At 51.1% G+C, this 57,671-nt stretch carries 46 protein-coding genes and 1 tRNA gene (2 of these 47 cut by a window edge); 18 read left to right on the top strand and 29 right to left on the bottom strand.

Annotated elements, in window-relative coordinates; genetic code table 11:
- The 10 genes from CFK45_RS10800 to tagH all read right to left on the bottom strand — a co-directional run.
- Positions 1–292, bottom strand: partial view of a MotA/TolQ/ExbB proton channel family protein gene (locus CFK45_RS10800; RefSeq protein WP_096086453.1) — the start only. The gene continues 326 nt to the left of window position 1, outside the view; only the first 292 of its 618 coding nucleotides appear in the window; the start codon lies at positions 290–292; the stop codon falls past the left edge of the window.
- Positions 293–338: 46 nt separating this feature from the next.
- The gene (locus tag CFK45_RS10795) at positions 339–551 is read right to left on the bottom strand and encodes a hypothetical protein (RefSeq protein WP_096086452.1); all 213 of its coding nucleotides are present in this window, start codon (positions 549–551) and stop codon (positions 339–341) included.
- A complete protein-coding gene (locus tag CFK45_RS10790; protein ID WP_096086451.1) occupies positions 548–3,421 on the bottom strand; it encodes a bifunctional serine/threonine-protein kinase/formylglycine-generating enzyme family protein in 2,874 nt (957 codons plus the stop codon). The genes CFK45_RS10795 and CFK45_RS10790 overlap by 4 nt, the downstream gene beginning before the upstream one ends.
- 140 nt (positions 3,422–3,561) lie before the next feature.
- Positions 3,562–4,323, bottom strand: coding sequence for a PP2C family protein-serine/threonine phosphatase (locus tag CFK45_RS10785; RefSeq protein WP_096086450.1), 762 nt, complete (start codon positions 4,321–4,323; stop codon positions 3,562–3,564).
- Complete coding sequence (tagF, locus tag CFK45_RS10780) at positions 4,320–5,051, bottom strand: type VI secretion system-associated protein TagF (protein WP_096086449.1); 732 nt, start codon at positions 5,049–5,051, stop codon at positions 4,320–4,322. The genes CFK45_RS10785 and tagF overlap by 4 nt, the downstream gene beginning before the upstream one ends.
- Positions 5,052–5,060: 9 nt before the next feature.
- Entirely contained in the window at positions 5,061–8,606 is a 3,546-nt protein-coding gene (tssM, locus tag CFK45_RS10775) for a type VI secretion system membrane subunit TssM (protein ID WP_096086448.1), read from the bottom strand.
- 14 nt (positions 8,607–8,620) lie between these two features.
- The gene (gene icmH, locus CFK45_RS10770; protein WP_239923642.1) at positions 8,621–9,463 is read right to left on the bottom strand and encodes a type IVB secretion system protein IcmH/DotU; all 843 of its coding nucleotides are present in this window, start codon (positions 9,461–9,463) and stop codon (positions 8,621–8,623) included.
- An 86-nt stretch (positions 9,464–9,549) separates the two neighbouring features.
- Complete coding sequence (gene tssK / locus CFK45_RS10765; RefSeq protein WP_096086447.1) at positions 9,550–10,890, bottom strand: type VI secretion system baseplate subunit TssK; 1,341 nt, start codon at positions 10,888–10,890, stop codon at positions 9,550–9,552.
- Positions 10,891–10,905: 15 nt separating this feature from the next.
- The gene (gene tssJ, locus CFK45_RS10760) at positions 10,906–11,385 is read right to left on the bottom strand and encodes a type VI secretion system lipoprotein TssJ (protein WP_096086446.1); all 480 of its coding nucleotides are present in this window, start codon (positions 11,383–11,385) and stop codon (positions 10,906–10,908) included.
- A gap of 24 nt (positions 11,386–11,409) precedes the next feature.
- On the bottom strand, positions 11,410–13,296 hold the full coding sequence (gene tagH / locus CFK45_RS10755; RefSeq protein ID WP_096086445.1) for a type VI secretion system-associated FHA domain protein TagH: 1,887 nt from the start codon (positions 13,294–13,296) through the stop codon (positions 11,410–11,412).
- 515 nt (positions 13,297–13,811) lie between these two features.
- Between tagH and tssA the strand changes: the two genes are divergently transcribed.
- Genes tssA through CFK45_RS10695 form a run of 12 tightly spaced genes read left to right on the top strand, consistent with a single transcriptional unit; the run spans position 13,812 to position 29,771 of the window.
- A complete protein-coding gene (tssA, locus tag CFK45_RS10750) occupies positions 13,812–14,924 on the top strand; it encodes a type VI secretion system protein TssA (RefSeq protein WP_096086444.1) in 1,113 nt (370 codons plus the stop codon).
- 27 nt (positions 14,925–14,951) lie between these two features.
- Complete coding sequence (tssB, locus tag CFK45_RS10745) at positions 14,952–15,467, top strand: type VI secretion system contractile sheath small subunit (RefSeq protein WP_096086443.1); 516 nt, start codon at positions 14,952–14,954, stop codon at positions 15,465–15,467.
- Positions 15,467–16,957, top strand: a complete 1,491-nt coding sequence (gene tssC / locus CFK45_RS10740; RefSeq protein ID WP_096086442.1) for a type VI secretion system contractile sheath large subunit — start codon at positions 15,467–15,469, stop codon at positions 16,955–16,957. Before tssB ends, tssC (CFK45_RS10740) begins: the two co-directional genes overlap by 1 nt.
- 55 nt (positions 16,958–17,012) lie before the next feature.
- Positions 17,013–18,521 carry a type VI secretion system contractile sheath large subunit gene (tssC, locus tag CFK45_RS10735; protein ID WP_239923641.1) on the top strand — a complete coding sequence of 503 codons (1,509 nt, stop codon included), beginning with the start codon at positions 17,013–17,015 and terminating at the stop codon, positions 18,519–18,521.
- Positions 18,522–18,523: 2 nt separating this feature from the next.
- On the top strand, positions 18,524–19,021 hold the full coding sequence (gene tssE / locus CFK45_RS10730) for a type VI secretion system baseplate subunit TssE (protein WP_096086441.1): 498 nt from the start codon (positions 18,524–18,526) through the stop codon (positions 19,019–19,021).
- Positions 19,014–20,849 carry a type VI secretion system baseplate subunit TssF gene (gene tssF / locus CFK45_RS10725; protein WP_096086440.1) on the top strand — a complete coding sequence of 612 codons (1,836 nt, stop codon included), beginning with the start codon at positions 19,014–19,016 and terminating at the stop codon, positions 20,847–20,849. Before tssE ends, tssF begins: the two co-directional genes overlap by 8 nt.
- Positions 20,813–21,895: a type VI secretion system baseplate subunit TssG gene (gene tssG / locus CFK45_RS10720; RefSeq protein ID WP_096086439.1), complete on the top strand. Its 1,083-nt coding sequence runs from the start codon at positions 20,813–20,815 to the stop codon at positions 21,893–21,895. The genes tssF and tssG overlap by 37 nt, the downstream gene beginning before the upstream one ends.
- 17 nt (positions 21,896–21,912) lie before the next feature.
- Positions 21,913–24,567 (top strand): type VI secretion system ATPase TssH, encoded by a 2,655-nt coding sequence (gene tssH, locus CFK45_RS10715; protein ID WP_096086438.1) that lies wholly within the window; start codon positions 21,913–21,915, stop codon positions 24,565–24,567.
- Between the two features lie 43 nt (positions 24,568–24,610).
- Complete coding sequence (locus CFK45_RS10710) at positions 24,611–26,062, top strand: hypothetical protein (RefSeq protein ID WP_096086437.1); 1,452 nt, start codon at positions 24,611–24,613, stop codon at positions 26,060–26,062.
- Entirely contained in the window at positions 26,049–28,874 is a 2,826-nt protein-coding gene (locus tag CFK45_RS10705; protein WP_096086436.1) for a tetratricopeptide repeat protein, read from the top strand. Before CFK45_RS10710 ends, CFK45_RS10705 begins: the two co-directional genes overlap by 14 nt.
- Positions 28,867–29,481 (top strand): tetratricopeptide repeat protein, encoded by a 615-nt coding sequence (locus CFK45_RS10700; protein WP_096086435.1) that lies wholly within the window; start codon positions 28,867–28,869, stop codon positions 29,479–29,481. The genes CFK45_RS10705 and CFK45_RS10700 overlap by 8 nt, the downstream gene beginning before the upstream one ends.
- Complete coding sequence (locus CFK45_RS10695) at positions 29,481–29,771, top strand: hypothetical protein (RefSeq protein WP_096086434.1); 291 nt, start codon at positions 29,481–29,483, stop codon at positions 29,769–29,771. Before CFK45_RS10700 ends, CFK45_RS10695 begins: the two co-directional genes overlap by 1 nt.
- Before the next feature lie 8 nt (positions 29,772–29,779).
- Here the strand turns inward: CFK45_RS10695 and CFK45_RS10690 are convergent, their stop codons facing one another.
- Positions 29,780–30,130 (bottom strand): hypothetical protein, encoded by a 351-nt coding sequence (locus tag CFK45_RS10690; protein ID WP_143247555.1) that lies wholly within the window; start codon positions 30,128–30,130, stop codon positions 29,780–29,782.
- 182 nt (positions 30,131–30,312) lie between these two features.
- On the opposite strand from CFK45_RS10690, the gene CFK45_RS10685 reads away from it, so the two are divergent.
- On the top strand, positions 30,313–30,813 hold the full coding sequence (locus CFK45_RS10685; RefSeq protein ID WP_143247554.1) for a hypothetical protein: 501 nt from the start codon (positions 30,313–30,315) through the stop codon (positions 30,811–30,813).
- A gap of 158 nt (positions 30,814–30,971) precedes the next feature.
- Here the strand turns inward: CFK45_RS10685 and CFK45_RS10680 are convergent.
- Positions 30,972–31,048 (bottom strand) — tRNA-Arg (locus tag CFK45_RS10680).
- Between the two features lie 198 nt (positions 31,049–31,246).
- Here CFK45_RS10680 and CFK45_RS10675 point away from each other — a divergent pair.
- Complete coding sequence (locus tag CFK45_RS10675) at positions 31,247–31,714, top strand: methylglyoxal synthase (protein ID WP_096086431.1); 468 nt, start codon at positions 31,247–31,249, stop codon at positions 31,712–31,714.
- A 76-nt stretch (positions 31,715–31,790) separates the two neighbouring features.
- Here CFK45_RS10675 and CFK45_RS10670 read toward each other — a convergent pair whose 3' ends face one another.
- From CFK45_RS10670 to CFK45_RS10640, 7 genes are all read right to left on the bottom strand, one after another.
- Positions 31,791–32,573, bottom strand: coding sequence for a PhzF family phenazine biosynthesis protein (locus CFK45_RS10670; protein ID WP_096086430.1), 783 nt, complete (start codon positions 32,571–32,573; stop codon positions 31,791–31,793).
- Positions 32,574–32,585: 12 nt separating this feature from the next.
- Positions 32,586–33,575, bottom strand: coding sequence for an L-histidine N(alpha)-methyltransferase (gene egtD, locus CFK45_RS10665; protein WP_096086429.1), 990 nt, complete (start codon positions 33,573–33,575; stop codon positions 32,586–32,588).
- A 46-nt stretch (positions 33,576–33,621) separates the two neighbouring features.
- A complete protein-coding gene (egtB, locus tag CFK45_RS10660; RefSeq protein WP_096086428.1) occupies positions 33,622–34,884 on the bottom strand; it encodes an ergothioneine biosynthesis protein EgtB in 1,263 nt (420 codons plus the stop codon).
- Between the two features lie 102 nt (positions 34,885–34,986).
- The gene (locus CFK45_RS10655) at positions 34,987–38,079 is read right to left on the bottom strand and encodes an error-prone DNA polymerase (protein ID WP_096086427.1); all 3,093 of its coding nucleotides are present in this window, start codon (positions 38,077–38,079) and stop codon (positions 34,987–34,989) included.
- 14 nt (positions 38,080–38,093) lie between these two features.
- A complete protein-coding gene (locus tag CFK45_RS10650) occupies positions 38,094–39,593 on the bottom strand; it encodes a DNA polymerase Y subunit UmuC family protein (RefSeq protein ID WP_096086426.1) in 1,500 nt (499 codons plus the stop codon).
- A gap of 13 nt (positions 39,594–39,606) precedes the next feature.
- Positions 39,607–40,200 carry a hypothetical protein gene (locus CFK45_RS18320; RefSeq protein ID WP_143247553.1) on the bottom strand — a complete coding sequence of 198 codons (594 nt, stop codon included), beginning with the start codon at positions 40,198–40,200 and terminating at the stop codon, positions 39,607–39,609.
- A gap of 572 nt (positions 40,201–40,772) precedes the next feature.
- On the bottom strand, positions 40,773–41,195 hold the full coding sequence (locus CFK45_RS10640; RefSeq protein WP_096086424.1) for an ExbD/TolR family protein: 423 nt from the start codon (positions 41,193–41,195) through the stop codon (positions 40,773–40,775).
- Positions 41,196–42,346: 1,151 nt separating this feature from the next.
- Here CFK45_RS10640 and CFK45_RS10625 point away from each other — a divergent pair.
- Complete coding sequence (locus CFK45_RS10625) at positions 42,347–43,117, top strand: hypothetical protein (protein WP_096086421.1); 771 nt, start codon at positions 42,347–42,349, stop codon at positions 43,115–43,117.
- Positions 43,118–43,191: 74 nt separating this feature from the next.
- Here the strand turns inward: CFK45_RS10625 and CFK45_RS10620 are convergent, their stop codons facing one another.
- The 5 genes from CFK45_RS10620 to CFK45_RS10600 are packed head-to-tail and all read right to left on the bottom strand — an operon-like array spanning position 43,192 to position 49,314.
- The gene (locus CFK45_RS10620) at positions 43,192–43,845 is read right to left on the bottom strand and encodes a hypothetical protein (protein WP_096086420.1); all 654 of its coding nucleotides are present in this window, start codon (positions 43,843–43,845) and stop codon (positions 43,192–43,194) included.
- Positions 43,826–44,503: a flagellar brake protein gene (locus tag CFK45_RS10615; RefSeq protein WP_096086419.1), complete on the bottom strand. Its 678-nt coding sequence runs from the start codon at positions 44,501–44,503 to the stop codon at positions 43,826–43,828. Before CFK45_RS10615 ends, CFK45_RS10620 begins: the two co-directional genes overlap by 20 nt.
- Before the next feature lie 44 nt (positions 44,504–44,547).
- Positions 44,548–44,988, bottom strand: coding sequence for a hypothetical protein (locus CFK45_RS10610; RefSeq protein ID WP_096086418.1), 441 nt, complete (start codon positions 44,986–44,988; stop codon positions 44,548–44,550).
- Entirely contained in the window at positions 44,985–48,200 is a 3,216-nt protein-coding gene (locus CFK45_RS10605) for an efflux RND transporter permease subunit (RefSeq protein WP_096086417.1), read from the bottom strand. The genes CFK45_RS10610 and CFK45_RS10605 overlap by 4 nt, the downstream gene beginning before the upstream one ends.
- A gap of 4 nt (positions 48,201–48,204) precedes the next feature.
- Positions 48,205–49,314 (bottom strand): efflux RND transporter periplasmic adaptor subunit, encoded by a 1,110-nt coding sequence (locus tag CFK45_RS10600; RefSeq protein ID WP_158224672.1) that lies wholly within the window; start codon positions 49,312–49,314, stop codon positions 48,205–48,207.
- A gap of 314 nt (positions 49,315–49,628) precedes the next feature.
- On the opposite strand from CFK45_RS10600, the gene CFK45_RS10595 reads away from it, so the two are divergent.
- Positions 49,629–50,813, top strand: a complete 1,185-nt coding sequence (locus CFK45_RS10595; protein ID WP_096086415.1) for a TonB family protein — start codon at positions 49,629–49,631, stop codon at positions 50,811–50,813.
- A gap of 81 nt (positions 50,814–50,894) precedes the next feature.
- Here the strand turns inward: CFK45_RS10595 and CFK45_RS10590 are convergent, their stop codons facing one another.
- Both CFK45_RS10590 and CFK45_RS10585 read right to left on the bottom strand, forming a co-directional pair.
- A complete protein-coding gene (locus tag CFK45_RS10590) occupies positions 50,895–51,473 on the bottom strand; it encodes a hypothetical protein (protein ID WP_096086414.1) in 579 nt (192 codons plus the stop codon).
- 63 nt (positions 51,474–51,536) lie between these two features.
- Positions 51,537–52,736, bottom strand: a complete 1,200-nt coding sequence (locus CFK45_RS10585) for a response regulator receiver protein (RefSeq protein WP_096086413.1) — start codon at positions 52,734–52,736, stop codon at positions 51,537–51,539.
- A gap of 222 nt (positions 52,737–52,958) precedes the next feature.
- Here CFK45_RS10585 and CFK45_RS10580 point away from each other — a divergent pair, with 222 nt between their 5' ends.
- Together CFK45_RS10580 and sthA are read left to right on the top strand one after the other, a co-directional pair.
- Complete coding sequence (locus tag CFK45_RS10580) at positions 52,959–53,819, top strand: HDOD domain-containing protein (protein ID WP_239923640.1); 861 nt, start codon at positions 52,959–52,961, stop codon at positions 53,817–53,819.
- A complete protein-coding gene (sthA, locus tag CFK45_RS10575; protein WP_096086411.1) occupies positions 53,816–55,216 on the top strand; it encodes a Si-specific NAD(P)(+) transhydrogenase in 1,401 nt (466 codons plus the stop codon). The genes CFK45_RS10580 and sthA overlap by 4 nt, the downstream gene beginning before the upstream one ends.
- Here the strand turns inward: sthA and CFK45_RS10570 are convergent.
- From CFK45_RS10570 to prfC, 3 genes are all read right to left on the bottom strand, one after another.
- On the bottom strand, positions 55,213–56,310 hold the full coding sequence (locus CFK45_RS10570; RefSeq protein WP_096086410.1) for an AI-2E family transporter: 1,098 nt from the start codon (positions 56,308–56,310) through the stop codon (positions 55,213–55,215). The two genes, sthA and CFK45_RS10570, sit on opposite strands and share 4 nt — an antisense overlap.
- Positions 56,311–56,372: 62 nt before the next feature.
- The gene (locus CFK45_RS10565; protein WP_096086409.1) at positions 56,373–56,978 is read right to left on the bottom strand and encodes a lysophospholipid acyltransferase family protein; all 606 of its coding nucleotides are present in this window, start codon (positions 56,976–56,978) and stop codon (positions 56,373–56,375) included.
- A 3-nt stretch (positions 56,979–56,981) separates the two neighbouring features.
- On the bottom strand, positions 56,982–57,671 hold the final stretch of the coding sequence (prfC, locus tag CFK45_RS10560) for a peptide chain release factor 3 (RefSeq protein ID WP_096086408.1). 897 nt of this gene lie beyond the right edge of the window; 690 of the gene's 1,587 nt are visible here — the last part of the coding sequence; its start codon lies off the right edge, out of view — the gene reads right to left on this strand; it ends in the stop codon at positions 56,982–56,984.

Genomic DNA, 57,671 nt, shown 5'->3' with positions numbered 1-57,671 from the left:
CTTCCATCGCCGCTTCAACCGAGTCGCGACTAGCGTTACTGCGCTGCTTGGCAAAACCGTAACTCAAAATGGTCGACAGCGGGCTGCGGCTCTGCTCGACATATTTTTCGGCGCGCGGTGTATCGTCAGCCCTTAACATCGGCACGATATTTTTCCAGACCTTATTGGTTGAGCTCTGGGTTTTACTTAGAAATAAAAAACGCTCGAGCGTAATCGCCAGACCAATGGCCATGACCACCAAAATCGGATACATAAAAAAGCCACCCGATTGAAATACTTTGACAAGTTCCATATTGCTATACCTGTAATTGATAGACTTAGGTTAAATAGAGAATAAATTAAGGGTTTAAGGCCTGGTCCCGCGGCTGGGTCCTGTCCTCGTCAGATGAGCCTGGCACATTCGCCGGGCTAACAGCGCCATTGACCAATTGCTCAAACTGATCCAGCAACTGGCGACGCTGTTGGCGATAGTGCTGTTGATTGACCTGCCCGGCGCTGTATTGCCGCTTCAGCTGCTGTAGATTTTGCAAACAACGGTGTTCTAAATTCACGACCCCGCCCTCAGTTCGCGCAGTACCCGAAAGCCTGTTAGCTCATTGGCACTGCCATCAAATGCTTGTTGATAGTCAAAATTACAGTCCGCCATTGCTGTACTGTGCGAACCGCCGAGACTTAAATAACTGCGGCCCCGGCCGCGCACAACTTCTTGCGCATTACCGAGCACGTTGACAAGACCCCAGGCATTTTTTTTGCCGATACTGGCCTTAAGCAACTCACCGCCTTTTTCAATGCCGCGCGAGCTTAATTTGCAGTTGCGGTTCGGATCGAGAGACGCCCGGCCGGCTTTGGCCGCGTACAGCCACTCAGCTTGCGTTGGTAAACGGTAGCGGTATTTTGTTTCAGAACTCAACCAGCGCAGGTACTGATCCATTTGTTTTTTGCTGATATTGGTTGCCGGCAAAGAGCTGTCTTGCTCTGCCAACTTCTGACAGCTGCCACTGGCGACACAATAGGCATTAAAGTCGGCAACACTCACTTCAAACTTGCCAATTGCAAACATATTGCCATCGGCCATGGCCGGCACCACCACCATCGTCGGGCCTTGGCCAACACGCGGGATGCGGTCGCGACAGGAAGTGCGCTCACCGCGCGCACCGAGCCCGGCAATCGAGCGGGTACACGGGTCCCGGTCGACAATTTTCACAGAGGCGATCTCGCGGTTGCCCGGGAATAAATCCATCGCCACTTTTTTACTTTGCCGCGCGCGATCGGGATAGCTGCGACCAACACTTTGCAAACACAGCGCCAGCGACTTGGTGATTTTTGTTTCGTCACTGCGAAAACGCGCCGCGTCCAGCGCTCGCAGCTTCTGTATCGCTGTACTCACATCATTCATATTGATATTGGCGCGACAATCGAGCTGGCGCTCGACATTTTCCATCGCAAAATTATAGGCATCGCGCCGCTCGGCAATGGCTTTTTGCTGTTTTTGCTGCTCGGCTTTTTTTGCAGCCTGTTGTTTTTGCTGCGCCTCGCGCGCAGCTTTTGCCTGCGCGATGGCCTGGCGTTCTTGCGCGAGGTTTGTCGCTAATTGTTCGAGCAAACTATTATCGTCGGTGTAGCGCTCGGCATTAATTAACCAGCCATCGACCCCTTCAAAGCGCGCGGCTTCGATCGCTTCGGAAATATGCGATATATACTGCGCGTACGCTTTGCTTTCGTATTCGGCCAGCCACGGATCATCTTTTGGCAACAGCGCCCTGGCAACTTGAATTTCTCGCCACAGTTCAAGCTCCCAACTTTCATCGAAGCGCGGGTGTTCCAGAAATTCACCGACATTTTTCTTCATCATTTCAATGCGAAGCTCGCGCTCAACTTCGCTGCGAAACTCATCGGCGTTAAAACCGTCGTCAACTTTGAGTGAAGCCTGGTACTGAAACCAAGCAAAAGCAGCGGCCATTAAGCTCAGAACAAAGGCCGCAAACCAGACAAACTTAAGTGAACGTTTCTGGGTCAGCTGCTGCCAGAATTGGTCGACCGTAGCGATGCGATCTTCACGTTTAAAGGCAATGGCTTTTTCTATGGTTTTCCACTGCCTCGAGCTAATACCTGGTATGCGCTTGGCTTTTACGCCGGCTTCTTTGGCATCGCGCGCATTCATGCGCTTATAGGGGTGCTCACCGGTGAACAACTCGTAGGCAATGCAGCCGAGCGCGTATATGTCATCGCGCACATCTGGCACTTCACCTTCGATCATTTCAAGGCTGGCGTAAGCGGGCGTAATTGCGCCTAAGGTGCCGGCATCAAAAACGGTTTTGTCGTCAACACTGTCTTCGAGGTTTTCCGCTTTTTTAACGGCGCGGGCAATACCAAAATCAAATACCTTGGCAACACCTTTATTGGTGTAGAAGATATTGCCGGGCTTAAAGTCCGAGTGAACAATCTCTTGATCGTGAGCGTGGCTAAGCGCGGCACAGATACCCTGTAAAATGCGCCATATATCATCGCGGGGCAGGCCGATCGAGCGATACTGGCTGATAAATTGATCGAGCGGCTGGCCCTCTAGGTATTCCATGGTCATAAAGACCAGGTCGCCATCCTTGTCGAAGTCAAACACGTTCACAATGTTCGGGTGAGCAATGTTCTGAGACTTTCGCGACTCGCGCTGAAGCGCGATAAATGCCTCGGGGTGGGTTTTAAATTCCTCACCCAAGACTTTTACTGCAACGTAAGGATCTCTATCTTGCGCCTCAACTTTGAGCAAGTCTTTGGCTTTGTAGACGACACCCATGCCACCGGCGCCAAGTACCTTTTCAAGTACAAAACGCTTTTTAAGCAAACCTAGATTTGGCTGCTCAGTCGCATCCTCAACGGCACCGGAAGGGTTTGACCCGGCCTGAGCTGGTGCCGCCGACGGCTGAAATTGTGTCACATCCGAGGCCGGAGCAGCCTCGGATGAGCGCGCATGAAATTGGGTTTTATCGTCGAGCCCTGCCCGGGGCATAAACTGAGTTGCATCGTTCTCGAGCTGCGCCGCTCTGGGCATAAATTGCGTGGCGTCATCGCCACTTAGCGGCCGCTCCGGGCGCGGCTGAAACTGCGTTTTATCGCTGTCGCTCGGGGCCGGTGCTTGGGCATGCGTTTCAACTGCAGCATCGGCCTGACTAACACGAGGCTGAAACTGGGTTTTATCGTCGGCCTCACTTGGCTCAGCTGGATTTTTTGCCGCTGGTGCGCCTACATCAAGCCCGACTGCAGGAGCATTCGCGCGGGCGCGAGCCTGCTGTTTTCTGCGCTGAATACTGGCGAGCTTTTGCTCAAGCTTGCGCGCTCGCTCAGCATTTGCATCACCGCCGCCGTCAGACTGAGATTGAGCCTCGCCCGCTTGTTTATCCGTATTGTTGTTACTAAGTTCGTCCATTATCCATCGTCGTTATTTACGAGCGCTGCTTTACAAAGCTTCATTTACAATTTTTACAACGCTGTATTTACCAATGCCTGAAAACGCTCGGCTCAGAAAGTTACAGCTTAAACGTTGTCACCGTGTTTTTGCGCAGCTCATTAGTGCTGCGCGATGCCGCCGGACTCGGCTTTGATCACAATGACAGATACATTGTCTTTACTGCCATTTTTTAGTGCCCTGTCCAACAAAGCCTGACAGCATTGCTGGGCATCGCCTTGTGCAAGCAGTGCGCTTATCTCTTGCTCAGAGACAACACCGCTCAAGCCGTCACTGCAGAGCAGCAAGGTTTCACCGCCGTACACACGAAAGGCCTCAAAATCGACTTGCAGCACTGGCTGCACTCCGACAGCGCGGGTGATGACATTTGCCTGAGGGTGGTGCTGCGCCTCTTCGGCGCTGATCAAGCCCTGATCAACCCACTCCTGAACCTGGCTGTGATCGCTCGATACCTGTTGAACCTGAGCACCGCGAACACGGTAAAGGCGGGAATCCCCTGCCCACAGACATACCGCACTCTCTCCGCGAACCAGCAAAGTGACGATGGTCGAGCCAATCATTGCACCACTTAGCGCCCTGGCGGAATAATCAAGCAGCTGCTCGTTCACCAGATGAATGCGATCTTCGACCAAGTCGCTAAAGTGGCCGAGACTCTCGATATGACCGAGATTGGCCAGCGCTTCAACTAAGCGCTGACTGGCAAGATCCCCGACGGCATGACCACCCATGCCATCGGCAACCGCCCACAGCTTTAACTGCGGTTGACTGAGCACCGCATCTTCATTGTTTTTGCGTACATTGCCGACATGGGTCAGCGCATAACTCGACCATGAAATTGGTCGTCGCAAGGTCACGTCACTCACAACAGCACCTCACCATCGCTGTTATCCCCATCGTTACGCCAACCGCTGGCTTGCCAGTTACCGTCGAGCATCGCCACCAACTGAGCGGCTTTAGGCAGCGATGGGCAGGCAAACATGCACGGCTCGACCAACGAAGAACCGCCACTTTGCCACAAGCTAAACGACTGCCAGTGCATGCGATAGTGGCTGTCGAGTAACTGACCGAGGCCGGCACCTGTGTGTTTGAGCGACTCATCCAAACTGACAAAACTCTCAAACGCCTGAGCTGGCGCCGAACGCGCCTGCAGACCCGACGCCCAGTTCAGCGGCAAATCGTTTAAATCCTGCAGTAACTGGTCGAGCTCGCAGCCCTGCTGCAACGCGTTTAACAATAACTGTTCAGCCGCATCAAACCACAGCGCTGAGCTTTGCAATAGCGAACTGACGCAGGCATTGGCCGGCAGCGCCTGCATGACCGACACCGGAAAGTAGCGCCCGACTTTGTCGACACTCGGCATCATAAAACCAAACCAGCTCTGCTCGTCGAGCACCCCGGCACTGAGCGCAAAGCGCCAGATCGGGCTGGTTAAATAAATATCCAGCCACTGCTCGCCAAGTTGCTGCTGACCGCTGCTAATAAAGTTCTGCAGCCAGCCATCCCAGGTTTCAAGCGCCGTGGTTGGCAAGTTACGCGCGATAAAATCACCGTAACTGGGAAGCTTTCCGTAAATACCAGTCTCTGCAAGCATATACGCAACCTAAATCGTTGCCGGACAACGGAAGGAAGACAGCAAGTCCTTGTTGAACGGGTTGTTAACACTCTTTGCTCGTCCCTGATAAGTTATCTGATAGGTAGCTCCGGCCTCATCCTGATCCAGAGAAAAAGTAATACGATAAATATTCGACTGCGCAGTTTTCTCAATGCGCGAATCATCCATCAGACGGAACCAGGCCCACGGGCCGGTGTAACTGCGATCGTGATTGCGCTCATCTAAGTCTTCAAACACCAAGCGCACGCGGCCGTTGCCGCTGTCTGCGGCCCAGTTTAATGGTTTCCAAAATTTGGGGCCGTGATTGTAACTGTAGCGCTGACTGGCAACATCCAGCGTAAACTTGGCGATGTCGGCGCTGAGCTTGGACGGTTTCAGCTCGAGTGAAAACGACGGCTGTTCAGCTTCACCGCGAAAAAACACCTGGCGTATCTGATCGGCGCGCTTTAACTGTGCGAGAGTGCTTGCGCTAAAGCCAAGCGAATAACCATCGAGCGCCTTATTGCTCCACTTTTTACCGGTGCGCACAAACGGATACACATAGCTCTGCGAAAACGTATCTAAACTGCCACCGGGCTTAAAGAACTCGCTGAAATCGTACAGCGCCAGCTCGCTGTCGGTATCTTTTTTCAGCGGATAACGCCCCTGTAAACTGAGACTGTAGGGCTGATAGACCTGCTCTTGCCACTGATCGTTAACGTGCGCGCGAGCCGATGCAACCACTACTTTCCAGCTCTGATCGGCCAGTGAACTTAACAGTGGCCTGAGCTCAGCCGGCGCGCGGCGGCTGTAGTCGCGCAGCGCACTCATGGCATTGCTGCCGCCGCTCTCGTAGCGGCCTTTTACCAAACTAAAGCTCTTTTTCGCAGGATCGGGATCGACGGCAATTTCTTGAACATAAACGTGCAGCTCAGCGAGCTTTTGAATTAATACATCGAGCTGAGTCATGCCCTGCGCATTGGCTTTCAGCATTTTATTTAAATCGGCAAAACGCTTATCAACTTTGGTGGTCGGAATTTTATTGGCCCCGGCTTTAAGCGCGCCAGAGAAATAACTTCGCCCACTGGCCTCCGCGGCTTGCTCCAGCTTGTCGCTGCTGGGAATTTTTGTCAGGCTGGTATTGTCTTTGGCAATGCTCATCATCGCGATCAACGGCGACTCAATCGGGTCGGCAAACATCGCCAAAGCATTTTCTGCCTGACCGAGGCTGGTGAAACTCTGCAGCTCAAACGCTTTGTAATAGGCCAACCAATACTGGATATAGTCGCGAAAATACAGCGAGCGCACTTCGTCGCTGAGTTTTTCCGGGTTGATCTCGCGGGCAATCTGCGCGCGGGCTTTGTTCTCGTCTTCATAGAGCAACCAACCGTCGTTCGCCGCCTCGGCAACCAACTGCGAGTCGTCGTCCAAATCCAACGCGTTATAGCCGTCGATGGTATACAGAATTGGAATACTCAAAGCCCCGCGCTTAAGTGCATCGAGCTTGAAGTTTGCCAAGTTCTGCGCGCCCAAGTATTGATCGAGCTCGACACGCCGCTGATTAGTTGGATTGTTTTTAATCTGCCGATAAATACGCTGAGCAACCGGTGTGGCAAGTATCTTATTGCGTGTGGAGCGCACCAGAGCGCGATTGGCCGGCAGCGCGCGAAGCGGCAACTCAAGTAACGCGGCGAGATGATTTTGCAGTTGTAAACGCTGCTTGGGGCTGAGCTCGCTATCGTTGTCCCAGCGCGCTGTCATGCCTTGGGTGACAGCGTTGCCATCCCAGTGATCGATCAAATCAAACATCATGTACAACTTAAAATCGGAGTACAGATCGCCGTCTCCCCTGCGCGTGCGCTGCGCTAAATCCTGTTGCAACGCAGGCCTGAAGACCTCGTCGAGCTTGCGCTGATAGGCGAGCTGGGCCTCATCGGCAATACGACTATCTTGCATGCCGAGCGCCTCAAACCAGGGTTTGTGTGCCGCGCGTTCACCGTCGACCACATCGACCAGCGCATTCAGGGCCGGCAGAACCTGGAGCAGAGAAGCATTGCGTGCGGGAATTTGTTTCTCGGCTTGATCAAAAGCAGTTAGCTGTTCGGCGGTATTGCCGAGGCGTATTTTCTGATCGGCCAACATGCCGCTCCACAGCAGCACGGCACCGAGTGCAGCAGAAGCTGACAGCGCAAACACGCCGCGCCTGGCCCAGGCGATAATCGTTTCGTAACGCCGGTTGGTGCCGGCCAGCTCGGCCTCGGGGAAAATAACTTTGCTAAATAAATCGGTTAAAAAATAGGATTTGCCCTGACCGCTGGCGCGCTCAGATGCACTTTGGGCAAAACCAAACTCCGACGACACAGAGGCCATAATGCGATCAATGGGGCTTCCGTCTTGCGTGCCGCTGGTAAAATACATGCCCCTTAGCACCGGCTGCTTTTTGTAATTATTTTCAGCAAAACAACTGCGGATAAAATCGTCGATTAACGGGCGCTGCAAATCCAGTTGCTCTGGAAACGCACTAAGCGCACTGCGACGCGCAGGGTCGCGCTCTTGATTCATGCGCAGAAACAGCTTCTGGTTGAGCCTGTCGACCAGCGCCGCAAGATTATCTGAAAGATAGTCAAAATCTGGTTTGTGCGCGCTGCGCTCGTTAAACGGCAGGGTCAAACCCCAGACTTGATGGCGGTCATCGCGGCTCAGATCATCAAAAAACTGCTTAAAGCCGGGCACTAAATCGACTTTGGTCAGCAACACATAGACCGGAAACTCAAGTTCGAGTTTGTCCATTAACTCGTTTAAACGCGTGCGAATAACATTGGCCTGCTGCTTGCGCTCTTGCTCGGATTGCAGCATCAATTCTTGCAAACTAATAGCAACGATGGCGCCGTTGATTGGGCGGCGCGGGCGGTACTTTTTCAGCAAGCTTAAAAAACCATCCCAAGCTTGGCTATCGGCAACTTTGTGACTGTCTTGTGTGGTGTAGCGACCGGCAGTATCGATCAGCACGGCCTCATTGGTGAACCACCAGTCACAGTTTCGCGTACCGCCGATACCCTGCAAAGCCTGCTTGCCAACGCTGTCGGCCAGCGGAAACTCGAGCCCGGAATGCACCAGAGCTGTCGTTTTGCCCGCGCCCGGAGGGCCGACAATAATGTACCACGGCAGTTCATAAAGCGATTTTTTACCCGAGCCCGAGCCAAAACGCCTTGCCTTGAGCACCTGCATTGCCTCACTAAAGCGCTCGCTCAGCTTTAAGTACTCTTCACTTTTTGCCCCGCCCTTTTTGGCTTCGCTTTCACTCTTGGCCATATCGGCGATCATCGCCTTATTGTTTTTGGCGTTTTTCAGCTGCAGGCGCATATTGTTTAAAGCCCACAGCAAAATCAAAACGGCGATCATTGCCAGGCGCAAAACCGGGCTTGCAAGAGGCGCGCTGTTGTCGGCGCCAAATTTGATTTGCGGGCCGGCAAACCAAATCAGCAAAGACAGCAACAAAAGCCCAATGGCAGATAACGTCAAAGGGTGAAAGAAAAAGTTACGAATAGATTTCATGACTCGAAAGTCCGTTAACGAGATTCGGAGGCAGTGGCACGAGTATCACTGCTCGACGGCAAATTTTGCGTGTTGGGCTCAGTACTTGCGATGCTCTGCAAACGCTGAACGGTCGGTTCGGCCGCTTGATAGTGCCAGATGCGAAAGCCGGAAAAACCAAAGAAGATCAGTGCCGCAAAAACCACCAACACAACCCACAGCGGGGTTCGTTCGGTCAGCCCTTTGCGCGCGCCGCCAACACCGCGCCAGTGATCGGCAAGCGCGTGTTCGGGCTCGCCACGGGTGCGGCGAATGGTCTCAAACAATTCGGCGCGCAAATTTTCCAGACGATCTTTGCCGTTGGCGACAACGCGGTAGCGCCCTTCAAGCCCGAGACTTAAAAATAAGTAATACAGCTCAATAAGCTCAATGTGCTCAGCCGGGCTTAATTTGATGCGCTCAAGAATTTGGAAAATCTTTTCGCCGCCGGAGGTTTCATTGTGAAATAGGCTTAATAAGCTGCGCTGCGCCCAGCCACTGTTTGAGCCCCACGGCGTATTCAGTACGGCCTCATCAAGCAATACACAGCACAGATAGCGAGCGGACAGCACCACTTCATTTTTGTAACCCAGGCTGCGCAAGCGCTGTTCAAAATTGCGCAGCTCTTCGGCTATACGCCGATGCAAACCGGCAACATCGGTGTGGCTGCTGCTGTGGCGGGTCTGCTTGTAGACCGTTAACAAGGTCGACGCCGCGGCAATAATGGGGTTGACGCTGCGCTCATCGCTGGGCCGGGCAAAGGCACCCGGATTTGGCTGCGCCGGCGCCACACCGGCGCGCGTCGGCGCCGGCTGAGCTCGCTCAGCGGCACCTTTCATAACTGTTTTATCACCAGCTCTGGGGCCGCCAGGCGTCGGTGCGCGAAATATCGTTCTATCCGTTGAGTCCACCGCAAGCGACCTCGTTATTGATTACGTATGGCCCAGAACTCAAGCTCAAGCCCGGGGAATTCACCGCCGACATGCAGTGCAAAACCTCCGGAGTTTTGCAGCTCGGACCAAAATGAACTCTGCTTATCAAGCTCAAAATAGGCTGTCTGTGAGCGATAGGGAATTTGCCGGGGAGCCACGGGCAGCACCTTAAGTGCAATGCCGGGCAGCGCCGCATTCACCAGCTGGCGAATCTGCTCGACCGGGCCGAGCTTAACCTGCGCCGCAAAGCGGGTACGCAGCAACTCGTCACTGACGTCGGCGCGGACTGCAAGCACGTAAGTCGCTGAATTAAGCAAACTGCGATCTTCAATCGCCGAGATGCGCACGCCGTATTTTTTCTCAACCAGAGGCAGCGAGATTGCCGTTTGTTCGTATACGGTGCTCAAGGCCTGGCGCATATTGGCCATCAGCGGCGCAAAACTGGCACTTAAATCGTGGTGCAAGTAGGCATCAAACTCTGGCGCGCGCTTATTTTTGGTCACAAACGTAGAAAGCTCGCCGGAAATCTGCAACAACAAGCGGTACAGATCAAGCGGGTGCAAACCGGGCTGATCACTGAGATGCTTCAGCAGTGGCTCAACGCGATTGAGCACCTGCAGCAACATATAGTCGGCAATCTCGGCTGTACCACCGCGGCGCACATCGGCTAAGCGCCCGGCTATCGCCTCGGCGCGCTGGTGCAGCAAACCGGCAAGTTCGGCAACAAAACCGAGCAATTTCGGCGCAGCTTTGCAGTCGACACAGCTGGGTAAAAATTGCTCATCGAGAATCACACTTTTATCATCGCGCGCTTCATTGATACGGGCGATGGGGATACAGCTGTATGCGCTGCGGTCGTCGCTGTCGAGCAGCAAGGTCAAGCGCAGTTTGCCGACATCCAGCTGATGATTAGAACCGGACTCGCTGGCGATATTCCTAACTTCTTGACCAACGGAATAATAGCGAGCCAAACCCTTGGCGCCGCCCTCTTCGGTTTGAATTTCCATCGCTCCGGCGCGCTTTAACGGGATACCGAGATACACCGTCGATTGCAGTGTATTTTCAGGCACTTCGAGCACGGCCGGTGCGCCATCGACGTCGGGCACGGTAAACGGTGTGCCATCGGGGAATACTCCGGCGGCGCGGCTGATAGAAATTTTGCCAAGCGCAAGCAGCTGCCGGTCAATATCGAGCTCACTCAAACCCCACTGATAGGCACCAAAGCCACTGCAGCGCGCATTGACAAAACGCTCAAAATACCGGTCTTGCTGCTGAAAGTGCTGGGGGTTCAAAAACATCCCCTCAGACCAGATAACTTTGCTGTCTAACGACATATCACTTCCCTGTAATTATTCATCCAACAACTGAATGCGGTTTTCGCTGATTTCAACACTGACACTGTCCCGTATTACATTGGCACTGGTCACCGGAACAATTAGCTTATAGCTGGCATTGTCGTACTGAAAAAATTCAGCAAACAAGGCGATGTATTTAGTCTGAGGATTTAAAACAAAGCTTTCTGTGCGGCTCTGACCCGGCTGGATAGGTTTTAATTCCTGCTTTGATAAAAAATCGGCGCCGAGCTTATCGACGTCTTGCTCGTAGAGGTCGATAAAATCGGCCTTTTCAAACATATTATCCGACTTCAGCTGATATAAACGCAAATACAGCGGCGATGGGTTTTCTTGCTCGTCGGGATTTATATCCGAACTCGCTTGTATCACCAGTTTAAGATCGGTATCGAGCTTAAGCATACCGCCGACCCCGCTGTTTAAAGACTGGCAAGAGAGCAAAAACACACTCAAACACACACAAACAATTAAACGCATAACAGGTTCTTTCCTTTACCTGATTTAAGTTAGAGAGTCCGGAGCGGACGCATCGGGGGCTACTTTGCGCTCGGCCTTGAGGCGGCGCAGCTGATCTTCGTAAGCCTGAACAAAGTCGTCGCCAAAAAACTGCTGAAAACACTGTTCTTCATCAGCTTTGAGACAATTGTAATACTCCTCAAACAGCGACCAATTTTTGGCCCGCTGCATCGCGGCTATCGCCGCACCGCGCTTGCCTTTATTCCATCGTGTTTCGAGAGAAAGCGGATCAAAACGCGCGAGCATACGCTCAAAGGCCGTGCGAATACCGGAAACAATTGCCAACTGGTGCTCGGCCACACCTTCAAAACCTTCTTTAAACGAAGCACTTGCATCTTTATATGCACTGTGCGGGCTGACAAACATCGTATTGAGTGCTTCGTCGACACTTGCAGAAAACTTAAGCGGGTTATTTTCGGCCGGCTGAATGGTGGTGACATTCATGCGAAACTCGTTTTTGATACTGGTGCGCGAGCGCAGCAGCTTCATCATACCACCGGTTATTTCGCGCAATAACAAACCGGCTTGCTCGGCAACTTCAGCGCTCTTTTGTGGCCCCAACGCAGCCGCATCCAGCCCCAGCGCGGTCAAAAACGCCGAATCGGCTGAGCCTTGCGCTTCACCGTCACTAATCGCAGGTCGAACGCCTGTATGCACCAAGGCAGCTTGCTGCGCCGCGGCATGAGACTCAGCTTGAGCGGGCGTTGCAGCATGAGCAGGCGCGGAGCGTTGAGTGGGCGCTGGTGTCTGCCCGGGTGCCGGGGTTGGTGCCTGAGCAGGTGTCGGAGTTGGTGCCTGAGCTGGAGCCGGCGTAGCTGCCGATATCGGCGCAGGAGCAGCCTCGGGAACAGAAGCCGCTTCGCCAGCTGGTGCCGAACTTGGCCCGGGTACAGCACCCGGCACGGCTTCAGGTATCACTCCAGGCACAGCGCCTTGTGCAGCTCCAGACGCAGGCACTTGCGCTTCGGCCGCAGGTTCAGGAGCCAAAAAGTCATCTTCCCAGTTTTCAGGAATAAAGCCATTGTCACGCGTTTCAGGCAAACTAAAACTGGAATCGAGCACATTCGGATTGGCATCACCATAAGAAACAGCAGCCTGTTCCGCTGCCGGCGGCTCTGTAGCAAAGGGATCTGCGCCCAAAGGGCTCGCAAACGGGTCATCTGTCGACGCTGCAAAAGGGTCGTTGCCAAGCTGCCCTGCACTCGCCGGTGTTTGCTGAGCGGCTTCGCCGCCGAATGGATCGCCGCCAAAGGGCTCAAAGCTAGGTGACGGCCCCGGTGACGCCGGCTCAGAAAAGGCGCTCAGAGGGTCTTGAGTCGACCCGGGTGAGGCGCCACCAAGACCGAGCTCATCACTGCCAAACACGTCGAGCGGATCAAGCGATGCAGCGCCTGCGTTACCGGCGCTGGCAAAATCACTACTTGCGAAGTCGCCATCGGGCTGGGCTGTCGCCGCTGGTGCACCCCAAATATCGTCGAGCGAAGCCGGCCCAGTCGCCGGCGTTGGCATTGGTGCCGCCGAAGCAAAATCGTCAAAAGCGGCTGAACCCGCGCCGACCAAATCAACACTGAGCAAATAATCACCGATGGCAAACTGAGCACCACTTGCCAGCGTAGTCGCTGCGCCCTTGCCCAGCGGGGCTGCATCGCCACCCACAAAGGTGCCGTTGGTGCTTAGATCGAGTAATTTGACGCATTCGTTCTCAACACTGAGCTCACAGTGGCGAGAGGAGAGGAAACGGTCGGGGTCTTGCAGCTTCCAGGTATTGCCGTCACCCCGGCCGAGCGACACCGGGAACTCGGAAAAACGACATTCCTTAGCGGTGAGTTCAACCCCGGCGGGAGCATTTATAACTGTCAGTACCAATTCCATTTGCTATTCCTGATGACCTTAAAGCGAGTAACACTTATGGGGGCAAAGCAACGGGCTACCATAGCCGATTTACGTCGATGACCTTAATGGTGCCGGAGTATATCTTCCCTTCACCACTCGAAACAAATGCAATTGTCGCCAAATTCAAAATTAATTAAATGCTCAGCAAAATGACTGCAAGCCATACTCCGCGAACGAAGATGAATTGTGCAGGTGATATTTTGGTGCTACGCTAGCGCGGCATTGATGGTTGCCCAAGAATCAACCCAAACCTAAGTAGTAAAAACAAGGCAAACAAGGCCCGCACTTAGGTAGCGCATGCACTATCTGTTATGACCCTATTTAATGACAAAATCATGATGGAATTTTGCGTCGCGCAGAGTTTTGATTCAAAATGACAGCAAAATCACCTTCAGTGCATTTTTTGTTCAAGCCGGACTTGCCACAGCTAACGTTGCTAAGGCTGGGTGTGCTACGGAAAGTGCAGACGTACACGTATAAAAAGGATTTCGATAATGGCTTCTGCCGCTTTACTTGACCACGCAGCGCTCTCGGAAGTAATTGCCGATGATCAGCCGACAGGTCCAGACCCGCGCGAAAACCCATCTCCGACATCTACTTATCAGCAGGTCAAAGGCGAGCGCGCAGCCGCTCGGGCAGCGGAACGCAACAGCATTCACGACGGCTCGTCCAACGAGGCGGCCCAGCACTGGCAGGCCATCATCAACTTAGCGCCCGGCCTACTCGCCAAAGAAAGTAAAGACCTCGAAGTCGCCAGCTGGCTGACCGAAGCCCTGGTGCGTAAAAACGGGTTTCAGGGGCTTAGAGACGGCGCCAAAACCATCCACCTATTATTAACAAACTTCTGGGACGGCCTTTACCCCGAGCCGGATGAAGACGGTATAGAAACGCGAGTTGCGCCCCTTTCCGGGCTTAACGGCGAAGGCGCCGAAGGTGTGTTAATCGCCCCTATTCGCAAAGTTGAAATTACTGAAGGCCAAAGCATCGGCCCTTTCAGCCTATGGCAGTACCAACAAGCGCTCAACAACCAAAAGATGGCCGACGAAGACGCCAGAGAGCGCAGTATTGCCAAGCTCGGCTTCTCTGTTGAAGACATCGAAAAAGCCGTTGGCGAAAGCAGCTCTGAGTTTTTTATCAACATCCGCGACGATCTCGACGAGTGCCTGACCCTGTTTAAAGAGATCGGCACTTTGCTTGATGAGCACTGCGGCCACGACGCACCTTCCGTACGCAATATCACCGACATTCTCGACGAATGTCGCGGCGCCGTTAACCACTTAGGCCGCAACAAGTTTCCGGTCGAAGTAGGCACAAGCGAAAGTGACGACGGCGACGCAGCGCCGGAAGAGTTAGCCAACGATACCCCAGCGGCCGCCACTGTCGCAGCTCAACCGGCTAAATTAACCCGGGAAGTTGCCTTTAAGCAGCTTTTAGATCTGGCCGAGTTTTTCCGCGAGAGCGAACCCCACTCCCCTGTTTCTTATATGCTCGAGAAAGCCGTGCGCTGGGGTGAGATGCCCTTGCACGAGCTGATCCCGCAGCTAATAAACGATCATTCATCTCTGGAACGCTTTAGTGATCTCACTGGCGTAACAGTTGAAAACTAAAGCAATCCCTCACTAAAGGTAAGACATATGTCCGATAGCATTCACGATAAGTTGAAACGCGTCAGAAAGCCGCGAGTGCATATCACTTATGACGTCGAAACAAATGGAGTTGTAGCCGACAAGGAAATTCCGTTTGTGATGGGTGTCATGGGCGACTACTCCGGTGACAACACCGAAGGCAAAAAAGCGCTGAAAGACCGCAAGTTCTCTCAGATCGACCGCGACAATTTCAACGACGTTATGGGCAAAATAAACCCTAAACTGCAGATGAAGGTCGACAACACCCTCGAGAAAGACGGCAGCGAAATCTCTGTTGAGCTCGACCTCAACAGCATGGAAGATTTTGAGCCCCACAAAATTGTCGAGAAAGTTGAGCCGCTGAAGAAGCTGATGGAAACGCGCAACAAACTGCGCGACTTGCTGACCAAGGCCGACCGTTCCGAAGAGCTAGAAGAAGTTCTCGAACAAGTACTGAGCAATTCCGAAGCTCTTGGCTCTCTGAGCAAAGAGCTGGGCGTAGAGAAACCGGAAGGTGGTGAATAATGAGCGATAACGAAGAATTAGTTGAACGCGGAGAAGCGGCAGAAGCCCAGGAGCTGAGCTTTCTGGACCAAGCTATTTCCGCGACACGTCAAACCCCTCGCGACGAAACCGAAGAGCTGCTCAAGGCGCTGACCAACGAAGCGCTTGCCGGCACCGTCAGCTGGGACAAAAACTTAAGCCAGACCATCAACAAGGCCATTGCCGCGATCGATTCAGCGATTTCAGAGCAACTTGCTGCCGTGATGCACAACGAAAAGTTCCAGAAGCTCGAAGGCTCCTGGCGCGGTTTGCAGCACTTGGTGATGAACTCTGAAACAGGCTCGCAGTTAAAGATTCGCATGCTCAACCTGAGCAAAAAAGAGCTGAGCCGCGACCTGGAAAAAGCCGTTGAGTTTGACCAGAGCCAGATCTTTAAGAAAGTCTACGAAAGTGAATTTGGCATCGCCGGTGGTGAGCCTTACGCCGCCCTGATTGGCGACTACGAGTTTGGCTCTCACCCCGACGACGTCAGCCTGCTGGGCAATATGTCGAACGTCGCCGCCGCCGGTTTCTGCCCGTTTATCTCAGCGGCCGGCCCAAGCATGTTTGGCTTTGAGAGTTTCACCGAGCTCTCCAAACCTCGCGACCTTGAAAAAATCTTCGATTCTGCTGAGTACATTCAGTGGCGCTCTTTCCGCGACAGCGAAGATGCGCGCTTTGTCACGTTGGCCATGCCTCGCGTATTAGCGCGCCTGCCATACGGCTCGGCAACTAAGCCTGTTGAGGCGTTTAACTTCGAAGAAGCGCCGATCAACGCCGATGGACGCCACGTCAGCAACGATCACGACAACTACTGCTGGATGAACGCGGCCTACACCATGGGCACAACCATGACCAAGGCCTTTGCCGAGTACGGCTGGTGCACCAGCATTCGCGGCGCCGAGGGCGGCGGTAAAGTTGAAGGCCTGCCATCTCACACCTTTGTCAGTGACGACGGCGATATGGATCAGAAATGCCCAACTGAAATTGGCATTACCGATCGCCGCGAAGCGGAACTGAGCAAGCTCGGTTTCCTGCCTCTGTGTCACTATAAAAATACCGACTACAGCGTATTTTTTGGCGGCCAAACCACGCAGAAGCCGAAGAAATTTGACGACCCGGATGCATCCGCAAACGCCGCCATCTCAGCTCGCCTGCCCTACATTATGGCCACCTCTCGCATCGCTCACTTCTTGAAAGTAATGGCGCGCGATAAGATCGGTTCATTTATGGAGGCCTCTGAAGCTGAAGAGTGGCTCAACAAGTGGATCAGCAGCTACGTCAACGGCACGCCAGGCGCCAGCGCTGAAATGAAAGCCCGTTACCCACTGGCTGAAGCGCGTGTTGAAGTAAAAGAAGTGCCTGGTCAACCAGGTGTATTTAACGCCGTGGCATGGATGCGCCCGTGGCTGCAGATGGAAGAGCTCTCAGCTTCCCTGCGCCTGGTTGCAAACATTCCCAAGGCAGGCTAATTGATGTAAATAATGGAGGGGTGCGCCCCTCCATCGTATCAGGCGAAGCGCAATCGTGACCGACAGCACTACTTTCGACATCGACCGCCCTAAAGCTTCGCTTTCAGCTTCAGGCTCTGAAGGCTCCCCTCCCCGGGCGTTTAACTACGGCGAATTCTTAGCCGAGACCGATACCGTTCAAGCTCTGTGCACCTGGCTGCTCGAACACTACTCGGCCAGCTCTATCACCAGCAAAAACGATATTCGCGCGCGCGTGATGCAAAGCATTGCCGCCATCGACAGCTTGATTAGCGAACAGCTTAACGAAATCATCCACCACCCACGCCTGCAGAAGCTCGAAGCTTCGTGGCGCGGACTTTGGTATCTCGCAGAGCAAATAGAAGGCACACGCAATATTAAACTGAAGCTGCTCGATATCAGCTGGGCTGAAGTCAGCCGCGATATCAGCAGAGCGCTCGAATTCGATCAGAGCCAATTGTTTCAGAAAATATACAGCGAAGAATATGGGCACGCAGGCGGTGAACCTTACGGGGTCATCATCGGCGACTACGAGATATCTCACAAACCCGATAGCGACTACCCCTTCGACGATGTCAGCACCTTAGAAGGTTTGGCGCAAATAGCGGCAGCGTCGTTTGCCCCGTTTATCGCTTCGGCTTCGCCCAAACTTTTTGGCCTGGACGATCACAGCGGACTTGGCCAACCACTTAATTTTAAGAATATTTTTTCACAGCAGGAATACATTCGCTGGAACGCGCTGCGCGATAAAGCCGACTCGCGCTTTATCGGTTTGACGCTACCGCGCATGCTGATGCGCCGCCCCTACCGCAAACAAGGCGGCAGCTATAAAGGCGTATTTTTTAAAGAAAAACTCGGCGACGCCGAGCGCAACTTTTACTTGTGGGGCAACGCCTGCTATGCCTTTGCATCCATTCTAATTCGCGAGTTTAACAATGTTGGTTGGTTTGGCCATATTCGCGGCGTGCCGCGCAACCAGCTCGGCGGCGGCCTGTTAAACGAACTCTGTATAGACTATCTCAGTGACAGCGACATGCTGATCAGCAAACCAGCAACCGATGTCATCATTACCGACCACGTCGAAAAAGAATTGAGCGATCAGGGTTTTGTGCCGCTGAGCCACTGCTACGACACTGAGTTTGCTGCGTTTTACAACAACCAAAGCATTCAGCGGGCCAAGAGCTACCAGGACCACAGCTCTCACATTAACGCGCGACTTTCATCGATGCTGCAACACGTGCTCTGCGGTTCGCGCATTGCGCACTACATCAAAGTCATGATTCGCGACAAGCTCGGCTCGTTTGTCAGCGCCATGGAATGTGAAGATTACTTGCGTAAATGGTTGTTTAAATACACCACCGGGCGCGAAGACCTCGACTGGGAAGAACAAGCCCGCTTTCCGCTCCGGCAGGCGGCAGTTCAGGTTCGCGAGCACCCGGAAAAAGCCGGCGCCTACACCTGCGTGATCTCGATTGTGCCGCACTACCAAATTGATCAGATGGTCAGTGAGCTTGAACTGGTCACCGAACTTGCGCAGATGAATTAACAATGAGAAGCCCCGATACCAAAACGCACTTGCGTGCATCGTTATTTGACCGTTTGCGCGACGACGAACCTCACTTGGAATTCGAAGCCGCACAGACCCAGCACCAACAGCTAAAAGAGCTGCGTGCAAGTGTGCGCCGAGATCTCGAAAAACTATTAAATACACGTTTTCGGGTGTGCTCGGCCGATGAAAAATACCCAAACCTGCAAGAGAGCCTGTTAAATTTTGGCCTGCCGGATTTGGCGACCATCAACATTATCGATATCGACAAAAAGCGCGCGTTTACCGCGCAACTCGAGCGTATCTTGCGTCAGTTCGAGCCGCGCTTTAAAAGCGTTAAAGTCAGCCACCTCGACAACCGAGAAAGCACCGATCGCACCTTGCGCTTTCGCATTGACGCAACGCTCTACGCCGACCCAGTACCCGAAGTGGTGGTCTTTGACTCGATTCTGGAACCCGCGTCTCGCTCTGTGAACGTCGAGGAAAGCCAACATGCCTGATGAATTATTAAGTTATTACGAAAAAGAGCTCGCCTACGTGCGCCAACTCGGCGCCGAGTTTGCCGAAGAGCACCCCAAAATTGCCGGCCGCCTGGGCCTTAACAGCGACCACGTCGAAGACCCGCACGTTGCCCGTTTGGTTGAGAGTTTTGCCTATTTGAATGCGCGCATTCAGCACAAGCTCGACGACGACTTCCCCGAAATCAGCGACGCCCTGCTCAACGTCGTCTTTCCGCACTACCAGCGACCACTGCCATCGATGAGCATTGCCCAGTTTGTACCGGATAAAGACCAGCTCGATTCGCGCTATCACATTGCAGCAAACACACTGGTTGAAACCGAGCACTTCCAGGGAGAAAACTGCCGCTTTAGCAGCGTATACGATGTCGAGTTGCTGCCGGCAGAAGTCAGCAGCGCCTCATTGATCGGCGCACCGCTTGCCACACCCGGCGCGGCAATGATGCCCGGCGCCCAGTCCTGCTTGCACATACGCTTGCAGAGCTTCGACAGCGCCCTGCCTTTTAGCGAGTTTAGCTTTGACAAATTGCGCTTTTATTTAAAAGGCCAGGCGCAACATGTACACCCAATGTACGAGCTGCTACTTGAGCAGTGCAGCGGCATTGCGTTAGCCAAAGGTGACGATGATTTATCGCCCGTTATCATTGACTGCGACCACGTTCAGGCCGTCGGATTCGAAGAGGATCAGGCACTGCTGCCCTATCCTGCAGCGTCGTTCCAGGGCTATCGTTTGCTGACCGAGTTTTTCTGTTTTCCAGAAAAGTTTATGTTTGTTGATGTCGATGGCCTCAAAGATTTCACCGGGGCACTCGAACAAAACGAGCTCAACCTTTATTTTTATTTTGAAAAATCCAATGTCGAGCTCGAGCACAATATTCGCGCCGACAATTTTGTCCTCGGCTGCAGCCCCATCGTCAATTTATTTCAGCACGAAGTCGATCCTATACAAGTGGATCAAAGTCAGAGCGAATACCACGTGCTCGCCGATGTGCGCCGCCCTCGCGGCTACGAAATTTACTCCATTGACAGCGTTAATGCGGTGTCTCCAGATGGCAGCCAGCACGAATACCTGCCGTTTTACGGGCAAAAACACAGCTACCAAGGCAACGATCACCGCGCTTACTGGCACGCCAGTCGCCGTCACGCCAAACTCAGCAACTACGAGCGCGACGACGCTTCCGATGTGTTTTTGTCTCTGGTTGATTTAAATTTTGACCCAAACAGCCCGCAAGAAAAAACCTTGATGATTCAGGCCACCTGCAGCAATCGCGATCTGCCTGAAAAATTGCCGTACAACAATGAGCAGCCGCGCCTGCAGTGTGTCGACGGCGCACCGCCGTGTGAGCGCATACGCTGCCTGACACAGCCGAGCGCCACCATACGCCCGCCGCTGCGCAACAAAGCGCGCTGGCGCCTGATCAGCCACTTAAGCCTGAACCGCCTATCGCTGACCGGCCGCGACAACCCAACTGGCGCACTGAAAGAACTGCTGCGCCTGTACGACTTTAAAGAGAGCTCGGTTACCCGCGCCTTAATTAATGCAATTGATAATGTCAGTTGCCGACAGATCAGTGCCCCCATCAGCATCGACGGCCGCCCCACGATGTGCCGAGGCATTGAAGTCGAGTTAATTATCGACGACATGCTTTTGTCGGGCAGCAGTGCCTATTTGTTTGCCAGCGTGCTCGAGCGCTTTTTTGCCCTGTATTGCTCGGTCAACTCATTTAGCAAAACCTCCATCCGTTTAAAAAACAAAGAAGGATACTTAAAGCGATGTCCGATTCGCTCAGGCGAACAAGTCCTTCTGTGATTGAGCGTCTTAACGACGCCCCCCAGGACTTTGAGTTTAACCAGGCCCTCAAGATACTTGAGCACGAAGCTAGTGATAGCGACAGCGCTCAACAGCAAAGCCTGCTCGGCGGATTTAACCACCCGGCAAACGAAAAGCTGCGCCTGCAAAACGACCATTCACTGGCCTTCCCCGCCGGCGATATCGCCAAAATTGAGCAGGACAAAAATCAGCGCTGGAAGCTACGAAATCGCCTATTTAGCTTAACCGGCGCTCAGGGCGTTATGCCCTACACCTTCACCGAAAGCATTCAGGCCAGGCAAAAACAAAAAGATGGCAACCTGGCCGACTTTTTAAATGTCTTTAGTCATCGTGCCAGCTCGCTGTTTTATAAGGCCTCGTGTAAATACCGCGCCGAGCGCCAGTACGAAGGCGGCAAGCTCGGCGGCGACGATACGCTCAGCCTGATGCTCGAAGCGCTGACCGGTATCGCCACGCCCAACCTAAAACAAAACCTCGGTCTCGACGCCGATACAATGCTTTTTTACGCCGGTATTTTTAGCCAGAGCGTGCGCACAGCCTCCGGCCTTAAACACTTGCTGGCCGAGCACTTTGCCGTCGACATCGGCATTGAACAGTTTCAGGGCCAGTGGCAGGAAGTGGTCGACAGCGGCCGCAGCCGCTTGCCCAGTCGCCTGCAACCTAAAGGCCAAAACGTCTGCCTCGGCCGCAATACCATGCTCGGCGAGCGCGGCTGGGTCGCTCAAGATAAAGTAAGCATCGTTGTGCGCCCGCGTGCAGCTGAGGTTGAAAACTTTTCACCCGGCAGTGACAGCGTTGCCGCGATGCATGAACTGATTAAGTTGTATCTGGGTTTTGAAGCCGATTTTGAACTGTGTGTCGAAATTCCACCCGATGCCAAACAACAAAGCGCGGCGCTCGGCACCGCCGATAGCGGCAAGCTCAGCTGGAATAGCTGGTTGGGCCAACGCAGCCCCGAACAACAAACATCCCCTAAAGCACGGCGCGTTTCTGTTAGCCCGCCCTCCTCTCAACGTACACTGTGATCATTAAAGGATAAGTCATGATCAATCTCGATCTAAAGTCACTCGTAGGAAAACTCAACGAACCGAGCCGCATGGCACTCGAAGCGGCCGCTGGCTTGTGCTTGTCTCGTACTCACTACAACGTTGAAGTCGAACACTGGCTGTTAAAACTACTCGAACAAGATGGCAGCGACCTGCGCTTAATACTTGAAAAATGCAAGGTAGATATCGGCCAGCTCAACCGTGAGCTCAATGCCGAACTCGACAGCATCAGCGGCGGCAATACCCGCGCGCCGGCGCTGTCGCAAAGCATCGTCGATCTAGCCAAGAGCGCCTGGTTGCTCAGTTCTGTCGAATACGGCCACGCGGTAACCACCTCGGCGCACATACTCACAGCCCTGCTGCTCGACGAAAGTTTGCGCCGCTCAAGCCGCGCAGGCTCTGGAGAACTTGGCAAACTCAACGCCGAAAGCGTGCGCGAACTGTGCCGCGCCATCGTCGGCTCGACAGAAGAGTCAAAAGCCGCCGGTGCCAGCGCCACTGGCGATGCCGGTGCCGCACCGAGCAACGCGCCTGCGCTCGACAAATACACCGTAAACCTGACCAAAGCCGCACAAGAAGGCAAGATCGACAAAGTACTCGGGCGCGACGAAGAGATACGCCAGATTGTCGATATTCTTACTCGCCGCCGCCAGAACAACCCCATTCTCACCGGTGAAGCCGGGGTCGGAAAAACAGCTGTTGTAGAGGGTTTAGCGCTGCGCATCGCCCAGGGCGACGTACCTGCCCCGCTTAGAGAAGTCAGCATTTACAGTCTCGACCTTGGCCTCTTGCAGGCCGGTGCAAGCGTTAAAGGCGAATTTGAAAACCGCCTGAAATCGGTGATTGCCGAAGTCAAAGCCTCGGCATCACCGATTATTATGTTTATCGACGAGGCCCACACTCTTATCGGGGCCGGAGGCAAAGAGGGTCAGGGCGACGCCGCCAACCTGCTCAAGCCCGCGCTCGCCCGAGGTGAGCTGCGCACCATCGCCGCGACGACCTGGGCCGAATACAAAAAGTATTTTGAGCGCGACCCGGCGCTGACCCGCCGCTTCCAGGTTGTCAAAATTGAAGAGCCGAGCGAAAGCAAAGGCATCACCATGATGCGCGCCATCGCGCCGATGCTCGCCAGCCATCACCGCGTGAGCATACTCGACGAGGCCATCGTCGATTCAGTCAAACTCTCAAGCCGCTACATTCCCGCGCGCCAACTGCCCGATAAAAGTGTCAGCCTGCTCGATACCGCCTGTGCCCGCGTAGCCCTGAGCCAGAGTGCCACCCCAGCAGAAATTGAAGATTTGCGCCGCCGCATTAGCCAGTGTGATGCCACCATTAGCTCGCTCGGCCGCGAAGATGCCGTGCACGGCAACTATGAAGCTGAAATCAGCAAGCTGCACAGCGAAAAAGACGAACTTGAAAGCGAGCTTCAGCAACTTGAAAGCCAGTGGCAAAAAGAAAAAGGCCTGGTCGCCGAACTGCAGCAATTACAAGAACAACTGCACAAAGACTTTCTCGCGCGCGAAAACAACAGCGACGACGATAAGCTCTCCGATGAGCAGCGCGCATCTTGCAAGAGCGAACTGGCTGAGCTGAACAAACAGCTCGACGAGGTTCAAGGAGAAAACCCCTTAATTCAAGCCAATGTCAACGCGCAAGCGGTCGCAGAAGTTGTTGCAAACTGGACCGGCATTCCCGTTGGAAAAATGCTCGCCGACGAAATTTCTGGCGTGCTCGAAGTCAGTGCCAGCCTGAATAAACGTGTTATTGGCCAAAAACACGCGCTCGAAGCCATTGCCAAAGCGGTGCAGACCTCCCGCGCCGGCCTTACCGATCCGCGCAAACCGCTCGGCGTATTTATGATGGTTGGCTCAAGTGGTGTCGGTAAAACCGAGACCGCACTTGCACTTGCCGAGCTGCTTTACGGTGGTGAACAAAACTTAACAACCATCAACATGAGCGAATTTAAGGAAGAACACAAAGTCAGCATGCTGCTCGGCTCGCCTCCGGGGTATGTCGGTTACGGTGAGGGCGGCGTTCTTACTGAAGCGGTGCGCCGCCGCCCCTACAGTGTGGTGCTGCTCGACGAGATGGAAAAAGCGCATCCGGGCGTACAAGATATTTTTTACAATCTTTTTGATAAAGGCACCATCAAAGACGGTGAAGGGCGCGATATCGACTTTCGCAATACCCTGATTATCATGACCTCCAACGCCGGCGAAGAACACCTGCGCGCGATCTGCGCCCAGGCCGAAGAGCTGCCCGAGCCGGATGTTTTGCTCGATAATTTCCGCCCGGCGCTGCTTAGTTTCTTTAAGCCTGCCTTTCTCGGCCGCTGTAATATTATTCCGTATTACCCACTGGCCGATGAAGACCTGATTGAAATCAGCCGCATCTCGATGAAGCGTATTGCCAAGCGTGTACGCGAGCACTACGACGCTGAATTTAACTACAGCGACGATGTGTTAGTTCATATTGTTGCCCGCTGCCAGGAAGTCGATACCGGCGCACGCAATATTGAAAATATCCTGTCTCAAGGTATGTTGCCTGAACTTGCAACAAACTGCCTGGAAAAACTCGCCAGTGGTGAAAGTATTAATACGGTTACCATTGACGTAAACGAAGACGGCCAATTCAGCTACGAACTGGCGTAAGTTTATTGCCCCCGCGCTGCGGGGGCTGATGTAAAACACGCTTATGAATACGCTTATTCCCCGCTCTTTGCTCAAGCCTCAACTGAAAAACCTGCCATCGCCAAGTCGCAGTAAGTTATCGTGTTTAGCTCGAGCGCTGCTCTGCGGCAGCGCACTGTTTTTCAGCGCCGGTACTTTTGCTGCAGATAGCGAATTGCTGGCCATGGACGCCAAACTGCAGCAGCAGTTGCAACACTATTGCGAAAAAACAGCGCCATCGTCTCAACAGCAGCAAATCACTGCCGATGGCCTTGTTTTGCTGTTAAGCCAAGATGGCCGCGACAAGCTCGCTAAGCATATCCAGCAATTGTGCTCATATCGACGCCAGTTTGATTTGATTTTGGATCACGAACAGATCGGCGATGTTGCCCATGCTTTGTATCAGCACAATTTATTTGCACTGGCCGATACATTATTAGAACAAGCCGACTACGAAGGGCTGGAGCTAAGCAGCGCGCAAATTCGCTTTGCAAAAGCCAAGCAGCTTTTTGCCTGGCAGCGCTGGCATGAGACCATCGACAGCTTGCGTAAAATTGAAGCCGTCCGCGACTTAAGTAAAAATCAAGCCGAATACAGCTATTTTATGAGCGGATCGTCGCTGCAAATGCTGCTTGAACATCGCGAAGCCATGCGCCTGTACAAGGCTGTTCCGCCAGGCAGTGACTATTACCTACAGGCTCAGATCAACCTTGCCGTTGCCAATATTCGCCAAGGCTGGTGGACGGATGCCCACCTGATACTTCGAGATTTGGAAAAGTCACTGTTAAAAAACAAAAACTACGAGCGTTTTGATCAAAGCCAGCTGATCCTCGCTTATTCGCAGCTGCAAAATGAATACTATAAAGATGCACGTGAAAGCTTTCGCCGTATAGGCCTCGACAGCAGCGTCGGCGACCAGGCTCTGCTCGGCTTAGGTCTTACCGCCATGCACCAGGAGCAGCACGGCGCCGCCCTGAATGCTTTTAAATTGCTGAAACAGCGCCAAGTGGAACAAAAATCCGAGGGCTCTCTAACGCAAATCAGCGAAGCACCACTGCTTGTTGCCTACAGCTACGAACTAATGGGAGAGGCTAAACTCGCAGAAACCGAATACTACTCGGCCAGCGCTTATTATCAAAAGTGGGAAAATAAACTGCTGCAGCAACAGCAAAAAGCGAAGCAGAGCAACTCCGGCAGCGAACTATTTAAACTGTTTGCCGAAGGCCAGCGAAGCCTAAATACCAGCAGCCCCGATAAACACTCGGGCCGCCAACAGTGGCTCAAGGCTAACTTTGATTTATTAGCTGCGCTGCAAAGCTCGGCGGCGCCGAACAAACAACTCGATCAGCTGCAGCAACAACATATTGATTATTTAAAACAGCTCGTTATCGATCAGCTGCAATTACAAAAAGACATTGCTCACAGTTATCTTAGCCAGTGTCGTTTTGCAATGGCCAAACTCTATGACAAAGATTAACGCTTTTTTTAATTTAAGCCTGTTCAGGCGCCGCGCGTATTTAGCAGTGCCAAGCGCGGTGCTGAGCTTGTTGATGGCCTGCGCCCAGCAAGAACAAACACGTCAAACACTCGCCGATATTGATAGCGGTGAAGAACTCCGTCAGCGCAACAGCAACGGCCAAGTCAGCCCCCGCACCAATGCGGAAATCAAAGCGGCCTATTACAACTATCTCGATAGTGCGCCAAGCACTGACGCTTCGCGCCAGCGGGCGATCACTCGCCTGGCGCAAATGGAGCTCGATTTAAGTAAAAAAATTCACAGCAGTAGCGAAGATGAGCAAAGCATTGAGAGCGCTTATAACAGCGCCCTAGATAAATCCATTCAACTTCTGGAAACCTCACTTGCCGATTACCCCGATGCGCCGGGTAACGATAAGTTGCTATATCAATTAGCCTACGCTTACGAACAACAGGGCGATGTCGCCTCGGCCGCGCTTACGCTCGACAAACTGGTTAACCAATACAACCGATCAAAATTTTATGCCGAGGCACAATTTCGCCTCGGAGAAGCCGAATTTGCTCAGCGCAATTACCTGGCCGCCGAGTACGCGTACTCTGAAGTATTAATGGCGCCTGGGGCTCAGCGTTTCTATGAAAAAGCGCTGTTTAAGCGCGGCTGGACCCGCTACAAACAAGAGCTCTACGTCGAGGCCATCGACGATTTGAGCGAAGCATTGGTCATGCACGATTTTCAGTACGACCAAGGTCTAAGCGCCGATGAGCAAGAGTTAAATAACGAATATTTTCGCGCTATATCGCTGGCTTTTAGCTACCTGGAAGACGAGCTCAGCCCTTCCCAATACTTTGCGCGAAACCCCAACTTTAAAGAGGTTTATCGAACCCACGCATCGCTCGCAGACTTGTACCGCTCCCAGGAACGCTACAGTGACACTGCGCGTGTACTCGGTGATTTTGTCGAGCACAACCCCGATGACGCCATGGTGCCGATTGCACAAGTCGGCGCAATTGAAGCATGGAAACAAGCGGGCTTTAGCAAACGCGCACTCGATGCAACGGAAACGTTTTATCAAGGCTACAACCCCGAATCGAGCTATTGGCAGAATTATCAAGACGAGCTAGTCAAAGCCGAGGCCTTAACCAAGCTGCGCCTTTATTGCGCCGAGCAAGCCAAGTTTTTCCACGGCCGCTATATTGCCGAGCACAAAACTCAAGACCTTAAAAATGCCGAATTGTGGTATCAGCGCCACTTGCGCTATTTTGAAGACTTCGCCCGCCAGGATCGCATTTATCGGGATTACGGGCACCTGCTTTACGGCATGAAACAAAATCAGCAGGCGCTCGCCATGCTTGAAAAAGCGGCCTTTGACGAGCAGATTGTGCTCGATGAAGAAGCCGCTTATTTAAGCATCGCCTTGTCGAGCACCCTACTCGATCAAAGCGGCCAGCTCAGTTATTTAGAAAAGCTCGTCGACTACAGCCTCTGGTATTTAGAACTCTACCCCAATAATAGCAACAGTGCCGAGGTCGCCAAGCTGGCCGCACAGCAGTCTTACGCACAAAAACAATATCAGCAAACTCTGCGCATCGCACAAAGCCGCAGCGCAAATGTTAGTGCGGGCAACCCGGAATTTGAGCTGCGCTACCTCGAGGCAAGTTCGTATATTGAGCTCAAGCAGTTTGATGAAGCCAAAGCGTTGCTACTCGATTTACAACAAGACCCCATACTTAAAGGCAAACAGCGCCAGAGCATCGACGACGATCTCGCTTATGTGTATTACCAGCAAGCGCAAACATCGCTGGCCGCAGGCAATCAGGCTCAGGGCCTGACTCAGCTTGTGGCTATTAGCCAATACGCAAGTTCAACCGAGCTTGCCCCCAAGGCACTGTACGAGGCACTTACGCTCGCTAACGACAGCCAGGACTGGGATCAGAGTATTGCCATCGCCTCGCGCTTTGACCAACTCTATCCCCAGCACTCACTTAGTAACGACGTCAGTAAAATTGTTTCCATCGCCTACCTTAAGGCCGACCGCACCGACGAAGCAGCCAAACAATTTGAACGCATTTCAAACTTTGAACAAGATGCCGAACTAAAACGCATCGCTTTGTGGCAGGCCGCCGAGCTCTACGAAAAGAAAAAAGACCTCGCTTCAGCAATTCGCACCTATCGCAGCTACGCCCACGACTACCCGCTGCCGGCAGAGCAAAACCTTGAGGCCATGCAAAAGCTCGGCGAGCTCTACCAGCGCAGCGGCGAAGCGCAGAAGCGCCATTTTTGGCAAAACAAAATTGTCAGCCGCGCTTCTAGTTTGGCTGCCGCTTCGCGCACTGAGCGCAGCAACTACCTCGGTGCCAGCAATGCGCTGGAACTGGCTCAGCAGAGCCACAAACAGTTTGATAAACGCCGCCTCGTTGCGCCGCTACAGAAAAACCTCAAGGCAAAAAAAGCACATATGCAAGAGGCCATTCGCCTGTACGGTAAGGCTTCCGGTTTTGGCCTTGCCGAGACCACCACTGAAGCGACCTACAGCATTGCCAAAATCTATGAAAACTTCGCCAGTGCCCTGCTGGATTCTGAGCGGCCCTCAGGTCTAAGTGCCGATGAGCTTGATCAATATGAAATACTACTTGAAGACCAGGCCTTTCCTTTTGAGGATAAAGCCATTGAATTTCACGAGGTCAATCTCGCCCGCTCACAAGAGGGCCTCTACAACCAGTGGCTGCAGGCCAGCCGCGAGCAGCTAGCGCAGCTTTTCCCCGCGCGCTACCAACGCCAGACAAAAATTGAGGCCGTCGCACTCTATGACTAAGCAGCTATTTAAATTCCTCTTTAAATACCTCTGTTTTTGCAGTGTGGTGCTATTGAGCGCCTGCGGCGGACAGAGCAAAAAAGATGAGATGCCCGTTGAACCCGCCAGGGCGACAGCGACAAGTAGCAGCGCACAAGCACTCAGCACCGAGCAAAAACAAACGCTTAACGACGCCGTGGAGCTGATTCAGCTTGGCTACCTAGACAAGGCCCGCAAACAGCTATTAAGCCTGGCCAAACAAAGTGATAATCAACAAATCGCCCTAAACCTTGCCATTGTTGAATACAAAGCTGAAAACTACGATGCGGCGCAGAAGTATGTGAACAAGGCCGGCGCATCCGCCGCTGCGCTTAACCTGAGCGGCATGCTGGCCCTACAGAAACAAGAGCTCAGCCTTGCCGCCAGCCAATTTGAGCAAGCAATCAAGAGCGATGCCTCATACGCCTTGGCATATCACAATTTGGCACTTATTTACGACACCTACTACCAGGATCTCGGGCAAGCGATTAAACTCTACCAGCGCTACCTAGAGCTGAGCGCACATGAAGATGCGCAAACCAAAGCCTGGGTAGAAGAACTTAAACGAGCCAACGCGGATACTCAATAATGACCTCACAGCTAACACCACATATGGTTCGCTGTTTGTGCTTAGCGGCTGCATTTATCGTGTGCTTTAGCGCCAGCGCTCAAGCCAAAGATCGGCTTGAACTGAAAACCATTAAGATTAAAGGCAACAAAGAACTGCCGAAGATTATGTATCTGGTTCCATGGCAAGAAGAGCAACCGGAGCTGGATAACAAAGAGCAAAAGCTGCGCTTGCACTATGTGTTTGACCGGGTCTATCAGCCGCTGACCCAAGCGGATTTAGCTAAAACACAGGCAAACGCGAAACACTGAACAGGGCATTAAAAGCTGATTTTGAGCCCTACACCAAGCGCATCGAGCCGATAACCTCGCGCATCCAGACTATTGATACTGTCGACACTCACCGCCAGCTCTTCATTCACAGGCACAGAAAAACCCGATTGCCAGCGCCAGTGCTGATCTAACACGACTTGCTCATCGGGGTTTAAAGCCAGCGCCAGCGACGACTGCCCCCATTCGTAGTCATCACTTTCGAGCTCACCGCCGGGAAGGCTCTGCTCCTGAAAGAATTGCGCGTATTCGTAGCCGCTGAACTCTTCGTCATAGAGGTCTAAGATAGGCATTTCGGCAAGAACGGCAGGAGCCAATACTGTAGCTACACAACTTAACATAAGTTTTTTCATCCTGGGCCATCACTATTCATCTGCTTATTAATGTGCCCTGCTTCAAGCCTGCAAACTTTACTGAGTGTGCCGGCTGCTTATCCCTCTGCGTCATCAGAATATCGAAGCGAATGTGTATAATCGCGGCATCGACTTCGTCAATACAACGACTTCACATCAAGGAAAGACAAATGAAACGAGTCTTTAGTTCCACCCTAGCAGCTCTCATTTTGATCTGCATGCCACCGCTCTTACTGGCCGATGAATTTGATCAAGGCAGTAAACGCTTAGGCGTAACACTTGGCGCCGGCTCCAGCTTTGGCGATGACTACATGATACTCGGCCTCGGCGGCGGTTATTTTCTCACCCGTGGGCTTGAAGTGGGCCTGGATGTACAGGCCTGGCTCGGCGGAGATGTCGACATTTACGAAACCACACCGACACTGACCTACGTCATCACCCAGCTCGGCCGTTTCAAACCCTATGTCGGCGCGCTGTATAAACAGACCTATATCGAAAATATGGATGATTTAAGCGCCTACGGCGGCCGCGCGGGCTTTATACTCGATGGCAACGGCAAGGTGTATACCCGCATTGGTGTGGTAGGCCTACAGTACAATGACTGTAAAGAAAGCCGCTTTACCAGCTGCAGCGAGACCTACCCTGAATTTGCGGTCATGGTATCGCTGTAGACGCACGGTTTAGTTCTGGGCGAGCTTTTACCAAGGTTCGCTTGATTTCAGCTATTCCAGCGCTCTTTGTTTAAGGGCGCTGAATGGGCTCGAAGCAAAGAATAAGCAATAGAAAACAAAAAAGGCCTAAGCTTTCGCTTAGGCCTTTTTTGTTAAGATGGCGCGCTCGGGAGGATTCGAACCTCCGACCGCCTGGTTCGTAGCCAGGTACTCTATCCAGCTGAGCTACGAGCGCGTCGCCTGGGGTTTGTTCTGTCCCCGTCAGAGGGTGCGCATAATAGGTATAGGGCCTCTAACTGTCAACACTTTAAATGAAAAAAATTAAAATCTTTTTATTTGAGCTAGCTCGCTCCCCTCAATGAGGTATCTATAATAAAATCAACACCTTAGACTGATTACTTAATAAGCGATTTGCCTGCAACGAGGACTCTCGATGGACACCAAGCTCGCCCCTTTACACAAAAACAAGAATATTGCCCTGGTTGCACACGACAATATGAAACCCGTACTCACTGACTGGGCGCTGAAAAACAGAGATTTGCTCGCCAATCACGCTCTTTACGCAACAGGAACCACAGGCTTTACTATCGAAAAAGCGCTTAATATGAAAATCCACAAGTTCATCAGCGGGCCGCTCGGTGGTGATCAGCAGATAGGCGCAAAGATTTCTGAAGGCGACATTGATGTACTGATTTTCTTTTGGGACCCGTTTGAACCCATGCCTCACGACCCCGATGTCAAAGCCTTATTACGCTTGGCAGCCGCATGGAACATCCCCATTGCCAGCAATCCAGCCTCGGCAGATTTTTTAATCACCTCCCCTCTGATTGGCGAAAGCTATGAACGGGCCATTCCCGACTACGAACGCTATATCAATGAGAGAACGTCCTCACTGAAATAAGTGCTGAAGGTTGCTGCACAAGCGCACAAACGAGCTGCTTGTAAGTCGAAGTGGTATTCAGGCCTAGGCTATGGCTTTAAGCAAAACACACATCACCGCTAAGGCTAACCGTGTCGCCGCAAACTGAAGCAGAAAATACAGCGCCTTCCGGGCTCAGTTGCCGACCTCGCAACTCGGTTTTATTGAGTTTTCCCTGCCAATATTTCATTAAATACAGGTTGGCCGAAGCCGTAGCTGCATCTTCATCGTTACCGTACTGGGGAGCAAAATAGCGCATGGCGTAGTCTTCTTGCATAGACTGCGCACCCAACGCCGTGACAATTAAGGCTGGCGCAGTGGTTTCAGCGCGCAAGCGATCTAAGTCGGGCGTTAAATGCTTGAGAACTTCAGCACTGGCAATCTCGGCAATAAGATAACCACCATTTATTGCTGTGCATCTAAGCAACTCTTGCCCAAGTAAAGCCTGCCAATAATCCGTGTCGACTTTTTGCTCAGCAAGCTCGGCACGTCCGTGCATCATCAAGGCGCCATCGCGCTTTTCAATACTCAGTGACTTGGCCGGCAATTCAAATTCAAGACAGGCATTGGCGAGGTTTTGCATGCAATAAAAACCTGCAGACATAGCCCCAGAGCCGCAAAAAAGAACCTCGCGGCCATTGTGAAAGATACGAAGCAGCACCGGTTCAGCTGCAGAAAAACCTGCCGGCAACACAACAACAATATCTGGGCTAACTTGCAAGCTATATGAAAGATAAAAATCGCTATCAATAGCTGTTTGGGCTTCAATAACTCGGTGCCTGCGGCCCCGGCAACCGGGCCCGGCAAAGGCATTAACTGCCCGATATACAACGCCGCTCACTTATAACTCGCTTTAACGCTCAGCAGACAATAAATACATAGCAAACATATCCCCATCTGCGAGCCACTGGCGCTGACAGGCCCAACCTGCATTTGCAGCTAAATGACGAAACTGCTTCGGGCTGTATTTGTATGAATTTTCAGTGTGTATGCTCTCGCCTGTATGCATATAAAACCTGCGCCCACCCACACTAAAATTCTGATCACAGGTGCTCACCAAGTGCATTTCTATACGCCCAAGTGGCGCATTGTAATAGGCGTAGTGCTCAAACTGCTTCAAATTGATATCGGCTTCAAGCTCATTATTTAAGCGGCGCAACATATTAAGATTAAATGCAGCCGTTATACCGCGGCCATCATTGTAAGCGCGGTGCAAAATAGCCGGTGACTTTTTAGTATCAACACCAATCAATAGCTGCGAGCCGCTACCGAGATAGCTTTTGACACGTTTTAAAAACGCAACCGCATCAACCGGATCAAAATTACCAATGGTCGAACCGGGGAAAAAACCCATCAACTGGTGTTTCGTTGGTGGCAACTCACCCGGCTCCCACATATCCGCAACATGAGGTTTGATACGTACATCGCTAAATTCATGACGCAGTGCGCGTGTAGCTTGATATAAATGTTCACCGCTGACATCAATCGGCACATAGGTACAAATCGATGGCACAGCCCTTAATAAAGGCCGTATCTTTATCAGTGAGCCTGCACCAAATTCGACAACTGTCAGTGAGTCTTCAGACATTTGAGCGAGCTCATCTGCCACATTTGGCAGCATGCTCATCTCAGTGCGATACGGATAATATTCACCCAGGGCACAAATATCATCAAAATACTGCGAGCCGCGCTCGTCGTAAAAATATTTGGCAGAAAGCGCTTTTTGCTCCTGCTCCAGGCCAGCCCAGGCTTCTCGTAAAAAAGTCGGTTCCAGCCGCGTTACATCAATGTCGCGATGCTGTTCATCCCCTACGTTTACCGCCGTTTGTGTCGCCAATCTCATGTTGCCTCCTGCTACTTTTTGTATTGTCGCCCCAACTACTGCTTTCTTACATATCTTCCGCTAAACGCAGGCCCATAAATTGCCAGCGATGAAACGGGTAAAAAAAGTTGCGATAACTTGGTCTAAGCTGAGCTGCCGGTGTTACACACGAACCACCTTTTAATACCAGCTGATTAATCATAAATTTACCGTTGTATTCACCGAGGGCCCCTTGCTCAGCGCGAAAACCTGGATATGGCATGTAGCTGCTTTGTGTCCACTCCCATACATCCCCCCACAACTGCTGAATACCCGGTTGCTCAAGCTTAGCTGGCTGAGGGCGCCAGTGCCGACTTTCGGCCAGATTGCCTGAAACTGGCTGCTCTTGCGAAACACTTTCTAACTCGTGCTCTTTAGGTAGACGCTTGCCGGCCCAACGTGCAAACGCCTCAGCTTCGTAATAGCTGACGTGGCAAACCGGTGCATCGGCATCGAGCACTTGCAAACCATCTAAGCCAAATTGAAACCACTGATCATCTTGTTTGTGCCAATATAGCGGTGCCTGCCACTTTTCTCGTTGGCAGCGCGCCCAAGCGTCGCTCAACCAGAGCAAAGGCTGTTCATAACCTTTATCATCAATAAATGCCTGCCACTCAGCGTTTGTCACAAGTCGATTGGCGAGCTTGTGAGCGGGAAGATAAACATCATGTGCAGGGCCTTCATTGTCATAGGCAAAGCCCCCTTGCTCATGACCAACCTTGTACATACCGGCATTGCGTTTAATAAATGTCAGTGCAGGCGCTGCCGCCGAGCTATTGTCGTGTGCCTCAAATACTGCTTCATACAAGGGGTTACAACTAAAGAGGTGTAAAACATCGGTAAGCAACAATTCCTGATGCTGCATTTCATGGTGCAGGCCGGTCTCAAGAACTAACTGACAACGCTTGCTTTCAAGTTGCCCCCGATCAAGCAGCTGTAACATATGTTCATCAACGTAGCGCCGGTACGCATAGACTTGCTCTAACGAAGGGCGAGTTAAAAGACCACGCTGGGGGCGCGCATGGCGAGTGCCCGCACTTTCATAATAAGAGTTAAACAGATGTGCAAAAGCGGCATTAAATACTCGGTAATTTTTACATTGCTTAAGCAGAATAAAGGTTTCAAAAAACCAACTTGTATGTGCCAAATGCCATTTGACCGGGCTGGCATCGGCCATACTCTGGGCTTGCATATCCTCGGCACTCAGAGAAACACACAGTGCCTCGCTTTGTTTTCGTATTGCTTGATAATCGCTTGCGCCTAACTGCTTGGCCGCGCTGAAAGCGGTCATAGATACCCCTTAGTTAAAATTTTCATTTTTATTCTGCCGCAATTTTTTAACTCTAGACCAGTTTTGTTGCGTTTATGTGCCAACTTTGCCGGCAATTTGGCACTAATGAAAGTCTCTAGATTTTGTTGAAAGCGCCGCTATGTGTTCACTGGCGTCAATAAGTTGCCCAGCAATAACATGCACCACATCGGCTTTGCGCTCAAGACGCCCCTTCACTCGTATTAACTTGGCATTTAATAAGGTTTGACGGAACAACTCTTGGGTGCGTTTCCAAACAACGACATTAATATTGCCGCTTTCATCTTCAAGCGTCAAAAACACCGTGCCTTTAGCCGTACCCGGGCGTTGGCGCCCCGTGACGATGCCCGCCACCTGAACAAAACTACCATGGCGAATAAACTTCAGCTCACTTTGCAGGCGACAGCTGGAAAACGCCGCCATGCGCCGCAAAAGCGCCATCGGGTGCGCACGTAGGCTCAGACGCAAGCTGTCGAAATCGGCTTGAATATCTTCAATCATTTCGGGAGACTTTGACTGCAGTGCATGTTCTGCCACCTGACAGCCCATAATGCTTGGCTGCATACCGGCGACGGACCAGTGACTCTGGTAACGATGCCCCTGCAAGCTGTGCAGCGCATCTGCCGAAGCCAAATATTCAAGCTCAATGCGGCTTAGTTTTGCTCTGAGTTGTAAATCATGCACAGAGACAAAAGTTTTGATTTTGTTCGCCGATGAAATACGCTGTGCAGCGGCTTTATTCAAGGCCTTAATTTGCAACAAGCCAAGCCTGAGCGCCCAAAGCTTGTTTTCTCCAGAGGCCGCAATATTCTCCAAACAGCATTCATCACTACTGAAACATACATCTGCAGGCAATACTTTAATGGCGTGACGTCGCGCGTCTTGCACCAATTGCGACGGGGAATAAAAGCCCATCGGTTGACTGTTTAACAGAGCACAATAAAAAGCAGCCGGGTGATGGCGTTTAAACCACGATGAAAAATAACAGAGTATTGCAAAGCTCGCCGAATGTGATTCGGGAAAACCGTAGCCCCCAAACCCCTTTATTTGTTCAAAAAGCCGGTGCGCAAACTCCTTGCTATAAGCATTACTCAACATGCCAGCAATAAACTTCTGTTCAAATTGCAGCAAATTACCGTTTTTCCCCCAGCTAGCCATCGCCCGCCTAAGCTCATCGGCTTCGCCACCACTAAAACCTGCGGCAACCATCGACAGACGAATGGCTTGTTCCTGAAAAATAGGTACGCCTAGAGTCGGCTCTAACACCTCTTTTAAAGCATCGTTAATATAATCAATGGCCTCTTCACCATCTCGCCGCTTTAAATAGGGGTGAACCATGCCCCCCTGAATAGGGCCGGGGCGAATAATCGCAATCTGAATCACCAGGTCATAAAAGCACCTTGGTTTCAAACGCGGCAACATGGACATTTGCGCCCTTGATTCGACTTGAAACACGCCGATGCTATCGGCTCGGCTCAACATCTCATAGGTCGCGGCATCCTCTTTCGGAATATCCTCCAAACACTGGATCTGGCGCTGGTAGCTGCCAACCATCTCTAAACATTTTCTCAAAGCGGTAAGCATGCCCAAAGCAAGCACATCAACTTTCATCAGCTGCATCGCCTCGAGATCATCTTTATCCCACTGAATCACTGTGCGCTCAGCCATACCGGCATTTTCAACGGGAACGATGGAGCTTAAAGCCTGCTCTGTAATCACAAAGCCGCCCACATGTTGACTTAAATGGCGAGGAAACCCTTGGATCGCTTGCACTAATTGATAAAACAAGGCACTTAAACGCGTACTATTCTGCACACCGGCCTCAGCAATGCGCCTTTTTAAATCGCCCTTCCTATCCCACCAGGCCAGTGATTTCGCCAGCGAATCAATTAACCCAGGTTCAAACCCCAGAGCTCGGCCCACATCACGAATAGCGCTCCGGGGGCGATAACATATAACCGTTGCGGCAAGAGCTGCTCGCTCCCGCCCGTATTTTCTGTAGATATATTGAATCACCTCCTCGCGCCGGCTGTGCTCAAAATCGACATCAATATCCGGCGCCTCATCCCTTTCTTTTGAAATAAAACGCTCAAATAGAACGTGAATCATATCAGGGGAGATTTCAGTGATACGCAGGCAGTAACAGACAACTGAATTAGCAGCGGAGCCCCGCCCTTGACAGAGAATATTTTGGCTGCGGGCAAAACGCACGATGTCGTAAACGGTTAAAAAATAGTATTCATAATGCAGCTCGGCAATTAAAGCTAACTCCTTGCTAATGAGCTGCTTTACCTTGTAAGGCACACCTTGTGGCCAGCGCTGCTTGGAGCCTTGTTCAACCAAAGCACTCAGGTAGTCGATGGGTGTTTGCCCACCGGGCACCAGTTCTCGCGGATACTGATATTTCAACTCATCAAGAGAAAAATGGCAGCGATCGGCAAGTATTTGCGCCTCAAGTAACAACTCTTCAGGATAGAGGCGGCTAAGCTGTTCTGGGCTTTTTAAATAAGCCTGGGCATTTTGTTCAAGCGCCGAGCCCATCTGTTGCACACTTTTTCTCTGCTTTAACGCCGTGAGTACATCCTGCAGCGCCTTGCGCGCCTTTGTATGCATTAAAACCTTGGGGCAGGCAAGCAAAGGAATTGACACTGTTTCAGCAAGCTGGCGCCAGCTTAAAAAAGCACTCACTTCGGCTTTTAATAATCGATGGTCAATACCTATCCACAGTCGCCGAGCAAACGCTTTAGCCAAACTCTGGGCAAACATCGCCTTGCTGTCTTTATCTCGCTCTAAAAGCCTCGATTCTGCCAGCCAAATCAGAAAACAGCGTTTTAAGCGAAAGCGCAAATCTTCAAAGTTCGCTTGATACTCACCTTTATTAGAGCGCCGGCGTGCCAATGTGATAAAACCAGAAAGCTCCGCATAAGCCTGCCTATCTGGCGCTAATACGATAAATGCCTCCCCACTTTGCAAACGAATCAAAGAGCCACAAATCAAGCGAATATTATTGCATTTAGCCGCTTGATGGGCGCGAACAATACCGGCCAGTGAACACTCATCCGTTAACGCTAAACTGCGATAACCAAGCTCCACTGCACGCTCAACCAACTCCTGCGGGTGAGAAGCACCACATAAAAAGCTGAAATTGCTTTGACAATAGAGCGCACTCAACATCACCGTTTTCGCACCAACTAAAAAATACCGTGCACATACCAGTCCTGCTGGCGCAGATCCCGGTAAACCCACAGCCTCACCTGATCGTCGCGCAAAGCAACAAAATAATCACGTGCACAGGGCTCATCCCACCAGTGACTTTCAATGCGTTCGGGGCCACGTATTAATTGCAAGGGCCCCTGCCAAAACAATTTTTGTTTATCAACGGCTAATTTTAACGGTGACTTTAACAGCCACGATGGGCGCTCGGCTTCTGCCAAAGCTTGCGGTAAATGTGTTAAAGCAAGCTCGTCCGCCGCCACACTTGTACTGGCCAACTCAGGGACATGCTCATCAACAAGGCTGAGTTTGCGTACATTTTTTCGACCAAGGCGTGCCTGCATACGCCTCAGTAACAGCTGCTCATCACGTGAGTCCTGCTTTTCGGTAAAACTTGCTAGCTTCTCAGTTGCCAACTCGGCGCTGTGCAAGTCAGCTTGTTCAATCGACAGGCGATCAACTTCAAACGGAAGCCCCAGTTGTTGAAGCTGTATCAAGCTCAACTCAAGCAACAGTAAATAATCTTTGTGTACCCGCTCGCAGCGCACCGGCATTGAACTGTGTCGTTGATCAATACTGCCAAAAGCCCAGGTAATACCACTGCACTGCAACTGGTTTTGCTGCAAATAAGTGCCCAATTCTTCGAGCAATTGGCGCATCGGCGCATCAAGTAAATCAATAGAGACAAGCGGATAATCAAACTCCAAACTACTGCGGTAGGCTTGTTCAGGCTCATAAAACTGCTCTCGACACCGAAACAGTGGCCGGTGAAATAAATCACTCTGCACGGCATTGGCCATAAACAAAGCATTTAAGTAATCAGCTAACCCTGCCCCCCAGCGAGTGCGAAAGGCCTGCCCACCGCTTTTGACAAGCTGTTTTTTAAGTTCTGCTAGATTGCGAAAACCACTCTTTCTTAAACTGTCCTTAGTTGCTTCATCAATATTTAACTCAGACACATTCAGGCCCAATAACGCATCGCTGTCGGCCATAGCATAAGCCCAGCAGTGTTTACTGCTACCGGCCAATAACCAAGCGGCCTCGGAACTACCAGCCAAAGCAGCTTGATATTCAAGCCCTCTTTGTGACACACAGCTATAAATAGCTTCAAGCAAGCGCTCTAGTCCATTAAACAACTTTAAGCAGGTAGAGAGTTCCAGTATTAAAGCTGCACCACTTGCCTGGTGCTGGGTATCGATATAAGGCGTAAATTCATAGAGCTGATCCGCCAGGCTTTTTAATAGCAGTAACTCGGCCTGATAATCCCTTGCCTGGGTTTCAGCCTCCAACAACAGCGAGGCATTTGCTAAATTCATGTCTAACTTTACCCCCTGCTCAAAACAAGGCGGACTCGCCATCACAACCTGCTGTTGCTTGTTGTAGACAAGCACTTTTTGCTCAAGTGAACAGTTGAGTGCTTCGAGTGCAATAAACGGGAAGCGCAAAGCTAAATAGACCGGCCGCTGATGTGTATTCATAAGCTAGCTCCACCTAATCTATGGATAACGACAAAGGGAAATGAAGTAGCCGTGCAGACGCCTTATAAAAGGGTTCAGCTCCAGCTCCGCCCTGTAACAAATCAGGATAAGCGGGCAACACAGCCCAAGCAGAAGGCAAAGCAAGCTTAATCGGGGCCGAAACTAATTGGCCTCGCTGTTTAAGCAGCTCCAAACACAAGTGCTGTTTATGCTGACGAATTAAAAGGCGCAATAAAGCAGGAGAGCTTTGCTGCATGACTGCTTTTGACTTTATTAAAAAGCGAAGTCCCTCCTGCTCATGACAAGCCAAGTGGCATTTCCGCAATTCGGCATAACTTAAGTGCTGCAAAGGTGGCCAGGCGAGCAAAAAAGGACAGGCCGGAGATGACGCCAAGTCGACAAAGGCTGCGAGAAAGTCCGCTTTGTTTGGAGTGTGAACAACAAGTAATCGCTGCAGAGGCAAACCCAGCTGCTTCAACCTAACGGCATAGGGTTCAAATGGCGGGTTTAACAATATAAAAAACCCTGATCTTTGCTTCAAAGCAGCAAGACTCGGCGCCAGCAGTGGCCACAAAGCTTGCACCGAACTTAAACCAAGCTCGATCAAACCGCCTGCTGGCCAGCCCCGTTGCACAAGAGCCCGGTTTAATTCGCTGTGACCGCTATCCAGGGCTTTTGTTGCCATAAAGTACTGACTGTGCCCCTGCCACACATCCTTGCGCCGTAAAAGCGCCTCGAGCTGAACAGGCTTGCCCGGCTGCCGCTCAGTCGACAGCGCCGCCCCCGAAGCAGCAGCACTAAAAGCATTACACTTACGGCCTTTGGGCGCTAAAGATTGCCGATATTCAACTGCGTCGCACTTGTCAGCTTCACCATATAAAGCATCTTGCATGCAAAAAACTCTAACCAAACCAATACACTGTACAAACATACAGTATATTGGTTTTTCAAATGCACACAAGCACCACTAAAGATCAAAGCTGCTTATAAAAAGCTAGTAAATAGAAGCTGAAGGTATATAACAAAGCTTTTCTGAGTCTCCCCCTCGGTGATAATGAGCATAAGGGTGGAGCGAAAAAGACTGAGGGCAAAGATAGGAAAGCTTAAGGCTATAACGAAAAACGGGCGCAAAAAGCGCCCGTTTAATATCTGCGGCCTTAAATGGGCCGAAAGGTATGCTTACTCGTTATATGGTACGAGGTTAATATTGAAGATCTTGGCTTCGCGAGCGGAATCAGCGATGGCTACGTAGGTGTTAGCCGTGCTCAGTTCGTGCATACGAACAACAACCGAGGCTTCAGGGTTCTCGGCTTTTTTCTGTGCAATCAAAGAGCGTACTGCGCGAATATCAACACGACGCTTATCGATATAGATCTCGTCATTCGCATTGACCTGAACCAGAATGTTCTTAGGCTGATCCGGATCTGGCGGAGGAGGAACATCATTGCTCTCAGGTACATTCAGGCCGAGGGACTTCTCTTTTACAAATGACGCCGTCACGATGAAAAAGATCAGCATGATGAATACAACGTCGAGCATAGGGGTTAAATCAATTTCACCACTATCTTCGCTTTCTACCTTATGGCGTCTTCTACGACTCACGACTCAATCTCCAATTATCTTTATAGTCACCAGCCCTTGCAGGTCAGGGCAGCATACATCATCGGCCAACAGTATAATACGGCCTGGGCACAAGAAGCTGAGCCAGCTCAAGGCTTCAGCACACTCTGCTCTTGGCATTCTACACCAAATAGCGCCAAGAGGCCCAAAACTTAGCGCTCAAAGCCCTGATTTGGGCAAGATTTAAACAAAGCTTCAGCAACGAGCTAAAAAACACCGCCTTAGCACGATAAATAGTCATTATATCCCACTTGCACAGCTCCATCAGCGACACACAAAGCGGCAAAGCTCCTTCTGGAAAAACACCAAGACCACCTTACGGCCAAATACGGATAGTTATTTCAGGAAAATGACACGCTCTAACAGGCTGTAAATGGATAAAAAGCGAATAAGCACTCAAAATCCCCTTGTGCCCCATGTTAATGCCCAAGCTCAAACACATTCGTCAGAACCCATCACAGCAGCGCAGTGAAAAAGCAATCAATGCGTTGAAAAAACTCATTGCCAGTGCCATACCCCGCTAACACACAAAAATAAAAACCTCTGCACAGTGCTTTGTTGTTAACAGCAACATAAAACTCAGACCAGCCTTGCCCCAAACAGCTTGGATAAACTTACAGCGAGATCTCGATTAGAACGATTAGAAACGGTGCCAAAGTAAAGCAAGGCAGCTCAAAAAGCGCGAGCGCAACCATCAACATCGTTAAAAACACTTAAAGCGATAAAGACCTCGGTGGCGGCGCAACATTCGTGGCGATGAACTTTTATCAAAGAACAAGCTCAGATAAAGCAAAAAACAAAAAGGCAACGATGTATTTTTTACTGCACACAACACCAAAAACAAAAAGTAGATATACAGCTTGGCGAAGCGGCTCAAACTTGCGTTCGAATCCTCAAAAACATTTACAATTTTAGAAAAACTCAGGTTCAAGAAAAACTGAAATTAGCCGAGCCAAAGCGGCGAAATAAAGCCCAAAAACTTAAATCACAAATAAAAAAACAAAAAAAACAAAAAATACGGTCGATTTTCAATGAAATGGGCACGAAATTACGCCAAAGCCCTTGAATTTTTCTTGTTATTTCGTAATGTAGTGCTACAACTTCCATGAGTGTAAATAAAAAGGGTAACTCACATGGCTGGTCGCAAACCAACTGATCCTGTAGCAGCTCTCGAAAAAGAACTGGCTCAGCTCAAAAGTAAACTTGAAAAAGCACGTGAAGCCAAAGCAAAAGCAGCTGAAAAAGCTGTTGCTTCCGCCACATCTGCTGCTTCAAAAACTGCCACTAAAGCGAAAGCTGCTTCTGCAAAAGTTGCAAGCATTCGCGCCAAAAAGAAAACTGCTGCTCAAGCCAAGCAATTGGCCGCTGCTCAAGCTACTGCTAAAACAGCCCGCGCTGATGCCGCCGCAGCCAAAACTGTATTGAGCGCAGCTAAAGCTGAACTCGCTACAGCCAATGCCGAAGCCAAAACGGCAGCCGCCCTGGCCAAAGCCGTTGCTAAGGTAGAGGCTGTTGCAGCTAAAAAAGCCGCCGTTGCCGAGAAAGCAGCTGCCAAGAAAGCTGCGATCGCTGAAAAAGCTGCCGCCAAAAAAGCCGCCGCTGCTGAAAAGCTCAAAGCTAAGAAAGCTGCCGCTGCTGAAAAAGCGAAAGCCAAAAAAGCGAGTGCTTCGGCTAAAGCAAAAGCCAAACGAGGCCCTGCAGCAAGCAAAGCAAAAGCAACTGCAAGCAAAGCCCCAGCTAAACGTCGCGGTCGTCCCCCCAAAGCAGCTGCAGCTGCTCCGGCGAAAAAAGCAGCTGCCAAAGCACCTGCTAAGCGCCGAGGTCGTCCACCTAAGGCTGCCAGCGCTAGCACTGCAGCCAAGGCACCAGCCAAGCGTCGCGGTCGTCCACCTAAAGCTAAATAATTAGCCTTTGGTAAGACCACAAGCAAAAAAGCCGCTCTTTGAGCGGCTTTTTTGTTTTCTATACAAGAGTACGGTTAATCCTGCTTGGTGGGCTCACGCCGCTTACGTATAAAGAACTGCCGAAGCTCCCCTTGCTGTATCTGACATAAGGCGCTGTAGTGAAGTTCTTGTTTATCGATATCTAGCGCATCAAATTGCAAGCGAAACAAAGCATCATCCCCCTCAAACTCTTCCGGCTCCCTGCCCTCATCAATAAGCACCAAACCATCAAACAGCGCGGTCTTCTCATCAAATGCCTGCTTACAGCGTTCGTACAAGCTTTGTTTGTGCTGCTCTAATTCCTGTAAACGCTGCCGTTCCAGCTGTGCTTGTTGAGCCGCAAGCTCCTCAGGGCTCAGGACTTTCTCCTCCACAACCGGGGTTGTCAGTGTTTTATATGTCAAACCATCGACCAGTTCGTTGTAAGTACGACCGTTTTCCTGACGGCATAAAATGCGGAATATAGGCTGCTGAGGAAGGCTGCTCTTTTCGAGGTCAAGCGTGCCGCGCAAGACTTTTTGACAACGCTCCAGGGCCTGCGCGGCTTCGGCTGATGCCTTCAAATCCAGGTAAAGGCGTTCATAATTTGATGGCAACCAAAGCCGGCTTTCATCCAGTGCACAGGCATAGTGGCCAAAAAAAAGAGGTAATACACAAATAGAAGCTGGCTTACGAAACGCTCTGAACATCACCAAAAGCCATAGAGTTAAAGATAAAACCAAATAAAACCAGCAGTTTATCTTCATCACTTTCGCTAAAACGAATGCCGTACAGGCGGTTGCCACTGGCTTCAGCTTTTTTGTTGCGGATTTCCGCTTTGAGCTTTACCGTGCGTTGAATACCGCCAACTTCAAACTTGCCTTTAAGCTCTAACATATCGCCAACAGCACCAATATCATCGTACAGCTGCAACCCTGCGCCACCCAAGCTAATATCTGAAATTTTGCCGGCAACACCACTTAGTGAAGGGTGGCTGAGGCTGTAAACCAAAACCGGCAAGGCAATTTCAACCCTCGAGGAGCTGCGCACCATGCGAAACTGTACTGCACTTGGAAAATCCACATAAACCATAAACACCGGCATATCGCTGATAAACAATACCCGGGTCTGAAACAGAGCCACGCCATTGGCCGACATAATGCGAATAACGACCATCTGCCCTTCCTCAAGCTCAGGAAAAGCATCGGATTTTGGGCTTGTCGTAAGCAAGATGCTTTCACCCGGTAAGCTGCCCACAAGTAAGCAATCGTAGCGACGCTTTGGATTCTTTACGTCGGGGTGAATTTGAACAATTTGTCCTAGTTTGAGGTTTAAATCATCAAAACTGGCGGCTGTCTCGGAACTCATAGCGCATAACAAGCGGCGGATTCATTCTATTAAATATAGACGAATCAAGGCGATGATGAGACTAAAAGGCGTTGTTCAACGCTATAACGCTCACGTACGTCCCCGCCTTGTAACCACAATTGCAGCGTACGGCCAACAAGCGCAGCGGCAAAGATCAAAACAATCAACACAGCACTAGAGACTGTTAATGGAAAATTAAAAATCCCCGCAGCCAACGTCACACCGAGAACAAAGACAGACAAATAGGAAGAAACTAAAGCCAACAGCCAGCTGTAATAAAAGCCCGTAAACCAGCCCCAAAGTAAACGCAGCCAAAGCAGCATTAAAGCCAAGCTGAACATCAGCGCAAGCAACTGGCCAGGGACAGAAGCAAATACGCCAACCCCGCTCAATATTGCCACAGGAATAAATAATATCAGGCCAAATACAAGCCCGAGGCACGGCAGCGACCAGAGCAGCAGCCATAAAAAAGCCAGATACTTCATTTATTTTGCTCCTTTACTCTCAAAGCTGCAGCGCGAAACCGCTGGTGCAGGCTGCGAAAATCGACCACTAGCGGCTGCTTCACATAGCGCTTAAACATCAACTTGAGCTCACTGGGTAGCACCAGCATTGTCGGGGTAACCGCTAGAGTCAGCACAGTAGCAAACACCAAACCGTAAACAATTGCACTGGCCAAGGACACCCAATATGAGCCGACAACACCACCAAAGTTAATATCGCGGTTAACCAAATCTATACTCAACCCGGTAGCAAGCGGCAATAAGCCGAGTATCGTTGTGCAAGTGGTAAGGAATACCGGGCGCAGCCGCTGGGTCGCCGCAAGTATTGCGGCCTCTTTAACGCTGACACGCTCATCGCTTTGACGAATGTAATTAAAGGTGTCAATCAGGACAATATTGTTATTCACCACAATACCGGCCAGCGCAACAATACCCACGCCCGTCATAATCACACTGAAGGTGCTCTGAGTTAGCATTAAACCAAGTAACACCCCCGCCGTTGACAAAATCACCGACGACAGCGTTAAACAGGCTTGATAAAAGCTATTAAACTGCGCAACCAGTAATATGAACATTAAAAACAGCGCAAGTGAAAAAGCCGTCGCTAAAAAACGAAACGACTTCTCCTGCTCTTCATTGGCACCGCGATAACTTAGCTCTATACCGGCAGGTAAAGGGTGTTGTTCAATCCACTGCTGCACTTCTTTTAAAACGGTATCGGCCACTAAACCTTTTTCAACATCGGCCAAGACCATCGCGTATTCTTTGCCATCAACCCGCTTTACCGAATCCACTTTGGGCATCGCCACACGCTCAACAAAACCAGCGATGGAGGTGGCGCCGTTGACGGTATTGACCTTGAGCCTATCCATCGCAGTAATACCGCGCTCATTGGCGGGAAAGCGCACACGAATATCAACCTCGTCATCGGCATCGGCTGGGCGGTATTCACCAATCTTGACGCCGGTAGTAATTAGCTGGATAAAATTCCCGACCTCACTGACATCGGCCCCAACCTGAGCGGCTTTTTGCTTGTCGACCTCTATGCTCCACTCAATACCGGGCAGCGGTGTCGAATCGGTTACATCTTTTAAACCACTGATCTCTTGCTCAAGCTTGCCGCGTAAATCACGCGTTGTTTGCAAAAGCTGCTCCCTATCGAGGCCAACCAATTGCAATTGGATGGGTTTGCCTATAGGCGGCCCACCTTCCATCGGCGCACTGCTGACATGAATACCCGGCAAACCCTGGGTGGCCTTTTGAATTTCTTCATAAACCTTGAAGGTACTGTAACCGAGCTGTTCGGGTTTGTAGGTTTCAACCAACATGGACGCAATTTGGTCCTGCTCCGGTGCACGCGGCCCTAACTGCACAGGGTTGCCCGGGCTAACAATGGAATAAAGCACTTTGACACCGGGCACCTCAAGTACACGCTGCTCCACTTCAAGCGCCAGCGCCCTGGCCTCTTCAATACTTAAATTGCCCTGAGCTCTGACCTCTACCTGCCCCAACACCACTTCGGTTTTAACAAAAAACTCAACCCCTGCACTTAGCTTGCCGTAAGCAGAAAATATCGCCACCAGCGTCAAACACGCGGCAAAAAAGAAACTTAAAGGGTGATGAATCACAGCAGATAAAAATCGAGCATAGCGGCCAGTCAAACCCGGTAAATTTTCAGGCTCGTCACTTTCAATGCGCGTTAAATAGTCTTGGGTCTCAGCCGACATGGTATTGCGCCCCATCAGCGAGCCTAAAATCGGTGCAAAAAACAGCGCGTACAACAATGAACCGAGCAACACCGCAAATACCGTTACCGGTAGATAACGCATAAATTCGCCGGCAACCCCCGGCCAGAACATAATCGGTAAAAACGCAGCTAAGGTTGTTGATGTCGAGGCCGTCACCGGCCAAATCATGCGGCGAACAGACAATATATAAGCGTCCTTGCTCGATAAACCCTCGGCCATCTTCCTATCGGCAAACTCAGTAATAACAATCGCACCATCAATCAGCATGCCCAGCGCCAGCAACATGCCAAACAGCACCATAAAATTAAATGAATAGCCTAGTTGCAACAAAATAATACTTGAGAACAACAACGAGAACGGCACACCGGCGCCCACCAACAAACCTGAACGAAAACCAAGGGCGGCAATCACAATCACCATCACCAGCGCCATCGCGGTTAAGATGTTGCCCTGCATTTCATTGATCATGCCGATGGAAAAGTCACTTTGATCCATCATAAAGTCGACTTTTACCGCCGCCGGCAGTTGGGGTTTAAGCTCGGCTGCAAGTGTTCGAACGGCCGTGGTTACTTCAATATCGTTGGCATCGCCACGCTTTTTCACATTAAGTGTGATACCGCGCTCGCCGTTAATGCTTGAAAAACTCGATGCATCTTTGAATGTTCTGCGCACCGATGCAATGTCACCAAGTGTGACCGAAGCCTTTGCATCGGAGCGAATTGGCAGCGAATAAACATCTTCTGCCGTCTCTATCAAGCTCGGTACTTTTACTGCAAAACGCCCTTTGCCCGTATCGAGCTGCCCCGCTGGCACCAACAAATTATTGGCCTGTATTGCCGCAAAAAGGTCACGGCTGGTAATACCGTAATATTCAAGTCTGGCCGGTTCGACAATAACTTCGATCACTTCCTCGCGGTGGCCAATCATTTCCACCTCAAGTACCGAAGGCATGGCTTCGATTTCGCGCTTTAACAGCTGCGCACTGTGAAACAGCGTGCGCTCGGACACCTGACCGGAAAGTGCCAATACGATGGTCGGCGCACCGTCAGCGGCAATTTCCATCACCCGCGGCTCTTCCGCGCTGCTCGGCAATTCTGATTTGCCGCGATCAACGGCGGCTCGGACATCAATGAGCGCCTGATCAACATCCTGATCCGCCTCAAATTCAACCACAACATAAGACAGCGTTTCCCGCGAAGTCGAACGAATTTCTTTTACGCCTTCAATCGTGCGCAGTTCTTTTTCCATTGGCCTGACCAGTAAGCGCGCCCCATCCTCGGGGGAAACACCATCTTGCATTAACATCACCATGACCACCGGCACACTCGGGTTAGGCGAGGCCTCGATCACCATATTCATACGCGAAGCAACGCCGGCAGCGAGGATCAATAGCATCATGCACAACGTCGCTCGCGAACGACTGATCGCCGTATTTAATATGCCCATAAGCTTACTCTGAGCCCCCGTCACGATCGCTATTGCGCGCAGCTTCAGCATTGCTACCAGAACCGCTGTCAGACTCGACAACAGTGACAAGCTCACCTTCGCTGACATAGTCCTGGCCAACAGTGATTAGGCGCAGTGACTCTGGCAGACCCGTCACCCACACCCCGTCTTGCGAATCAGCCAATAATTGCACTTCATGCACCTGTACGCGGTTGTCCTTATCAACCGAGCGCAAGCCCAGGCTTCCTTTGTCTAATAGGGTTAACAGCGCAGGGCTAAGTAAATGCGCCTGCACAGATTCGGCATTGACCTGCACATCGGCAGTCAAACCACTTACCAAGCTGTGATCGCTGTTATCAAGCTCAATCTCTACCTTAAATGTTCGGGTCAGCTCTCTGGCCTGGTGCCCCAAATAGCGCACGCGCCCCACGCGAAGCTCGCCATTAACAAAACGCACCTGCGCCTCATCACCAATACTGAGCGCAGAAATATCGCGTTCACTGACTTCGCCAACAACAATCAAGGGGTTGAGTTCGAGCAAGGTTGCACAGGGGCTGCCGCGAGTAATAAAGTCGCCCTGCTCGGTATAACGGCGCTCGAGAACACCGGCAAAAGGCGCCCTGACCTGAAGGCGCTCAAGTACATTCTGATTGCGCTCCAACTCGGCTCGAGCCAAAGCCAGATTGACTTTGCTCGCCGCAATCTGCGAGCGGCTTTGATAACCGCTGTCTTTAAGCTTGAGCGCGGCGTCGTAGTCGATTTGAGCTTTGTCGAGTTGCGCCTTGGCTTGTGCAACACGCAACAGGCGATCTTCTTTTCGCAGTTCGCAAAGCACCGCCCCCCGCTCGACCCACTGCCCCTCAGCTGCCGGCGTTTTTTCAACCAGCCCATCGGTTTCTGCGGCGACATTAACGCTGCGCTCGGCTTGTGTTCGCCCGCGAATGTAAATTGGCCGACGGTAGTCTTGGGCCCGGCTCTCCAGCGCTCGAACACTAAAGGCTTGTTGTTCATCGATACTGTTTTGAGAGGTTTCATCTTTGGCTACTAAGCCACTTAGCATCCACACCGAAATCAAGCCCGCCAAGATCAGGGCAATACGCAAGTTGGAGTTCATAATCCATTCCGTTAGAAACAAGTAAAACACGGCCAAGGTAGACCAAACGGTCATTTTAACGACTTTAGACGTAAAGATACGGGCAAAATTCAAACAAATTGTTCAATTCCAGCCTGCACCTTCGCATTTGTAGCACAATCTTAATAGCTAGCTTGCGCTTAGCTCTTTAAAATTGGATGAAATTCGTGCTAGTTTAGTGCTTTAGGATTAAGAACCTAGAACAACAACCTCCTCAAATGAAGGAGGAACAATAAATAGCTAAGATAGCTAGTTGGGAACACCCAGATAATAACAACGGGAAAGAGCAAAACAGTATGTATAAAGCTTTAGCATCTGCCACGGTGGCCGTATTGCTGATTTTAAGCCCCCTCACACACGCTGACACCCAGATGAACGGAATCGCCATTCACTCGGAGCTAGGCCGGGAGAGTTTTATTGGCGCCTTGTATGCTACCAACCTCACCAAAGACGGTCGCACTTTGTTGACCGCCCAAGAAGAAAAAGAAATTCAAGTACGTGTTCTTGCCGACCGCCTGTCATCGCGCCGCTTTAAGCGCATGTGGATTGAAGGCATGGCAATTAACGCCAACGCCAGCGAACTCGAACGTCAAAGTCAAAACATGGCAAAGTTCAGCAACATGCTGAAAGTCACGCTCGCCCGCGGAGATATCTTCTCAATGAAGCGAAGCCTCGACGACGTCACCGTTAGTATTAACGGCAGTCAGCTCGGCCACATCAATGACCCAGCCTTCTTTGACCTGTTACTGCGCGTCTGGATCGGTCAAGTGCCCTTATCGTCGTCATTTCGCAACGATTTATTAGCTGGCGGACAAATTCCTCAGCAACAGCTGGCCTTGTTTGACAGCCTTAAACCCAGCGATAAACGAAGCACTGCGATTGCCGCTGCGCTAAATCAAAGTAAAACAAGCACAAGCGCTTCGGCCGGCACCGCCGCAGCGGCTGCAACCGCAGCCGCCAGCGTAGCCAAAGCCCCGGTCATCGCAGCACCGAAAGTCACTGAAAACAAAGCACCCAGCAACACCACCAAGGCGCCGGAGAAAAAAGTCGCCGCCGCAACACCAAAGCCCAAAAAAGCGGAAAAGAAACCAGAGAAAAAAGCAAGCAAGCCGGCCAAAATTGCCGCTGCGCCCGATATCAGCGATATTCTTGAAGAGGACGACGAAGAATTTACCGCTGAATCTCTGCTCTCTCAGCAGCTTTATATTGCCAAGTTAAAAAAATGGACCTATAAACAGCTTCGCTACCCGCAAGCTTCGGTCGAGAAAAACGAACAGGGCGTTGTTCGGCTCAGTGTAACCATACGCCGCGACGGTAAAGTTAAAAATATCGATATCATCGAAGAGCCTGACTTTCCGCGCCTAACCAAAGAGGCGGTTCGCTCTGTCGGTGCTTCTGCCCCCTACCCGGTGATGCCCAAAAATATTAGCGGTGATAGCTTCAGCTTTACTCTGCCTGTCGTGTTTAAACTCATCGATTAGCGACACAAAACTAAGACATAAAACTAAGACATAAAAAAACGGGCTACAGCCCGTTTTTTTATGTCTTGAAAATCATTTAGCTTACTCAGAGCTATAAGCTGACTTTGCCTTGGGCTTAAACTCCAGTGAATTCAGCCGGTCGAGTATCACACCTTCAATGGCTTTAATATCAAGCTGAGACAAGGCCTCGGCTTGCCCTAAACTCAAGGAGTGAAGATGCAGGCACGGAGTCTCCTGGTTAAACTCCCGTAAATCCCCTTTCATAACCACCGGTAAAAATGGCTTACCGGCCGGCATTTTACTGTTAATCAGTTTTAAGCCAATTTCCAGCGGCACAGTCTTGTACTTTTTTTGCTCACGATTGATCGGCAATAATAGCTTGAGCTCTGAGCCTTGCTCGTCACTTAGTAAAAATAAACCCGTTGGTTTAACCGAGCTCTCAGGTATGCCCTGAAACGTATCGTGAGCGGCATATGGGTTCGGTAAAATAACTAACTTTCGGTTCTGGTCTTTAGGAAAAAAGATATCGTAGTTGGTATAGAGCTGCTCAACCGAGGAGGAAAATACACACAATTGGTTTTCAATACCTAGAATTAGCTCTTTAGCTCGTTGACGTTTGCGAAAAACGTCGAGATCCCATACTAGGTCTTTATTATCCATACACCCTGAAACTCTATGCGGTCAACCAGCGAACCACACTAGCATGAGCATGGTTAACGCCAACTAAAATAACTCGACCGGTGCCTCACCGGCGTTGCCGTGATCGTCGGCTTGATGTTGATGACTGACTTCAACATGCTCTTCTATTGCAGCCAACGAGCGCTCGATCTTGCCCTCTAGTTTCTCAATGACCTCATCGACAAGCAAGCCCTCGTTAAAAATACCTGTGGTATTGCGAATTACGTCATCCATCAAGTTTTCGATAAACAGCTCATCGTGCTCCATCAAAGCCAGTGATGGCAGCTTCATCCGCATTTTGTCAGCCGTGCTATCTACCTCGTTGGCAATGCCGCGCATAACTTTTTGGTAGCTATCCTGAATACCCTCCATGACTTTGCGAACATCCCGACCGAGCCGCTTTAAGGTCTCGCGCTCGTCAATCAAGCGATAGCGATGCTCAAGCGCAATCACACGAGCATTCATACCTTGCACCAGAGAAAATGTATTGTCTTTAATCGCACCGTATTTTTCGTTGTCAGCAAGCGGCATATTTTTAATCAGCAGCGACACACGATCGTAGTTAATGATTGTTCGTGAGCCGAAGTCAGTATAGCGACCGCGATCTTTTAACTGATACAGCAGTTGAGACTCAAGGTCTTTGGCCATACCGTGCGCTTCCATATTCTTAATTTCGTTTTCACTGCGAAGCTGTAAACTGCACTTCAGGCCATAGCGCTCAATCGTAGTAAAAAATAATTGTCCCAACTGATCGAGGTTGTCGCAGTCATGCACACTGAGCAAAAACTGGATATTCGCACCGAGATCACTGTTATCTAACATCGCCGAGTAGGCGGTCTGATTTGCAAGTTCCAAACGGCTCGACAATTGATCCGCCGCCACCTGGTGCAAGATTGCTTTGGTAATACGGGCACAGGCCTCGTCCCCTGTGACACTGGGCTCGACAAAATCATCACAACCGAGTTCTAAGGCACCGAGCTTGTCCTGAATGGATAAAGCCTTCGCCAGCACAACAACCGGTAACGTGAACTGCTCATCGAGCTCAATCACCGCCTGTAACTGATCAAGATCACACGCAACCGACGCCAACTGATCGATCACCACAACCTTAAAGTTATCTGCAAGCAGTTGCTTCTTTACGCCTGCAATTTCGGTCTCTAGCTCTGCCTGAAAAAAAGCCTGTATATGCTGCCCCAAAGCCGACAACTTGCCCGTCGATAGGATCAGCACTTTGTGCGATACCATGCTTTTACTCTCCCTTATTTACTGGGTGCAATTTCCTTAACTAAACCTAGTTCAATTCACCGCAAGCAAAACCCAAAGGATGTTTTTTGCGCCACTTTATTCGTTTGGCTCCAGTCAGCAGGCCCAGCAAATAAAGAAGACAAGCAAAAACAGCCCTACGTGCTAAATTGAAAGTGATATTACGCACCGCTATAGCAACTACACGGAATAAGAATCATGGTTATGGCCGCATCGACTGACTCAAGCGTAGTGATAAATGACATACTCGAGCGTATCAAAAAAGGCAATGTTGAAGTGCCCATGCTGCCGGAGGTGGCCGGCAAAGTTGTTCGCCTAACCCAGGACCCCAACTCGGATGCCGCCGAGCTCGCCAGGCTTATCCAGAGTGATCAGAGCCTAGCGGCTCACGTTATGCGTGTTGCCAATTCTGCGGCCTATAGCCCAAACGCATCCATGGTCAGCCTACAACAAGCCATCACACGCCTAGGCATGCGTGTCATCGCCGAAATTGCCCTTGCCGCATCCATAAACAGTACCCTGTTTAACACACCGGGTTACGAGCACTATATCCAACATATTTTTACCACGTCCCTCGCCGCCGGCCTCTGGGCCAAAGAAACCGCCAGAGCCTGTAGGAAAAATGTTGAAGCCGCATTTTTAGCAGGCTTGCTCACCGATATTGGCCGCCCCTTAGCGGTACAGCTCAGTCTCGAACTCGGTGAAAAGCATCGCATTAATATTAGCCGCAGTGATCTGGCGGACGTCGAATCTGCGTGCGCCCGCGCGATAGCCTTGATGTTACTTGATGCCTGGGGCATGCCTGAAACCGTCAAGAATGTTGTTGCGTATTTTGATAAATACAAGCAAGAACATAACGGCAAGATCCAAACTAGCATCGTGGTTGCGGGCTCTGCAATTGCCAACCACTTTTTTGGCGACAAAGAAAAAGAAGATGTGCTCAATCTTGAGCAACTTAAAACGCACCCGGCCTTTGCAGAAATCAACCTGTATCAGGATGAAGTTGAGCAGTTACTTGAACGCGAGGAGCTCGTCAAAACGGCGATGGAGGCGATGCAACAGTGACAAACTACGACCTGGTTGTTATCGGCAGCGGTCCTGCGGGGCAAAAATCAGCCATTCAAGGTGCGAAGCTCGGCAAAAAAGTAGCCGTCATTGAAAAGACCAAAGAAACAGGCGGCTCCTGTGTTTTTCGAGGCACCATCCCATCTAAAACGCTTCGAGAAAATGCCCTGCGCATTAAAAGCATGCGCCAAAACGCCGCCATCGCCAACTTCGAACTCAACGAAGACCTAGAACTTGCAACGCTAATTACACGCTTGGATGATGTGCTCAACGCGCTCGATCACTATTTAAGTGATCAGCTTGAGCACAACGGTATTGAGCTTATTCATGGCCGCGCTAAATTTTTAAGTGCAAACTCAATTGAAATAAGCTTTGTCGGTGGCGGTAGCAATATTATCAGCGCCGACAAAGTAGTGATTGCGACGGGCTCCTATCCTCGCAACCCCCAAGAAATCCCCATTGATCACGAACATATTTTTGACAGCGACTCCATCCTGTCAATGCTGTATTTACCCAAGAGTCTTACCGTGCTCGGCAGCGGTGTTATCGCCAGTGAATACGCTTCAATCTTCCAGGCACTCGGCGTCAAAGTACATATGATCGATAAGTACCCTGCACCGCTGGGTTTTTTAGATAGGGATTTAACGGATAAATTTGTGCACGCATTTGAAAGCATGGGGGGCACCTGGCTAGGTGAAACCAAAGTCAATAAAGTGCACTGGAACGGCTACGACGCGGTCATCACTGAATGCGCCGACGGCCAAGTGATCAAAAGCGATAAATTACTTTGCGCCGCCGGGCGCATCGCCAACGTCAGCGACTTATGCCTGGAAAACGCAGGGCTCACACTCAATGAGCGCGGGCTTATCAGCGTCGACGACAATCTGCAAACAGCCGTGGCCAGCATTTTTGCTGCCGGTGATGTGATAGGCCCTCCATCACTGGCGTCAGCGTCAATGGAGCAAGGTCGCCGTGCAAGCTGCAATGCTTATGCGGTCAAGCTTGGACAAATGCACCAAACCCTTCCCGCTGGAATCTACTCTATTCCCGAACTCAGCTCCGTCGGTATTAGCGAAACCCAGGCAAAAAAACAATTTGGTGAGGTTATGGTTGGCCGGGCAAACTTTGAAGATGTCGCTCGCGGCCAAATTTCAGACATCCAAGATGGCATGCTCAAAATAGTCTGTGACGACCAAGGCCAAAAAGTGCTCGGGGTCATGATCGTCGGCGAAGGCGCAACCGAACTTATACATATCGGCCAAATGGCATTATTAGCCAATGCCGAAGTCGACATTTTTGTCGAAAGTATTTTTAACTTCCCAACCCTGGCGGAAGCCTACCGAGTCGCGGCGCTTGAGGTGATCGAACAACGGGATCAACACAAAGACGCGTATTAAGCCTGCTCTTTTTTATTCTCACCGCTTGCGTTATCAGCAGCAGCTAAAAACATCGTGCTGTCATTGCTGTCTTGCGGGCTTGTTCCCGAGCCCATCATCACACCTATCCAGCGCGTGTCCTCAAAGCTCTCAAGCGCTATGCGTACAGTCATTGTCAGAGGTATCGACAATAACATGCCAACCGGGCCAAGCACCCAGCCCCAAAAAACCAAAGACAAAAATACGATCAAGGCTGAAAGATCGAGCCCTTTGCCCATAATACGGGGCTCAAGCACGTTGCCGACAATAAAATTGACCAATAAAAAACCCATGCCAACCAACAGCGCATCGCCAAAGCCTAATTGAACAAGCGCCAATAACACGGCAGGAATCGCGGCGAGAATAGAGCCAAAGGTCGGAATAAAATTTAATAAAAAAGCAAATAAGCCCCAGAGCACAAAATAATCAAGGCCGAGCACCCAAAGCCAAGTCAGAATCATCAAGCCCGTCAGCAAAGACACCATGGTCTTAATCGCGACATAACGATTTACCCCAGCTGTAAAGCGGCGTATTGCCTCGAGTGAATTGCGCGTTTGATCGTTAACACGCAACTTGTCTGAAAAGCTAACTTCTTCGGCGAGGATAAACACCACGGTTAACAGAATCAGGAAAAAATTGGTCATCAAGTTGCCAAAACTTGCGAGCGTATTGCCGGCCATCGCCAGCGCTTTTGCCGGGTCAAAACTCTGGCGAATCTGATCAAGATCGACATTGACACCAAGGTGCTCAAGCTTGTCAAAAAGCTCAGTCGTCAAACTTTGAAGTTTTAATTGATAGCTGGGTAAATCGGTGCGAAATTCAGCGATAGATGAACCGATAATGACACCGATTAATACACTTAAGATAACTAACACCGAAACGATGCTCAGCAATGCAAGCCAGGTGGGCAGGCCTTTTTGGCGCATCCACATTAGCGGCGGCGAGCTGATAATGGCAATAAATAAAGACAGTAAAAAAGGTACCAGCAGTGATTCGGCGGCTTTCATACCCGCAACCACCACAACAAAAGCGGCAAGTACAACTAAAAAGCGGGCAATGGGGCTTTGAGCGGGCATATCCGAGCTTCCGTAATTAAGCCGAAGCAGTGTGCCGACTGCTCGCAGCAGAGTCAAACCGGCTACTGCAACTGCGGATGGCGACCGCGGTAAGTTTTACAGATATAGGCGCGAATCTGCTCGGCATCAAGCTCGTGATCACCGCTGCAATGCCACAGGCGATCAATGTGCATGGTCTTGCTGGGGAAATCCCAAGCAACTAACACAACCGGAACATCCGCTCGGTGGGCGACACGCAAAAAACCGGTCTTCCACTTTGGCACACGCGAACGTGTGCCCTCGGGCGTAATCACCACCCACAGACGTTCACTATTGGAAAACCAACCAGAGATCTGCTCAACCGTATCAGCTGCTGCAGAACGGTCCAGCGGAATGCCGCCCAACCACAGAAACACGCTGCGCAGCGGCCAGATAAACGCTTCTTTTTTCATCAGATAAGAAATCTTTACCCCCATTGCCAACACCGCAAACATCGCCAGTATGAAATCCCAGTTTGATGTGTGGGGTGCAGCGGCAAAAACAGCCTTCGGTACGTCGGGTAATTCGCCTTTAACTTTCCAGCCGAGCAAACGCAGCATCAGGCGGCCGAAACCACGCGTCAAGGCGTTGCCCTGAGCGGGAACCTGGCTTTTTAATTCGGGAACCAATGGCTCTGGCGCGTTTGGCATAAATTAGTGTTCGCGGGTCGAGCGGAACCTTACCTCGGGGTAACGCTCCTCAGTTAAACTTAAATTCACTCGACTAGGAGCCAAATACGTCAGGTGTCCACCGCCATCAATGGCGAGATTATCGGCACACTTGCGCTTAAACTCCTCAAACTTTTTGTCGTCGTCACATTCGACCCAGCGCGCCGTATTTACCGTAACAGGCTCGTAAATAGCCTCAACTTTATATTCGTCCTTCAAGCGATAGGCGACCACTTCAAACTGCAGCACACCCACTGCGCCAACGACAATATCGTTATTGCTCTGAGGGAAAAACACCTGGGTTGAGCCCTCTTCCGACAACTGCTGTATGCCTTTTTGTAGCTGCTTCATTTTTAGCGGGTCTTTAAGGCGAATACGTTTAAACAGCTCCGGTGCAAAATGGGGAATACCGGTAAATTTCAGCGCTTCACCGGCACTAAACGTATCGCCAATTTGAATGGAACCGTGGTTATGCAAACCAATAATATCGCCGCTTACCGCCTCTTCCACATGAGAGCGGTCACCGGCTAAGAATGTCACTGCATCGGCAATTTTGACATCTTTGCCTATACGCACATGGCGCATCTTCATGCCTTTGGTATAACGGCCGGAACAAACTCGCATAAAGGCAATGCGGTCGCGGTGCTTCGGGTCCATATTGGCCTGGATTTTAAA

The sequence above is a fragment of the Agaribacterium haliotis genome (assembly GCF_002312815.1).
Lineage (GTDB): Bacteria > Pseudomonadota > Gammaproteobacteria > Pseudomonadales > Cellvibrionaceae > Agaribacterium > Agaribacterium haliotis.
The sequence above is the reverse complement of the archived record's forward strand: the minus strand, read 5'-3'. Positions and strand labels throughout refer to the sequence as shown.

Coding starts and splice junctions, on each gene's coding strand:
- CFK45_RS10790 (WP_096086451.1), bottom strand. CDS start 3,421: ATGGACGAACTTAGTAACAACAATACGGATAAACAAGCGGGCGAGGCT.
- tagF (WP_096086449.1), bottom strand. CDS start 5,051: ATGCTTGCAGAGACTGGTATTTACGGAAAGCTTCCCAGTTACGGTGAT.
- CFK45_RS10570 (WP_096086410.1), bottom strand. CDS start 56,310: ATGCCCGCTCAAAGCCCCATTGCCCGCTTTTTAGTTGTACTTGCCGCT.
- CFK45_RS10610 (WP_096086418.1), bottom strand. CDS start 44,988: ATGAAGTATCTGGCTTTTTTATGGCTGCTGCTCTGGTCGCTGCCGTGC.
- tssB (WP_096086443.1), top strand. CDS start 14,952: ATGTCCGATAGCATTCACGATAAGTTGAAACGCGTCAGAAAGCCGCGA.
- egtD (WP_096086429.1), bottom strand. CDS start 33,575: ATGAGATTGGCGACACAAACGGCGGTAAACGTAGGGGATGAACAGCAT.
- tssE (WP_096086441.1), top strand. CDS start 18,524: ATGAGAAGCCCCGATACCAAAACGCACTTGCGTGCATCGTTATTTGAC.
- CFK45_RS10705 (WP_096086436.1), top strand. CDS start 26,049: ATGACAAAGATTAACGCTTTTTTTAATTTAAGCCTGTTCAGGCGCCGC.
- tssH (WP_096086438.1), top strand. CDS start 21,913: ATGATCAATCTCGATCTAAAGTCACTCGTAGGAAAACTCAACGAACCG.
- tssJ (WP_096086446.1), bottom strand. CDS start 11,385: ATGCGTTTAATTGTTTGTGTGTGTTTGAGTGTGTTTTTGCTCTCTTGC.
- CFK45_RS10615 (WP_096086419.1), bottom strand. CDS start 44,503: ATGAGTTCCGAGACAGCCGCCAGTTTTGATGATTTAAACCTCAAACTA.
- CFK45_RS10595 (WP_096086415.1), top strand. CDS start 49,629: ATGTATAAAGCTTTAGCATCTGCCACGGTGGCCGTATTGCTGATTTTA.
- CFK45_RS10580 (WP_239923640.1), top strand. CDS start 52,959: ATGGCCGCATCGACTGACTCAAGCGTAGTGATAAATGACATACTCGAG.
- CFK45_RS10620 (WP_096086420.1), bottom strand. CDS start 43,845: ATGTTCAGAGCGTTTCGTAAGCCAGCTTCTATTTGTGTATTACCTCTT.
- CFK45_RS10600 (WP_158224672.1), bottom strand. CDS start 49,314: ATGAACTCCAACTTGCGTATTGCCCTGATCTTGGCGGGCTTGATTTCG.
- CFK45_RS10605 (WP_096086417.1), bottom strand. CDS start 48,200: ATGGGCATATTAAATACGGCGATCAGTCGTTCGCGAGCGACGTTGTGC.
- tssM (WP_096086448.1), bottom strand. CDS start 8,606: ATGAAATCTATTCGTAACTTTTTCTTTCACCCTTTGACGTTATCTGCC.
- icmH (WP_239923642.1), bottom strand. CDS start 9,463: ATGAAAGGTGCCGCTGAGCGAGCTCAGCCGGCGCCGACGCGCGCCGGT.
- CFK45_RS10625 (WP_096086421.1), top strand. CDS start 42,347: ATGGCTGGTCGCAAACCAACTGATCCTGTAGCAGCTCTCGAAAAAGAA.
- CFK45_RS10585 (WP_096086413.1), bottom strand. CDS start 52,736: ATGGTATCGCACAAAGTGCTGATCCTATCGACGGGCAAGTTGTCGGCT.
- CFK45_RS10685 (WP_143247554.1), top strand. CDS start 30,313: ATGAAACGAGTCTTTAGTTCCACCCTAGCAGCTCTCATTTTGATCTGC.
- tssG (WP_096086439.1), top strand. CDS start 20,813: ATGTCCGATTCGCTCAGGCGAACAAGTCCTTCTGTGATTGAGCGTCTT.
- tagH (WP_096086445.1), bottom strand. CDS start 13,296: ATGGAATTGGTACTGACAGTTATAAATGCTCCCGCCGGGGTTGAACTC.
- tssA (WP_096086444.1), top strand. CDS start 13,812: ATGGCTTCTGCCGCTTTACTTGACCACGCAGCGCTCTCGGAAGTAATT.
- tssC (WP_096086442.1), top strand. CDS start 15,467: ATGAGCGATAACGAAGAATTAGTTGAACGCGGAGAAGCGGCAGAAGCC.
- CFK45_RS10700 (WP_096086435.1), top strand. CDS start 28,867: ATGACTAAGCAGCTATTTAAATTCCTCTTTAAATACCTCTGTTTTTGC.
- CFK45_RS10565 (WP_096086409.1), bottom strand. CDS start 56,978: ATGCCAAACGCGCCAGAGCCATTGGTTCCCGAATTAAAAAGCCAGGTT.
- CFK45_RS10690 (WP_143247555.1), bottom strand. CDS start 30,130: ATGTTAAGTTGTGTAGCTACAGTATTGGCTCCTGCCGTTCTTGCCGAA.
- CFK45_RS10695 (WP_096086434.1), top strand. CDS start 29,481: ATGACCTCACAGCTAACACCACATATGGTTCGCTGTTTGTGCTTAGCG.
- CFK45_RS10710 (WP_096086437.1), top strand. CDS start 24,611: ATGAATACGCTTATTCCCCGCTCTTTGCTCAAGCCTCAACTGAAAAAC.
- CFK45_RS10650 (WP_096086426.1), bottom strand. CDS start 39,593: ATGAATACACATCAGCGGCCGGTCTATTTAGCTTTGCGCTTCCCGTTT.
- egtB (WP_096086428.1), bottom strand. CDS start 34,884: ATGACCGCTTTCAGCGCGGCCAAGCAGTTAGGCGCAAGCGATTATCAA.
- tssF (WP_096086440.1), top strand. CDS start 19,014: ATGCCTGATGAATTATTAAGTTATTACGAAAAAGAGCTCGCCTACGTG.
- tssK (WP_096086447.1), bottom strand. CDS start 10,890: ATGTCGTTAGACAGCAAAGTTATCTGGTCTGAGGGGATGTTTTTGAAC.
- CFK45_RS10590 (WP_096086414.1), bottom strand. CDS start 51,473: ATGGATAATAAAGACCTAGTATGGGATCTCGACGTTTTTCGCAAACGT.
- CFK45_RS10675 (WP_096086431.1), top strand. CDS start 31,247: ATGGACACCAAGCTCGCCCCTTTACACAAAAACAAGAATATTGCCCTG.